Genomic DNA, 56427 nt, shown 5'->3' on the forward strand with positions numbered 1-56427 from the left:
TACGGAAGCGGTTCTCGGACGCGCCCGCGGTCACGGTCGGGAAGAAGCCTGCGCGCTGATAGTCAACGAACGCGCGAGCTTGCTGCAACTGCGCGACCGCTTTCTTTACGGTCTGGTTCGATACATCAATACGGCTTTCGAGTTCGTTCAACGTTGGGTCACCAAAGACGGTCCACCATGGGCCACGCGACTGGGTATCCGCGGGCGTGGCGGGCGCCCAACCCGCAGTGCCGGCATAGTGCGCCGGTACGGTGAGGTCCGGCTTGTGGTAAGCAGGCAAGGTGGAGCAAGCGCTGAGTGCGACGCCCAGGCAGATGACCAACGTCTTGCGGGCGAGGGCGGAGGGTGATATGAGCGTAAGCGGCATGAGCACGATCCTCAGGAAGCGGACGAAACGATCTGCACCGGCTCGCCTGGGCTGATCGCGTCACCCGGATTGTCGATGACCCGGTCGGTTGCTGTGAGCCCGGTCGTGACTTCCACGTGGGTGCCGAAATCCCGCCCAATGGTTACTGTCTTGAGGGCGGTTTTACCCGTACTGTCGACCACCGCAACGGTCACGCCATTGGGTCTGAACAGGAGCGCGCTCACCGGCAGGTCGAGTGCGGGGCTGGCGTTCTGCAGCGCCAGATGTACCTGTGCATAGGCGCCTGGCAGCAGCGCGCCGTCGCGATTGTCGACATCGACTTCGACATGCATCGTGCGGCTGACCGGATCGATCGCGCCGGCGCTGCGTGCGACTTTCGCGGCAAATCGCCTGCCCGGATATTGCTGCACACTCAGATAGACCTCGGTGCCCGGCGTGACGTAGGGCGCGTCGTTTTGCGGCACATCGACGAACACTCGCAACGTGTCCGTCTGCTCCACATGAAAGAGTTCACCAGGCAGGGCGGCCAGACCCGGCGAACCGCCCGCCGTGACGAGCGCGCCCACGTCCACGTTGCGCGCTGTCACCACGCCGTCGAAGGGTGCGCTTACCTTCTCGTACGACACCAGCTCTGAGAGGCGCTGCACATTGGCCTGTGCGGACTGCAGCATGGCGCGTTTCGCTTCCATGTCGCTGACCTTCGTGTCGGTGTCCTGTTGCGAGACCGACTGCGTCTTCAGCATGTCCTGCCAGCGTTGCGCGCTGACCTTCGAATAGTTGAAATTGGCTTGCGCCGTTGCTGCGTCGGCGCGAGCCTGCTGAAGCTGTGCATCGAGTTCCGGTGTCTGGATGACAGCCAGCGTTTGCCCTGCCTTCACCCTGGCGCCAATGTCGGCGTACCAGTGCTCGAGATAACCGCTTGTACGAGCGTAGATCGAGGCATCGGCGTAGGGCATCACCGAGCCGGGCAGCAGGAGTTCCTCAATCGCAGGCGCATTGCGCGGCTTGATGACCGAGACGCTTAGCGCATGCTGTGCAGCGGCTTGCGAGGTCAGCGCGGTACTGGCTTGTAGTCGCGGAACAATGCCAATCACAAGCAACGCGGCAGCAATGGCGCCGAATGCCAGCGGCATCATGAAGCGTCGCCGGATGGCGGCCTCGGCGGTCGTCTTATCAGCCAGCACCGCTGGTTCGTGCGTGTCGTTACGATGGTTCATGGTCTATGCTCGTTTAAAGGCAGTCACTGAATTGCCGGAGTGGTTTGCGCCGCTGCCGCTTTACTCATACGGCGCTTTTCGATCCACGCGTGGACCATGCCGAATACGACCGGGACGAATAGCAGGGTGGCGACCGTGCCGATCGCCAGGCCACCGATCACGGCACGCCCGAGCGGCGCATTCTGTTCGCCGCCGTCACCCAGGCCGAGCGCCATCGGCAACATGCCGATCAACATCGCGAGCGCGGTCATCAGCACGGGCCGGAAGCGGTTGAAGCCGGCTTCGAGGGCCGCGGTCAGCGGCGGCGCCCCGCCTTGCAACATCTCGCGCGCGGTGTTGATGACAAGAATGCTGTTGGCCGTTGCAATGCCGATGCACAGGATCGTGCCTGTGAGCGCCGGCACGCTCAGCGTGGTATGCGTGGCGAAGAGCATCCACGCGATGCCCGCCAGTGACGCGGGCAAGCCGCTGATGATGATCAACGGGTCGATCCACGACTGGAAGTTCACGACCATCAGCAGGTAGACCAGCGCGATGGCGAATGCGAGTCCCAGTCCCAGGCCGCTAAACGATTCATTCATCGACTGCACCTGGCCGCGAATGACGATCGACGCGCCGGCGGGAAGCTGTGCCTGTGCCTGGTCCACGAGCCGGGTCACGTCCGACGCCACGCCGCCCAGGTCGCGTCCTTGCGCTGAAGCGAATATATCGAGCACGGGCTGCACGTTGTAGTGCGAGATCACGGCCTGTTGCGAGCCGCGCGACATCGTGCCCAATGAACCCAACAGGCTTTGCGGCGAAGAGGAAGCCGCGTCCTTCGTCAGCGGTACATTCGCCAGGGTCTGCAGCGAATGAATATCGTATTGCGGCACTTCAGTCATCAACGGATAACTCACGCCGTTCTTCGGATCGAGCCAGAAGTTAGGCGTTGTCTGCGAGCTGCCCGACAGCGCGATCAGCAGGTTTTGCGCAACATCACGTTGCGTGAGGCCGGCTTGCATCGCCTTGGTCCGATCTACGTTGATGTTGATCGCGGGTTCGTCGCCGGGCTGCTGAATCCGGGCATCGACGAGGCCACGCACGCTCCTCAGCTTCGCCAGCAGGTTGTTCGCCACCACGCGGTTCTGATCGAGCTTGTTGCCGACGATCTGGATGTCGATCGGTGCGGGGAGGCCGAAGTTCAGGATCTGGCTGACGATATCCGCCGGGAGGAACGCGAAGGTCGTGCCGGGGAACGAAGCGGTCAGTACGTTGCGCAGTTTTGCGACATAGTCCGCTGTGGGCGCGTGTCCTTTCTTTAACGTGATCATGATGTCGGCGTCTCCCGATCCGACCGGCGCTGACGAGTCATAGGTCAGGTTGATCCCACTTACCGGCACGCCAATGTTATCGAGCAACGCGGCCTCGTCCGACTTTGGAATGACTGTGCGGATCTTCGCTTCGACTTCGTCCGCGAGACGCGCGGTCTGTTCGATCCTTGTGCCGGTGGGGGCGCGCATGTGAAGGCGGATTTCGCCGGTATCGACAGCCGGGAAGAAGTCTCGGCCTGTGAAGGGCACGAGCGCGAACGACCCCACGCAGAGCAGCATGAACACCAGCAGAAAGCGGTGGCGGCTTTCAATCGCGCGGGTGAGCGTCGCCTTGTAGCCGTGGCGCAATGCTTCGAAGCGACGTTCGAAGCCAGCCTGGAATCGCATCAGGAAAGCGAACGGTCCGCGTGCCGGCCTGCCGTCTTTCGACGGCATTTTCATCAGGTACATCGCGAGGGTCGGAATCAGCGTGCGCGAGAAGAAGTAGGACGCGCACATCGCAAACACAACGGCTTCAGCCAGCGGTACAAACAGATATCGCGCGACCCCTGAGAGGAGGAACATCGGCACGAACACGATGCAGATAGAGAGCGTTGAAACGAAGGTCGGGACCGCGATTTCGCCCGATCCGTTGAGAATGGCGTCGTGTAGAAGCGCCCCTCGTTCCAGATGGTGGGTGATATTTTCGATAGCAACCGTCGCGTCGTCGACGAGGATCCCGACCGCCAGCGCCAGCCCCCCGAGGGTCATGATGTTGATGGTTTGCCCGAGCGCGGATAGCGCGATCAGCGAGGTTAGTACCGAGAGAGGAATGGTGACGGCAATGATCAGCGTTGCGCGCCAACTGCCGAGGAACAGCAGGATCATCAACGCAGTCAGGCATGCCGCGATCAACGCTTCCCGCACGACGCCGGTCACGGCCGACTTCACGAATACCGACTGATCGGAAAGCGCCGTGATGTGCAGCGCCTTCGGCAGGCCTGCTGAGATTTTCGGCAGCATGGACTTGATCTGTCCGATGATTGTCAGCGTCGACGTGCTACCCGTCTTTTCCACGGTGAGCAGCGCGGCGCGCTTGCCGTCGCTGCGCACGATGTTGGTTTGCGGCGCATACCCGTCACGCACCTGCGCGACGTCCCGTACATAGACCACGCCGCCTTTGACCGTCTTGATCGGCAAGTTGTTGAGCGCTGCGACGCTGTCCGTGCTCCCGTTCATCTGCACGTTGTATTCACGTGCGCCGATCTTCGCCGTGCCACCGGGCAGGATCAGGTTCTGCGCATTGACGGCATTGACCACATCGCTGGGCGACAAGCCTTTGGCCTGCAATGCGCGCGGATCAATGTCGATCATGATCTGGCGGATCTTGCCGCCGAAGGGCAGCGGTACGGCCGCGCCCTGCACCGTGGCAAGCTGCGTGCGTATGAAGCTGTTACCCAGGTCGTAGAGCGTTTGCTCGGGCAGCGTATTGCTCGACAGCCCCAGTTGCAGGATAGGGACGGTCGACGCGTTGTACGTAATGATGTTCGGCGGCAGCGTGCCCGGCGGCAGCACGCGCAGAATGGACTCGGAATTCGAGCCGGCTTCGGCAATGGCGCGGTTGATGTCCGCGCCGGGATGAAAGAATATCTTGATGACCGAGACGCCGTTCAGCGACTGCGATTCAATATGTTCGATATCTTCAACATCGGAAGTCAGCGCGCGTTCATAGTTCGACGTGATCCGATTCGCCATGTCCTCCGCGGAGAAGCCGTTAAACGACCAGACGACGCTGACCACCGGAATATTGATATTGGGAAAAATATCCGTAGGTGTACGCATGATGGCGAGCGGTCCGATCAGGAACAGCAGGATCGCAAGCACGATGAAGGTATAGGGCCTGCGCAGGGCCAGTCTGACAATCCACATTGGAAATTCCCGGAAGATAAGCCGCGTTTGAAAGCGGAGACTTCGAAACGTGCGGTCAGTGTGACGATCCGGTCTTTACCCGGTACTGACGGCAAGGTTACAAAGTTGTTATCTTCGAATGCCGGGGTGTGCAATATGACGATCTTGTCATCTGGGCGTCAGCTTCGAGTCAGTGCATGCCGTGCAGAATGAAGTTGCTTACCGTCTCTTACCGGACGATGAAGCATGGGCTTCATTCATTGAGAGTGAAGCCACTTTTCAAAGAGGCTACCCGTCATGAAAACACTGATCTGCACAACACTTGCCCTGGTCCTGGCTGCTCCCGCCATCTCGTTCGCCCAAACCACGGATCAGCCCGTGACGCGTGCCCAGGTGCGCGCCGATCTCATCCAGGTCGAGAACGCGGGATGGCGCCCGAACTCGCAGGACGCTTTCTATCCGGCTGATATTCAGGCTGCTGAAGCTCGCGTGCATTCAGGAAACACCACCACCGGTTACGGCGGAGCCACGGAAAATGGAACGTCAATGTCGCAGCCATCCACCAGCGGAGCCGTGGTGGCCCCCATGTATAAGGGGCAGTGATTCAGGGACAGTGATTCGGACGGTGGTGTAGAGACTGCTGGCGGGCGGCTTGATTAGCTGGATTGCGTAGTGCATCTAAGCGGGTATCCCCCGCGAATGAGGGAAGTTGCGGCCGCTGACAGAAACACCGGCGGAGACAACAGCATTGAACGCGATATTGAGCGGCCAAGCACCGGACTAACCAACGTCCGGCGCTTGGCCGTTGCCTGAGTTTGGCGCTAAGTCAGCTATACAACCCATCAGATGCGCTGTCCTTCCTCACAGTTCTCACCATTGACCCCCGCTTGCAACGCGCGCACGCGCGCTGGCAGGAAAGGATGGATCAACAGTTGGTAAGCGCCGCCACCAATCACGCCGCCTATCAACGGGGCGACCACCGGAATCCACCAGTAGTTGTCCGGTGAAGGCAGCGCGGACGAACCCCAGCCAGCAAAGTATGCAAACAAACGCGGGCCAAGATCGCGGGCCGGATTCATTGCCCAGGCTTCCAGATAGCCCATCGACGATCCAAGGATTGCCACCAGGAACCCGATCATGAGCGCGCCCGCATTTGCCTGGGGCGCCATTTCGTTGAACTGCTCGGTGATCGCGAAAATCCCGAACAAGAGAAACGCCGTCAGAATGACTTCATCGGAGAACGCGTGCATGGGGGTGATGGCCAGGCCCGGATGCGTGAAGAACACGCCCGCTGCGCCGCCGTCCGCCCGTGACAGATGATGAACCAGGTTGTAATGGTCGATCACCGGCCCGAACAGCGCATAAACAATGACGGCGCCCAGAATGCCGCCAACGAGTTGCGCCACCCAGTAGGGCAACACTTTCTTCCACGAGAAACCGCGGAACAACGCGAGGGCCAGTGTCACCGCAGGATTGGCATGGGTGCCCGAAATAGAGCCGGTCACATAAATGGCGAGCGTCACCGCCAGGCCCCACGACATGCAGACACCCCAGTAGGCATTCACATACGGGCTGGGATCGTACAGCACATACATGCACGCCACTGAATCACCGAACGCGATGATGATGAGGACGGCGATAGCCTCGGATATGAGTTCGCCGACAAATTGCCTGCCGGCAGGTTTTGCAATAGCTGATGGCATACAAAGGATTCCTAATAGAAGATCTGCGTTGCAGCAAAGAAGGCCAGGATGCCGCGACGGAGGCTCACGTTGAACGCAAGGTCAACGTGAGTTCAACCCAAGATTCAGATGGCGTCAGCCCACGCCTTGGCGGCGTTCACCGCCCGTTGCCAGCCGTGCATCTGTCGCTTGACCTCGTCAGCCGCAACATCCGGCGAGAAACGACGGTCCAGCTTCCATTGGCTTTGCAGTTCATTCACGTCTTTCCAGTAACCCACTGCCAACCCGGCCAGATAAGCCGCTCCCAGTGCAGTGGTTTCGCTGATCTGCGGACGAACTACGTCCACACCCAGCATGTCGGCCTGGAATTGCATCAAAAGGTCGTTGGCGACCGCACCGCCGTCCACGCGCAATTCGCCAATGCGGATACCGGAATCGGCTTCCATGGCTTTCAGTACATCGATTGATTGAAATGCGATGCTTTCCAGCGCCGCTCGTGCAATGTGGCCGGAGGTCGTGCCACGTGTTAGGCCGAACAGCGTGCCGCGCGCGCGTGCATTCCAGTGCGGCGCTCCCAGGCCGGCGAAGGCGGGCACCATATAGACGCCATCACTATGCGGCACGCTGCGCGCAAGCGCTTCGATTTCACTGGCACTCTTGATGATGCCAAGGCCGTCGCGAACCCATTGCACGACAGCACCACCAATAAAGATGCTGCCTTCCAGTGCATAGTTGACCTGGTCGCCGATCTGCCATGCGATGGTGGTGACCAGGTTGTTGCGCGATTCGATCGGTTTCTTGCCTGTGTTCATAACGAGGAAACAACCGGTGCCGTAGGTGTTTTTCACCATGCCGGACTCCGTGCACATCTGGCCGAAGAGGGCGGCATGCTGGTCGCCTGCAATGCCGGCAATCGGAATCTTGGAGGCGAATACCGTGGTCTTGGTCGGACCGTACACGTCCGACGAGGCACGCACTTCGGGCAGCATGCTGCGCGGAATATCGAGCGCGTCGAGGAGTTCGTCGTCCCACTTGAGCGTGTGGATATTGAAGAGCATGGTGCGCGACGCATTGGTGACGTCGGTGATATGCAAGCCGTGTTTGGTGAAATTCCATACGAGCCAGCTATCGACCGTACCGAAGGCAAGGCGTCCTTGTTTCGCTTTTTCGCGTGCGCCTTCCACGTTGTCGAGGATCCAGCGGATCTTGGTCGCGGAGAAGTAGGAATCAATAGGCAAGCCCGTCTTGGCACGGACCTTTTCTTCCAGCCCTTGCGCTTTCAACTGGTCGCAGAAGTCGGCGGTGCGACGGTCCTGCCAGACAATGGCGTTATAGATCGGCTGGCCGGTTTCGCGATCCCAGACAATGGTGGTTTCGCGTTGGTTGGTAATGCCGATCGCGGCAATAGATGCACCGTTCAGGCCCGCGCGGGTGACGGCTTCGGCGGCGACGCCAGCCTGGGTCGACCAGATTTCCTGCGGATCGTGCTCGACCCAGCCCGGTTGCGGATAGATCTGGCCAAATTCCTTCTGCGCCACTGACACTACGTTGCCCTGGCGATCGAACACCATGGCGCGTGAGCTTGTCGTGCCCTGATCGAGCGCGAGAATGTATTGCTCCTGCATTGTCTTCTCCACTGGTTTTTAGATGGATCGCCGCTTTGTGCATGATGCCTTGCGACGTTGCTGACTTCTTGTTTTGACTGCAGCTTCGGTGAGACAGGCGCTTCTACGAATATTACGTTTTGATTGCGTCGTTAGATCCGGCTAGCCGCGTCGTGCGATTTCATGCGGTTGAAGTTAGGCCCGCCAAGAGACGGGGTGTAGGCGTGGGTTCATCCGCAACCATCGCCTGTTTCATTGAGTGCCGGATGTTTACCTGTGCCGCAGGGGTTCAAGGCGGTCATCACATTCCGCCCCAATCCCGCCCGTGCGAGTCGCTGGTGGTCGATCCGATGGACCGCGCAGCCGAGTGGAAAGAAACTCGCTCTGTTCGCAAAAGAACACCACCCAAGGCGCATCCCGCGATATCACACATGGTGCCGGCTTAACCATTATCTCCGTTCCATGCCCGACAGATAGGCTATTGCGTCCTGAACCTCTTCAGTTTCTCATGTCAATTAGGAAAATCTATCGAACCGATAATGTTCGAATTCGAATCCTAGTGAACAAAATCGAAAATGTAAAGGCGCATTTATGGCAAGCTGAGAGGGGCGAGCAACGCATCGGGGTTAGTAGAAAACCTCGAAACGGCACCAGTAAAAGTTTTGAAAGTTCGAAAGAGAACGGACATGGCTGGCAATAGCGCCCGCAATGGGGGTGACGCTGGAAGCGGAAGTTTGGATGTGGCGACGCCACGGTTTCTTGGGCGTGCAAGCTGCGCAGCGGCGTTCACACCTGCCATCGAATCACGATTGTTTGTACGGGGCAGCTAAAGGTATCGGGTAACCCGGCAATAATTTACGGGTGCAGGTAGAGTGAAACACCGCGACTAAAGTTCGTCGCGGCTGATGCGACGTCGAAAAAAATTGAGGCCAACCATGCGGGTCACCAGACAGGTCACCAAGCTTATTCGAATTGTCACCGTGTTCGCGCTCGCGCCCTACGGGATGTTGTCGACACCTGCACATGCAAGCGCGGTAGAAGAACAGCTCGATTGCAAATCGACGGGCCATGTGTTTATCAGCGCGCTGATGAACAGTGGCGAAATACAGTCCAAGCCCATGCATGTCGAGAAGAATTCAGTCAACGCATTCAGGCCCGCCCATGGCGTGAAGCTCACCGCGTTTGAATTCCCGGTCTTTGTAGTGCTCGGCTATGAGAAGGATGATCCGCTCTTCAAGCCTGGCAAGGGAGATCCCGTCGGGGACTGGGCTTACGGCGTAGTGGTGACAGGCGGGTCTGACGACGTCAAGGACCGCCTGCGTCAAATGGGCAGCGACGCTATCGTTCGCGAAGTCACGCCGGTGATGACGGCGATTCTTTGTAAGGCCCATTGAAGGGCGAAAACGAAGGGCGCGTGGACAAGACCCCATGGCACCGCTCGTCATGCCTGCCTTATGCCGGTGCATGGAGGGACTTCGGTACCGCTATCTCCACTCAATGCCGCATGGGTCTCTACTCTGCCGCCGCTGGCAGCCTTGCATTTTCGTCGCGCAGCGTGAGGCGGGCAATGGCAAACGCCACCAGCGCGGAGAGTGCGATTCCGACCACCATCGGCTTTGGCGCGCCATCGGCGAACAAGCCGGATACGGCCATCACCGCAGCGCCGACAACAAACTGCAATGCACCCATCAGCGCAGAAGCCGTACCCGCAATTGCGCCATGATTTTCAAGCGACAACACCGCGGAAGTCGGCAAGACCAGCCCCAGGAAACCGTATCCGATAAACAGGAAAACCATCATCAGCGCGAGGCTGTCGGCGCCTGCCAGAAACAGCACCGCTACTATGCTCATCGAAATCGCGAAGCCGGTAACAGCCACGCGAATGACGCGCGGCAGGCCGTATCTGGCAGTGAGCCGCGCAGTCAACTGGCTGAAGCCGAAAAACGCCGCCGCGTTGAGCGCGAAGCACAAGCTGAACATGGTGGGCGACAAGCCATAGTGGTTGATGATCACGAACGAGGCGCTTGCCAGGTAGATGAAAAACGACGAGACGCCGAACGCACCGACAAACGTGAGACCAAGGAACGTCGGATCACTAAGTAGTTTTCGATACCCCGCGAATGCACTCGCCCACGAGCTACCGGCGCGATGATGGATTTCCCGCGTCTCCTTCAACTGCGTAGCCGCAAGCACGAGGGCAAGTCCGCCCGCCACCGTCAGCGCCCAGAAGACCCCGCGCCAGCCGAAAGCCGCAATGATGAAGCTGCCGGTCAGCGGCGCCAATAGCGGAGACACGCTGACAACGAGCATAAGGAGCGACATGAGCCGGGTGGCATCGTGACCGGTGTAAAGGTCCCGCACAATCGCGCGCGGAACAACCATGCCGGCACACGCGCCCAACGCCTGGAGCACGCGGAAACCGATCAGCACGTGGATGTCCGGCGCAAAGGCGCAGCCCACACTGCCAATGGTAAAAATCGCGAGGCCAACATAGATCGGCATCTTGCGGCCGAAGATATCCGAGAGCGGTCCGTACACGAGCTGGCAGACGCCGAGCGTGATGAAAAACACCATCAGGCTCATTTGCACTTCGGCCGGGGTGGCGTGCAGCGCTCCCCCGATGGAAGGCAGGGCGGGCAGGTACATGTCGATGGCAAACGGGCCCACAGCTGTAATCAGGCCCAGCACAATGGCAAGTTGAAGAAAGCGTCGTGTCATCATTTATCGGTAGGAAAGAATGGCGGCATGGTACTCGATGTCATGCCGCTCAAGTGCGCGGCCAAGTGCGCGGGTCAAGTGTGCCTTGCGGCGTATTCCAGTTTCGGATACCAGTCCGTGCCGCGGCCGCCGGGCGTCAGGTCGAGCATGAGCCACAGCGGCATGGGGTCCGGCGCACCGCGCGGGTCCTGCCCCGGGTCGGCCGTTTGCGGTCCCATCTCGTCGCCCCAGAAGTGGCGCACAGTACCGCCTGAACGTGTGAAAACGTTGAACGCGGGGTTGTCGCCGGCATCCGGATCTTCGTTGGCGTATTCGCGATTGAAGCTGTTGCCAGCCGACGAATACAGCCGCAGGTGGCGCCAGCCGCGCTCCCTCTTGAATGCCACCAGCCGCTCGATGGGCCCTCGGGCGATCACTGCAAAGGCTACGCGTTGCAGGATATCGGCCATCTCGCCGTCAAGGGCGCTGAGCAATGACGTGCACATCGGGCAAGGCCGTTCGCGCTTGGGACCGAACATCCAGTTGTAGGTAATCAGAGTGTCATGATCGCCGAATAGTTGTGAGAGCGTGGCCGGTCCATGTTCGCCCTCGAAGCGGTAGTCCTGTGGCACCTCGCCACCGGGTGGCAGTGCCCGGCGCTGAGCCGCCACACGCTCGATGTGGCGGCGTAGCTCAATCTCCTCTGCCAACAGTGCGTTGCGTGCGGTGCGGTATTGCGTACTTTCGCGCGGGAATCGGCGCGTTGACTGAGCCAGTGCCGCGGCCGGCTGCAAGGTCTGTTCAGATCCATTTACGGAAGACATGAATGCTCTCCTCATGGTTGAGGGGAATTAACGGGAACGAGCGGAAATGGGGGCGCGATGCGGCGCGTCCAAAAGCGCATTGCCGTAGCACGGCCCTATATGCATGACGAACGACGCCTTGAGAATTCGACATCGCCTGCTTCAATTATTTCGATACTCACCAGGACGCACGCCGCAACGCGAGGCTATTACATCGGCAGGAGAGTCGGGTGGCGCGGAGGCGGATACAGCGGCTAAAAGCAAACGAAGTCACATAAGGGCGCGGGTTCGAAACCCCGGCGTCCAGGCAGACGCGAACTCTGCATCTGCTGTTCATGATGTGCACTATAGTGAAATCCGCGTTGGCGCGCTCAGATCACCAAGAGACCGTGCGCCAGCGCAGGGGACGACCGGAAGGTCCTTAACATGCATAACCTTGCCTTCGGGTCCCGTTCAATCAACATGGCGTCCAGCGCCATCGTCAAGAACAACAAGGAGCGAGATTCAATGAACCAGGCACATCCACTTTCCTGCCCATGCTGCGGCGATCCAGCCACCCGCGTGCTGACCCGCCGCCGTTTCCTGGCCCTTGCAGCCGAGGGCGCCGCGGCACTCGCCTTGCTACCGCATTCCGCCTACGCCGACACCGATACAACTCGAACCATTGCCTACGACTCGGTCCCTAATCCAGTGCGTTTGCCGCGGGATACCTATTTCGGCGAGTGTTCGGGCATCGCGCTGAACTCCAGGGGCCATATCTTCGTGCTGTCGCGGGGCAATACCACTGGTGCCGCCTACGGTGCCGCAGCGGCTCAGCTCCTCGAGTTCGCACCCGACGGCCGGTTCGTCCGCGAGATCGGCCACAACCTCTATGCCTGGTCTTTCGCGCATATGGTCAAGGTGGATCGCGAGGACAATATCTGGGTAACGGACAAGGGCTCGGACATGGTCATCAAGTTTACGCCTGACGGCCGCGTAGCGATGGTCTTTGGCCGCAAGCAAGAGGCGGCCGATGAGGAGACCGGTCCGCTCAAGCACCCGAATCCGCCGCTTCCCGCCGAGCCGGGCCGTTTCCGCCAGGTGACCGATGTGGCCTGGGACGCTGCCGGCAACAGCTATATCAGCGACGGGTACATCAACTCGCGCGTGGCCAAGGTCGACAAGAACGGTAACTGGATTAAGTCATGGGGCGAGCGCGGCACCGGCCCCGGACAGTTCCACACGCCGCATAGCATTGCGCTTGACGCCAAGGGGAGTGTCTATGTAGCGGACCGAAGCAACCGGCGCATCCAGGTGTTCGATGGCGAGGGCAATTTCCAGCGCCAGTTCACTATCGACGTGCCAGTGCCTCCCGGTGCGCGACCGGCGATTGGTTATGCGCCCGATGAGGCCGCCTTAGCCGCCGGCACGTTTGCACCCGGCTCGCCGTGGGCCATCTGCATCTCGCCGGGGCCGAACCAGGTGCTGTACAGCTCTGACGCGTTCCCCGGGCGCATCTACAAGCTGTCGCTCGAGGGCGAGGTGCTGGGGGTACTCGGCGAATCAGGCAAGCAACTCAAGCAGTTCGGCTGGATTCACCAGATGGCTTGTCCGTCGGAGAACGTGCTGTTTGTTGCCGAACTGCTGAACTGGCGCGTACAGAAACTGGTGTTGCACGCGTGACGTTGATTGAGTCACCGCAGTGGCGGGCTGAAGCTCGCCGCTTAGCGACGGCGGCTGTTCAGGACTTTGCGCTAACCGAAAACTTTTGTTAGTGGTCGTGGTGTTCGCGGGCGGATCTGGTCGAATTCGCTAGCCAATATCTTTAGCGGCTTTAAACAATGTCCGCTCTTTAGCAAACCTGCCCCGCGCTTGGCGATATCCACTATACAAATCCCGGATAGTGCCTGAGAAGCGTTATGCGACGCGGATCAAACGCGATACTCCGGACGCGCCCGCCTGATCCTAGGGGTTGCCCCGCATAGCCGACGCCGATATCCCGCCACTAGTATCGCCGCCGCAGACGCGTGGCGTGTATAAACTGAAAGAATCGCACGCCCGGTGACGACCTAACAAAAATATAAGGAAGAGACATGAGCAGGAGTCCGTCAGTCGACGTCCAGACCTTCATTAATGAACACCCGTTCGGCGGGTTTCAGTGGCTGATCTTTGCAATGTGCTTCGTCATCGTCCTGCTGGACGGATTCGACACAGCCGCTATCGGCTTCATTGCCCCGTCACTGATCACCGAGTGGAATATCAGCAGACCCGCGCTTGCTCCGGTCCTGAGTGCCGCCTTGTTCGGTCTCGCGTTTGGTGCGCTCCTCGCCGGTCCGCTTTCCGATCGCCTGGGACGGCGCGTGCTTTTGATTGCATCGGTCGTGATCTTCGGCGTCGCCTGCCTGGCTTCCTCTTTTTCCGGCGACCTGACTCACTTGACCATACTGCGCTTCATCACGGGACTCGGATTGGGCGCCGCCATGCCGAACGCGGTGACGATCATGAGCGAGTTCTGTCCGGATCGACGACGCGCAACCCTGATCAACCTGATGTTTTGCGGTTTCCCGCTTGGAGCCGCGTTCGGCGGTTTTCTCGCGGCGTGGATGATTCCCGCTTTCGGATGGCGCAGCGTCCTGGTGCTCGGCGGCGCGACTCCGCTTTTGCTGGCGGTCTTGCTGCTTATTGCGCTTCCGGAGTCGGTGCGTTACCGGGTTGCCCATGCGCATCCCATTGAAAAGATTCGGGCAACGCTTAGCCGCATTGATCGCAGCGCCGCCGACGCCGCTTCATTCGTGATGACGGAACAGGCTCAAACTGTGCCTGGGAAGAGTGGTATCGGGTTGGTGCTGTCGCGGGAGTACATCGTTGGATCCGTGATGCTTTGGCTGACCTATTTCATGGGACTCGTCATCTTCTATGCATCGATCAACTGGATGCCGATCTTGCTGAAAGAAGCCGGTCTGAGCCCGCAGCGCGCGACGTTGATTTCCGCGCTGTTCCCGCTTGGCGGCGTGGGCGCCGTACTGTGCGGCGTCCTGATGGACCGGTTCAATCCGAACCGGATTATCGCGGCATGCTATGCGTTGACCGCCGTCAGCGTGTATTGCATCGGCCACTCTGCCGGAAATATCAGCTTGCTGATCGTGGTCGTTTTTGCGGCTGGTGTGCTGATGAACACGGCGCAGTCGTCCATGCCCGCGCTTGCCGCTGCGTTCTATCCGACTCAGGGGCGCGGCACTGGTGTTGCGTGGATGCTGGGCATTGGCCGGTTCGGTGGCATAGCGGGTTCGTTCCTCGTTGCCGAACTGGCCCGGCAGCACTTTAGTTTCGAGAACATTTTCGCTGTCGTGGCGGTTCCCGGTGTGGTCGCATGCATTGCACTGCTGATCAAACAAGCCTTTCAACCGCGAGCTGAAACCGTCAAGGTAAGCGACATAGGAACGCTATCGCACTAGACGAAAAAAACCCGCACCTCTCTCGAAGGCACGGGTAAAAGCTTACGGAGCGTCGCTCGCCGGGACGGGGGGGACCCGGTGAGAACGAGACCTAGCATAAGCGTTTTCGTTTGAAACAGGTCTTTCCACAACTATCTGTTTCTTACTGATTTGTTCCGGACGCCATGAATCAGGACTGGGGTAAGGATCTGTATTGATGCGGACGGGTCGCGCATCAACTTGACCGCGCCGTTCAGCTGTGGAGGCCCATTTTTTCCGAAGCCATTGCCGCGATGCGGACAACGAGCGCGCGAGGAAGCCAGCGCGACAACCAGGTCGCCATTCGTACGCTTAGGCGCCCCGGGTAGGCGACAGCTTTCCTACGGTCAAGGGCTTCGAGTGTTTTATTAACTACGGATTCCGAACTATCCATGTCTTTAGGTGACACGTTGGTCGATACCCCGTCGAAGAAGCTCGTGGCCGTCGGTCCTGGGCAAGCCGCCATCACATGAACGCCCGTGCCAGCCAGCTCGTATTGCAGCGCTTCACTGAAGGAGAGCACAAACGCCTTGGTCGCGGCATAGGTGGCCATGTAAGGGAGCGGCTGAAAACTGGCGTTGGATGCAAGGTTGATGATGCCGCCCTTGCCACGCTTTGTCATCGCACTGCCGAGCAGATGGCTGAGCGCGACCAGCACCTGAACGTTCACCTGGATCTCCGAGTGTTTCTTCCTGGGATCGTGTGAGAGAAAGCTGCCGGTCAGGCCAAGCCCGGCATTGTTCACCAGCAGGTCGACCTGAATGCGGCGCCGTTCGAGTTCTTCGCCAATATGGAGAACGGCGTCGGGGTGGGCAAGATCAACGCTAAGTGCGACGGATTGCACCCCGTATCGGGTAGTCAGGTCCTCCGCCAGCGTCTGCAGGGCATCGCTGGACCGGGCTACCAGCACGAGATTCATTCCGCGTGCGGCAAGCGTCTGCGCGAACGTTTTCCCCAGTCCTTTCGATGCCCCTGTAATCAGGGCGGTTGAGCCTCGATAAACAAACATGTCCTGCTCCTTATAGCGATGGATGTGTATTCACGTTGTGCGCGCGGGGGTAACCGGATGCACGTTCAGCAAACATCGGCGGCGTTACTGACCTCGACCGGGGTTGCTGTGTTCGACAAGGAGGGATAGTCGGTGTACCCGCGCTCATCGCCGCCAAACAGTGTGCTGGCATCAAAGGCGGCCAGCGGCAGACCTTCGGCGAGCCGGCGCACAAAGTCGGGATTGGCGATGAAGGGGCGGCCGAACGCGACCAGGTCCGCATAGCCTTTGGACAGCATCCACTCGGCGTGCGCCTTGTCGTATTTGCCGGCAACAATGATCGGCCGCGTGTACCGGGCACGGATGGCCTGACGGAATACCTCGGTGAACTGCGGTGCATCCTCCCAGTCCGCTTCAACCAGATGAAGATAAGCAATGCCGCGCGCCTGAAGAAATTCGACGGCGTCGAGAATCGTCGGCAGGATATCGGGGCAGTCCATGCCTCGTGCCGTCAGGAACGGGGCGAGGCGAATGGCGGTGCGATCAGCGCCGATCTCGTTCGCCACCGCGTTGACGACTTCCTTGAGAAAGCGCAGACGGTTCTCACGCGAACCACCGTATTCGTCGGTGCGAAGATTGGACGTCGTACGCAGGAACTGGTCGATGAGGTAACCATTGGCGCCATGGATTTCAACACCGTCGAAACCCGCTTCCATCGCGTTACGTGCAGCCCGGCGGAAATCTGCGATCACTTCCGCGATCTCCTCGGGAGCAAGCGCGCGCGGAGTCGGGCTGTCGACCATCGCGCCTATGCCGGTGTCCGAATCGACCTTCCAGATCTGGCCGTCGAAGGCAACGGCGGAAGGGGCCACCGGCAGTTGACCATCGTGAAAGTCCGGGTGGGACATGCGCCCTACATGCCAGAGCTGCGCGAAGATCCGGCCGCCGGCAGCGTGAACTGCGTCGGTCGTGAGGCGCCATCCGGCGACCTGCTCGGGACTGTAGATACCTGGGGTGAAGGAGTAACCCTTGCCTTGGGGCGAGATCTGGGTGGCCTCGGTCACGATCAGGGCGGCGCCGGCGCGCTGGGCGTAATAGCGCGCGTTCAGTGCATTGGGAATATCGCCGGGCTGGGTGCTGCGCGCACGCGTCATGGGCGCCATGACCACGCGATGAGCGAGCGTGTGGCCGGCGACGACGGTCGGACTGAAGATTGACGAGGCGGTGGTCGACATGATTGAGAATCCGGGCTGGTTGACGATGTGCCCATTGTGCAAAACCCGCTGTATTTTGATAACGGGTGTACGATTTGAAGCATTTTCAAAAAGAACGGAAATATCGTGGAGACCCTTGGCGACATCCGGCTTTTTGTGGAGACGGCGAACCTGGGCGGGCTGTCGGCAGCGGGCCGCAAGCTCGGGCTATCTCCTGCCGCCGCAAGCGCACGGTTAGTGAAGCTGGAGGCGAGCCTGAATGCCCGGCTCTTTGAGCGCACGACGCGGCAGTTACGGCTGACGGAAGAAGGCCGGATGTATCTCGCCCATTGTCAGCAAGCTATCCAGGCGCTTGACGACGCGCGTGCAGCACTGCAGGCGGGTCGAAGCGTGATTCGCGGGAAGGTGAGGGTGTCGGCAACGTCGGATTTCGGCCGTCATGTGCTCAAGGGCTGGCTCGACGAATTCAACGTTCTGTATCCCGAGGTCACGTTTGCGTTGGCGTTGTCGGATTCTTTGTCGAACCTGGTGCAGGACGACATCGACCTCGTCATCCGCTTCGGCGTGCCGCCAGATAGCTCGCTCGTCGCCCGCCGGTTGGCGCCGAACCGGCGTGTTTTGTGCGCGTCGCCGGCGTATCTGAAATTACATGGCATTCCTGATCATCCGGGAGATCTCGACCGGTTCGACTACATCGTGCTCAGCTCCGCCTCCGGGGCTGCGAATGAATGGCGATTCAGCCGCGGCAGCGAAGTCGAGACGTTTACCGTTCCCCTTGAACGTGCGCGGGAGACGAACGACGGCGCGCTCGCGAGGGAGTGGGCCGTCGATGGTCATGGCATCGTGATGAAGTCGGTCTGGGATATTGGGGCTGACTTGCGAGCGGGGCGACTGCATATCCTGATGCCGGAATGGCGCTCTCCCGATGTTCCCGTGCATGCCCTGTATCAACGTAGCCGATACATGGCGCCACGCGTGCGCGCGCTACTCGACTTCCTGATCGAGCGCTTCGATACGGTATCCGGCGACCTGGAAGCGTATCTCGATACGGTTAGTTGACGGGGGACGCCAGCTGGCGGGGCGGTCGACGAATCAGGCTATTGCGCCGCCACCGTCCACGAGCACGGTGGACCCTGTTGCAAACGGCGTGCTCGCGAGATACACGATGGCGTTAGCGACGTCTTCCGGCTGACCAACACGTTTAGCGGGCAAGCGGGCAGCGGCACCTTCGTACATGTTCTGGCGAGCCTGCTCGTTAAGCTTCGCCCACAGCGGCGTCGCAATCAAACCGGGCGACACCGTGTTCACCCGCACCGGCGACAACTCCAGCGCGAGGCCACGCGCCAGCGCTTCCAGTGCAGCGTTGATCGCGCCTTGCAACACTGAGCTCTTGTTTGGACGCACGCTGAGGAAACCGGAGACCAGCGTCAGCGAGCCGCTATCGGTAATCTTCACCGCGCGCGCCACACGGTACGCGCCCCAGAACTTGCTGTTCATGGCGGCATAGGCGTCGCTGAGTGCCATTTCGCGCACGGGGCCACCGGGCGTTTGCGCGGCAGAGATGACGACGTGATCGAAGCGTCCAGCGTTGGAGAAAAATGTATCCACGGAAGCTTCGTCGGTTGTGTCAATCACAGCGGTGCGCACATGTGCGCCAATGTCCGCCGCGACGGCGTCCAGCTTCTCCTGACTGCGCGAGGCAATGGTGACGTCCGCGCCTAGCGCTGCGAAGGCCTTCGCAGCGGCGGCACCAATGCCCGAGCTGCCGCCCACGATCAATACGGTTTTTGATTCAAAGTTGCTCATGATTTCGACTCCTTTTATAGTTGAATAGCTATCCTTACTTCTCAATCACACCAAGCTGCTGCAGGAAGGTCAGGTTGTCTTCCAGATGCCAGTTCTCGGCAATTTGGCTATCGGCAATGCGGTAGATATCGGTGGCAATGAAATCGATCGGCTGGCCCTTGCCCTGCACGCCCTTGAAGGTGCCCGTGAAGTGGCCGGTGAAGCGCAGATGCGAGACCACTCTATCCCCGGCTACGATCATTTGCTCGACGTTGCAGTGGATATCCGGCACGGCGGCGTGCACCATCTTCGATGCCGCCAGCGGTCCTTCAATGCCTTGCGGCCGCCCCCGCGGCAGAGTTCGATCGGTAAAGTTGCTGCTAAGCGCGGCGCGCGCCAGTGTCTCGTCGCCCGTGGACCAGAACGTGTCGTAGCGGCGCGCGGCGAGGATCTCAGCCGCGACTTGCGCCTGCGGCAGGCTATGGTCAACGATGAGCGCGGCCGGCGTGACGAGCGTGTCGGGCGCGGCGAACGCAGGGACAGCCGTGCCGAGCGCCGCTAGGGCGAGGGCGAGAAAGCCCGCGCGGTTACCGGGCAGCGTGGACGAGAAGGACACAGGATTCTCCGTACTAAAGTGATGCGGCTTGGGCAGATGCGTGCTCGACGCTGTAGTTCATATGCTAACTTTCGGTTTTCCGATGGAATACGGCGCTGACATAGATGCATCCTCTCCAAATCGTGAAGAATGATCGTCGCCATGATCGATAACCTGCCTAACCTCGTTGCATTTGCCCGTATTGTTTCAGCCGGCAGTTTGTCTGCTGCGGCGCGGGAACTCGACTTGTCGCTGGCGGTGGTCAGCAAGCGGCTCGCGCAACTCGAAGAAAGTCTGGGCGTGCGGCTGATCCAGCGCACAACGCGCCGGCAAACGCTGACCGAGGAGGGCGTGTTGTTCCATCAGCAGGTCCTGCGCATCCTGGCCGAAGTCGAGCAGGCCGAGACGCTGATGTCGCGCCGGCGCGAGGCGGTGAGCGGCTTGTTGAGAGTAAGCGCGCCGGGCGCGCTGGGACGGCAGTGGATCGCGCCGATCATGGCGGACTTCCAGCAGTTGCATCCGCAACTGACGCTGCAACTCGAACTGACCGACGTGGTGGTCGACCTGCTCGACAGCAATCTGGACATGGCGGTGCGCTTCGGCAGCCTTGCTGATTCTTCGATGATCGCGCGTCCGCTCGCGCCCAACTACCGCGTGTTATGCGCGGCTCCCGCTTACATCGAACGATATGGCGCACCGAGCGAACCCGACGATCTTAGCCGTCACCGCTGCATTCTGATTGGTGATCAGCCACGAGCGGAATGGCGCTTCGAGGGCAACGACAGTATTGCGGTGCGGGTGGCCGGCTCGTTGATCACCAATGACGGCGGTGCGGCTCATGCGTGGGCGCTGCATGGTGACGGCATTGCGCTGAAATCGATCTGGGACGTCGGCGATGACATCGCAGCCGGCCGTCTGCAACGGATCTTGCCTGGCTATTCCATGACGGCTGCGCCGCTGCATGCGCTGTATCCGCATAGCCGCCATCTGGCCCCGCGCGTGCGGGTTTTCGTCGAGTTCCTGGGGCAACGCTTGCGCGAGGCGTGGCGCTGGGAAAAACGTTGACCCCGGAGGTTAAACCTGCCGTGAGCAGATCCGCCACGGGATGCGCGCTGAGAAGACGGAGTTGCTTGGGCGCCAGCATGCCGGGGATGACCCACCTCAGCCTCGTGATACGGCGCCGCCTTTGAGCTCGGAGCTCGTGTTTGAAGATCGCGCCTGCTGCGCTTGCATCCTGAGTTCGAGCAAGCGATGGGTCGCGATCGATCCTGCCACCGCGCACAACATGGCCACGATAAAGTCATGATCGACACGCGTGAACTCGACCATGAGAACGAGCGCAGTGATCGGCATTTTCATCGACGAAGCGAGAAAGGCCGTGGCCCCGACAATCGCGAAAGCACCCGTGGGCGTACCCGGCCACATCAAGGTCCAGATCCCGCCCAGCACGATAGCCAGCAACGCGCCGTTAGACATGCCGGGAGTGAGCAGGCCGCCTTGGGCACCCGCGCGCAGGCTGCTGGCGGTTATGGCTACCTTGATGACCAGCAGCGTTGCTGCAAGGCCGATAGTCAGCTCATTGCTGAAGCCCAGTTGCGCGGGTGTCTTGCCGTTGCCGAGGATCTGCGGGAACGACACCGCGAGCAAGCCGATGATCACGAAGTTCACGAGCGAGAAGAGCGGCAGCGTCCATCCCTTCGGTGCGGCGGCGCGGGCTTTCGTTGTCAACTGGACGAACACAAAAGCGGCCATGCCAAATAGGGGACCGGTGACAATGGACCACGTCACGAGGTTCGCGCTCAAGCCGAAGTGCGGCACCACGTATTGCGATGCATCGCCAAGTCCAAGCCACGCGACCACGGCCGCGATGACCGAGGTGACCAACGCGGGAATCACGACACGCAGCTCGAACGACCGAAGCAATACCTCAAGAACAAAGATCGCTCCGCCAAACGGAACGTTGTACACCGCAGCAAGCCCGGCGCCCGCGCCGCAAGCCACCATCAAGCGGGTCTGCTCGACGGTGAGGCCGGCGTAGTGCGACAACCATCCTGCAAGCAAGGAGCCGATCTCGCGGGGCGCAACCTCGCGGCCGAGCGGCGAACCGAGCGCAACGGTGATGATCTGAAGCACGGCATGCGCGGTCGTAGTAACGGGAGGCATGCGCGGGTCGTCGGAGGCAACGGCCTTCTTGATGCTGACCAGCGGCCGTCCATAGCGATAGATGACGAACCAGCCGCAGCCTGCAATGAGGCCGCAAAGCGCGAGCACAGCGACCCTGCGGCCAGCCGATGCTGCCTCGACACCCTCATAGAAACTCTCGTGCCCGACCAGATGCGTGATGCTGTAGCCGTACGCGACGTGCTGGATAAAATGCAGGAGGAGGGCCAACGCCATGCCGCCCAGGCCGGCGCCTATCCCGGTGAGAACGGTGACCACCGCGAATCTGATCAGTGGATTGCCGGGACTTCCGGGGCGGGGTGGTTGAGCGAGCATCGAAAAATGTTGGCAGTATGAAAGAAACGAGTGATTGGGCGTCCTGGTGCCCTTCGGGTGAGCATAATCAAAAAACTTCAATTAGCGTGAACCCGAATCTATCGTTTGAGAAATCAGGCGTCAAATTCATTTATTTTTTCAATTAATGTGGTTTGCGCATGACTCGCATGAGTCGTCGCCATGCGATCTTTCGATCGTGATCAGCTTTGCGTCGGTCCCTTAAGTCGTTCAAGAAGCGAACTGATCAGATCGATTGGCATGGGAAAAACAATGGTCGAATTCTTGTCACCGGCTATGGTGGTCAGTGTCTGCAGATAGCGCAGTTGCATGGCTTGCGGCGCTTGCGCGAGCATTTGCGCGGCCTGCAGCAGCTTCTCCGACGCTTGCAGTTCGCCCTCTGCATGGATGATCTTCGCGCGCCGTTCGCGCTCGGCTTCAGCTTGCCGGGCAATGGCGCGCACCATGGTCTCGTTCAAGTCGACGTCCTTGATCTCGACATTCGACACCTTGATGCCCCATGCGTCGGTCTGCGCATCGAGCACCTTTTGAATGTCCATATTGAGGCGTTCGCGTTCCGCCAGCAGCTCGTCGAGTTCATGCTTGCCGAGGATCGCGCGCAAGGTCGTCTGCGACAACTGGCTGGTTGCATCAAAGAAACGAGCGACCTGGATCACCGCTTTCTCTGGATCGACCACGCGAAAGTAGACCACCGCGTTCACTTTCACAGACACGTTGTCGCGCGTGATCACGTCTTGCGGCGGCACGTCGAAGACGACGGTGCGCAGATCCATTCTCACGACTTGCTGCACCGCCGGAATGATGAGGACAAGGCCCGGCCCCTTGACCTTCCAGAAGCGGCCGAGCATGAAGACCACACCGCGCTCGTATTCGCGAAAAATGCGGATTGACGAGAATACGATAAGGATGACCAGCGCCAGCAAGACGCCGCTGAAGCCAAATGTGAATCCAACCATCATTTTTCTCCTTGTTTTATTTCGTCCAGTCGCGCCACGCTCAGCATCAGGCCATGACGCTCGAGCACACGGACGCGTTCCCCGCGCGCGAGCATCGCCGGAGTCTCGTGACAGCGCACACGCCATCGTTCACCGTGCACGCGAGCCCACCCGCTGTCGCTCGGCGGCACGTCTTCCAGCATCTCGCCGATGCTGCCAAGCAGCGCTTCCGCCCCGCTTACAACGGGCTGCCGGCGTGCCCGCAGCGCGACGCTTGACACGACGAACACAAACAGCGCGGTGGCAATGGTCAGGCCGACTACGAGCGACACTGGAATGCCATAGCCGGGGGTATCGGTACGGAACAGCATGAGCGCTCCCATCGCAAACGCGACAATGCCGCCGAAGCCGAGCGTGCCGAACGTGGGCAGGAAAATCTCGGCGACAAGAAAGGCGATGCCAAGCAGGATCAGGCCCAGACCGGCAAAGTCGACGGGCAGCAATTGCAATGCGAACAGGCCCAGCATCAGGCTGATTGCGCCTGCAACACCGGGCAACGCGAGGCCGGGATTGGCGAACTCGAAGAACAGGCCATACATGCCGATCGTAATGAGGATGAGCGCTACGCTCGGATCGGTGATGGTGGCGAGAAAGCGGCTGCGCCAGTCGGGCTGGATCGTCACGACCACTGCGCCGGATGTGGCCAGGACATGACTGCCCGTGATCGTTTGAACATGCCTGCCGTTGAGCTTCGCGAGCAAGTCGGGTACGTCGGACGCGTTCAGGTCGATCACGTTCTGCGCGAGTGCTTCGCTCGCTGACAAGCTGACCGCTTCGCGTACCGCGCGCTCGGCCCACTGCACATTGCGACCGCGCAATTGTGCGAGACCGCGTATATAAGCCGCAGCATCCTGCACTTGCTTGGTGGTCTCGGTGGATGCCGCGTTCGCGCCGGCAGATGCTGACGCGCCCGCGCCCGCGTCTGTCCTTGCCTGGCCCGGCTCGGGCTCGGCGGACCCGCCTGCGCTGAGTCGGATAGGCGTTGCGGCGCCGAGATTGGTGCCCGGCGCCATCGCGGCTATGTGGCTCGCATAGACAATGTACGTGCCGGCGCTGGCCGCCCGTGCCCCGCCCGGTGCAATGAACGCTGCAACGGGAACGGGTGACGCGAGAATGGCCTTGATGATCGAGCGCATCGACTGGTCGAGTCCGCCAGGCGTATCGATCTCGAGAATGGCGAGTTGAGCGCGTTCTTCAGCCGCCCGGGTGAGCGCGCGAACGACGAAGTCGGCGCTAGCCGGTCCTACAGCGCCATTAAGCGGAACGACCACGACAACCGGGCTTGCGGCTACGGCATTGCTGAGCACCAGTCCTGCGAAAAGGGCTACCGCTTTGCGCAACAGTAAGCCCGCTGTGCCGGAAAACGCGCGCACGGTGTCCGGGTGAAACAAGCGAAACAGATAGCGTTCCATCACTATAAGAACCGCGCCTGTAGACAGGGTGACGCCGGCTCAACGAGGGTTGCCTGATATTAAGCTTATGCCAAATTAGGCACATACCAAGTGTGTCCACTCTAAGGATTTCCACGATAGAGCCACATCAGGCGCTTGAGCGATATCAGGCGCGCGCAAAGGCTTCGCTAACTTTCGCCTGATTGTTGCCGGGTGCGTGCAGCGTCGGAATATTTCCACGGCTTCGATCGTTTAACCCCTATACCAAGGCTCATGTGGCGAGCGATGCCGATGCGCCCGGGTTCACGCGGGAGACGATGATGCGTCAGTTACTCAGGTTGGGAATAGTGCTTGCCGCACTGGGTTTTGGGGCGCCCGCGCTTGCACAATCGTACGACGACATCGTGGGTGTAGATGGTGACTCTGGAGCCAATTGCGCGCCGTAGCGGGACAAGCGGATGTTGACGGCTCGGCGCAGCAAGTCGTGGGACGGGCGTGTCTGCAAAGCGATGGAACGTGGCAGATGGTCGAGAGTCCCGACGGCACCACGCTTGTGTACCCGGTCGCGTACTATCCGTATCCCGACCCATGGTATTGGGGGCCACCGCTGTTCATTGGCGCGGGCGTGAGCTTTATTTTCGTCGATCGTTTCCATCACCATTCGCACTTCGACCATTTTCATCAAATGGGTCATATGCACGTTGGCGCGCCAATGGGTTCCGGTTTTCACGGCGGACCGTCGAGATTTGGCGGCGGCTCACACGCGTTCTGGGGAGGCCACCGGCACTAGTATTGAAATTTTTAAATAATACGTCCGCTTGACAAACGGCTTCCGCGTGACCGATCGCCGGCAACAAGGTGCCATGCCGGGTGAAAATCCGCTTGCTTGTGTTTGCTTATCGCAGGGCGACCGTAGGCAATTTCGGTTCATCCAGAACGGCGACTCCGCAGAACCAGTCGCCTCCATGCACGTCATATTTCCAATGCATATTGGATTTCATCAGCGACCTGCAGTTGTCGAGCGAGATCATGCCGGGCTCGGCAATGGTGCATCGACCCATGGCAATCGTAGGCTCCGCCAATAAATTCACAGAGGCCGTGCGAACGGGCGATGGCTTCGAGATGGATTGCAGGTCATCGACCATTTGCTGAAGTTCTTCGATACGGCCGGAATACCAGGTCGTGAGGCACGTTTCATCCGTGCAATGAGTTTCCCGCCAAGTCCATTTGGCATCGCTGTCCGCGCGGAACGAGCGCTTATCTGCCACTGCGCGGCGCGCTTTCCAATACAGCTTTCCGAGTTCATCGTCGAGCTTCGATAAATACTCGTTGTGGCAAATCAGCTTTTCAGTCGCTGAGCGGCCGAGGTTGCAATCGAAGCTGGTGGCGTGAGCCACGAGCGGACTGCCCAATAGAATCACAGAGATCAGGGTGGTCTTGAAGAGGGTCATCGTTATCGCAGGAAGAATGGTCGCTTATCCATACTCGGCTGGATTCGATGCTTGGAATGCAAGGAAAAGAACTAGGGATCGGTCTGTACTTACCAAATATTTCAAATTAACCCGAATGTTTCTCCAAGCGCGCGCCAAACGGCTGGCTAGAGGATTTTTCTACAAGTGGCGTGAGGGACGCTAGGGACTGCCAGCTAGAGGGTAGTCACTGAGGGAGGACACGACCAAGGCCGGTTAGTGACCCCAAACCCTAGACCTTAGACGTTAGACTTTACTTAAGGCTTACGATGCACCACATTGAATGCGCAGTAAGTCAGGGTAAGGGGTCTGGAAAATAATGCGGTCATTCTCTGATGATCACAGGCACTTACGCGCAATCATTCCATGTCGGAAGACGAGTTGGCGAGTTATCACGTATTGGCGGCGTGCCTTGGCGCTAACAATGTAACAAGGAGCGCTAGTGTGGGGCGAGTCGTGCAGATTGTCACTATCATCGGGGGTATGGCGCCCAAGGCGAATGCCCCGGCTTGAAGCTGACGGCCTAAGCGGCTTGCCCGGGTACGCAAGGCGCCCGGTGAAAGAAATCAAGGATCTGATCAGTGCATTGGTGGAGCACGTAAGTGTAGGCCGAAGCTGAAGGTGATGTGGCTTCTCCCCTCGCTAGTTCCAAAACATGGCTCATCGGAGTTGGCTTATGCTGAAAACGGTCGCAGCCTCTTTATTGCGTCCTGGCATGTTCTTGCACAGTCTGGATCGGCGCTGGCTCGATCACCCATTCTGGAAGAACTCGTTTTTGCTCACCGCTATCGATATCGAGAAGATCGTCGAAAGCGGAATTACGTCCATTGTGATCGATACGGATCGAGGTCTGTCCTGCTCTGAGGACGGCATGGGTGAACCGGTCGACCCGTTCGATGCAGCGAGCTCCACCGCGCAGACGGGGGACGGCGAGCAACTCATTACGGGAAGTATGGCGCGCACGCAAATGGCGCGAAGACCGTTGGGCGAGGAAATTGAACACGCAAAGCGACTGTTCGAATCGGCCTCCAATGAAATGAAGGTGGTGTTTCAGCAAGCCCGCATGGGACGTGCGGTGTCCGGCGTCAGCATGATGCCGCTGGTGAAGAGCATTGCCGCGTCCGTTATGCGCAACCCGTACGCATTGACCAGCGTGGCGCGTCTGAAGCACCACGACGGCTACACGTATATGCATTCCGTTGCCGTGTGCGCGCTGATGACGGCGCTGGCACGCGAACTCGAACTGGACGAGCCGGATGTGCTGGAGGCCGGCGTGGGCGGATTACTTCACGACCTCGGCAAGGCGCTCATGCCGCTCGCCGTGTTGAACAAACCCGGAAAGCTGAGCGTGGAAGAGTACGAGGTCGCCAAGAAACACTCTTACGACGGCTGGCATATGCTGCAGTCGGCCGATGTCAGTGTCGGGGTGCTGCAAGTCGCGTTGCACCACCACGAGAAGATCAATGGCCGCGGGTATCCGCATGGGCTCAAGGACAAGGCCATTCCCCTGTTGGCCAGGATGGGCGCGGTCTGCGACGTGTACGACGCAGTCACTTCCGAGCGGCCATACAAATCATCCTGGCATCCGACTCAGGCGCTTCGCAGCATGGCGTCATGGGATGGACAGTTCGACAAGACCATTCTCGCGGCCTTTATAAGCACGGTAGGCATTTATCCGGTGGGCTCGCTGGTCCGGCTGGAATCGGGCTTTCTGGCTGTCGTGCTCGATCAGGGCAGCGGGTCCATTCTCGCGCCGATCGTCAAGACGTTCTTCTCATGCAAGTCGAATCAACCGGTTTTCCCACAAATAGTAGACCTGAAGAAATTAACGGGAATTGACCGGGTAGTGGCTATTGAAGACCCTAAACAGTGGAACCTTCCGCAATTCAACGACCTTTGGTTGAATCAGACCGGCCCCTTTGCATAAGCCACGCAGGCTGCGTCATGGTCTTTGTAGCGTCTTGCCAGATGTATCCGGGCTCTCCAGGCTAGCTTAAGCGGACTGTTCAGTCGCTGCCGCCTCTGCTTGACTTTGAACAGCCGAAACTCATTACCGTCCGGTTCCGAATCCGCGTTCGACAGACCGACCAGGAACGGGCGCAAAGAGCGGCATCGGCCCTGTTGCGTTCATGCTCCCGCCTAGGTAATAGCTCGTAAGCAGACGGTATCTACAGCCCGTAATTGCCGAAATGCCCCTCTTCAAAGCGCTCTAATCTCTCTGCGTGCATGGGGCTCTCTGCGTTGACCCCTTCAAACAGATATCAGGCCCATGACGGGAAGCTGCGTCAGGTGCCTCGGCGTTACGCCCGGTCCAAACCGCAGCAACACTGTTGAGGGAGAAAAATCTTGCGGCGCTGCATTTACATCGCGATGCTATTTTGCACACTCAATCTTCAAGCGTGCGCTAGTTCGGTGGAGACGTTTGCCCTCGGCGGAATCGTTGGTGCGGTGGCGGGCGTATCGGCCATCGTCTGTGCGGTCGGGTGCAAATGACCCGCACCGCGAAGCGTACAAGTGTTCGCACCGCTCCCCGCGAGCATGCGCATGTGAGTCAGGCGCAGGGGAGTGTCGCTCGCTTTCCCTCGTTACTCGAACCCGATGACTCACTGGCGGATCACGTCGTCATGCCGCTTATGCCGGTCATGCAGCGAGCAACGACGGCGGGGCATTCGCATGGGTTGAGCGAAACAATGATCGAGCGGCTTCTTAAGCGCAACGACGTTGTATTGCTGATGGAATGCGATCAAGGAGTGTGCCGCGTCCCGTATCGCGGCAAGCAACGCAGGAGCGACGTACTGCGCTTCCTGAGAATAGCGGGGCCGCAGGCTCGGGCGCTTGTCTATAGCCATCAAGCTGAAGAGGGTCCTGTCTGGATCGACGTCATGTCGGGCGAAGTATCGGCCCGGTAACAGAGCGCCAGCATCTGCCTGCATTTCTCGCGTCTCGTGCCGCTTGCGGGCTCGATGGAGAGTAGTGTCGATTAGCGCCGCTTCATCTGCGGTAAGGACACGTTGTTAATGATTCTGTATTTTATGAGCCAACGAGATGCCATCAAGTATCTCGTGGAAGTCCGGCGTGACACGTTAACCAAGCCAAGCTCGGAAGTCATTGTTAAAACGCATTTGCATGAAAGTCCCGGTGTTGAAGGCGTCGAACGCGTTCTTCTCGACGTCAGGGCCGCCCGTACCGCGTATTTCGTGGAATGCGGTTCGACGGTGGGCGACCGGATCGTGTTTATTACCTGAATGCCGCCATGCCCAACAGAGCTGATTGCGAGGAAGCCGTTTAGAAGAATCCGTCGCGTGAAACCCGGGTTCTTGATGCGTTGATCATGCCGCCTCGAATCGCCACTCCTCAAAGCTTCTTAGCTCCCCAGTCTGGATGTCGACCCATAACATATCTCCGTCGGATGTGTGGCTGAAGACCAGCGCGCGAACCTCGCGCTGACTATCCAGGAGTCCCAGTACGGCCCGCAGTGTGTGTTTGCCGCGATACCGAATCGCACGGCTTGCCACACCTTGACCGCTAACAAGCATGATGGGGTTGATGCGCACTTTGCAAGCAATCTCGCCGGTCGTGGAAAAATTCATTTCATCCTCCAAGTACATTCAATACTCAGTGATAACGTCAGCGGTGCGAACAACCTTAGGTTTCGAAAGGCCCGGTAAGAGAGTTGTCTAAGTGACGTTATTTACTTAAGAGACCAGGCCATCAAATAGCCGATCGTGAGGTCAAGTTGTTTGCATTCAACGCTTGCAAAAAATATAAGAATTGCACCCTTTCGCAAGCTGGCGACCAAGCGGAAGGTAATGACTTCGTTACCGGATCTTTCATTGTCGTGGCAGCATCGCTTAGTCCATAAGACTACCGGCATGCTAGCCGGATTCAGCTTCTTACCTCGCCTTTCCAACACTACAGATTCCTGCTTGCCGGGTCGATATGACGTCTGGGCGAATGGATCCGTGCGCTCGCCATTCAATCATCAGCACCACTGCCAACCTGTTTCATGCAGCCGATTCTGCGTCACGGAACAACCAACCGAGAGACACCATGGCACTCGATTCCAGCATGTCAATTTCATCTTCGGATTTTCCCGGCAACACGGCCAAGCAATCGCCCAGTGCGCCCAGCAGCGCGCTTCCTGAGCGACCATCGGCGGCATCGTCAGGAAGCGGAGACACCTTGATGGCGGCACTCAAGCTGACGTTGCAACGCATGGGGCTGGACCCGAGCGGGTTTGCGTCGGCCAGTAGTGGCGCCACCGACACGGATTCGTTGGCTGGCAGCTCCGGCATTGCGGCCGGATCCCACGCGCGCGAAGAGGCAAACAAAAACGCAGGCAAGCAATTTCTGGTGGCGCTGTATCAGGCACTTGTCCTGCAACACGGTCTCAACGCGCCTGTTCAGCAAGAGGGTGATGCTGCGCCAGTGGATCAGGTGACATCGGCCTATGTCGATCTTGGCTCTTCCATAGAAGAGCTTGCGAAGACTGTCCGGTCTGCCTTCGTGGACGGCGACAGGCCAGTCGACGCCTGGGACTGGCAGCTAGACGACCCCCTGGGGCCCACGTCCGGCAGTGATGCTGGGGCGAGCGAGAACACCAAAATTGCCGGAGCTGTCAGCATGCTCGACAACGCATTGCAATCCTATGTAGCGCCTGATGGTGACTCGGGAGAGGTGTCGTTAGCCGATGTTCTGGATGGTTTGAGCGAAGAGACCAAGGGCGTTAGATGGGATCCGATAGGACTGTTAGTCGACGTGAAGATCTAGGCTTCCCGGTGCCAAACGATGATCGGGAGCGCAAGTCAGGTGCTTGCATTAATTGCGGCTAAGACAGTGCGGTAAGTGCTGGTAAGGAGTCGAGAAAAAGCGGTGATCTTTCATTAATCGACCCTAGCCGTTAAGCGTGATCATTCAATGTCGAAAGAGAGTTCTAGCGACCTGGCATGCGCTCAAGTCTCCCTTGACGCTGCCTCGATCCCCTCATCTTTATTGAAAGCGAGCCTGATCATGAATGTTAACAACTATAGTCCTGCAGAACGTATCGCACCAACACCCATGCGCCCGACCGGCGGCAGCGCAGCCGGCAATAGCGCTAAAACCGATTCGCCGTCGCTGCCGATTGAGCAAGCCACCCCTCCCGCGCTGCCATCGAACGGCTTGGTTGGCACACGCATCAACACTAGCGCCTGAAAGGGTAGCGGCCTTATTTATGTTCAATTTGCAGTCTTATAAACGCTGCGTGCGGCTAGCGGCATGCCTCATGGCGGGCGTGGTCATATTGCCGATGGAGGGTTGCGCGGTAGCTGCACTGCCGTGCCGCCTGGTATCGGCTACGCTCAAGATCGTGCCGGCCGTGGGTCATGCGGCTGCCGCGCCGTTCGATACATGCGCCGACGCGATCGATTGACAATGTCCGACTCGCCGCTCAAAACGACGAGTGACGAGCGGTCGAGGCCGGCTTAGGGGTCAGGCTTGGCGCTTAGCGACAAGTCGACGATTCAGACGCTGCTCATTATCTGATCGTGCCACGCGCGGCCAAGAATCTTAATCTGGCGAACCATTAAAAACATGAACTCGTTAAAGTTTGTGATTCTGACTAGTGGTATGGTTTCGTTAGCCGGATGCTCAGGTGGCTCGAATTCTATCGTCGATATGCCGACGTTCGCGCCGGTCGTGGTTTCAAGTCCGTTGAATATCGAAACGGGGGGCGCGATCTTCCAGGGTGGCAACACGTTGGCCTTGTATGAAACGCCTCGCGCACAGCACGTGGGCGACGTATTGACGATCCGTCTCTCGGAATCCTACTCGGCTAATAACAGCGGCGATGCGTCAGCCAATCGATCGAGCGACATCAGCGCGCAAGCCGCCGACCAGTCTAGCGGCGCAGCAGCACGACTGGCCAAGCTGTTTAACATCGGATCCGCTAGCACCACATTCAAAGGTCAGGGCGCTGTGTCGAACACGACGGGGATGACTGGGACGCTGGCCGTGTCGGTTATCGCCACGCTGCCGACGGGGAACCTTGTGATTGCGGGGGACAAGATCATTGCGATGAACCAGAACCGCGATCGCCTGCGGTTGTCGGGTATCGTGAATCCTAAGGACATCGAGGTTGGAAACTACGTATCGTCCAGTAAAGTTGCCAACGCGCGAATTGAGCAAGCAGGTGTCGGCATGCTCGCCGACGCGACAACGGTAGGCTGGCTGCAACGAATGTTCCTTAGCGTGCTGACGTTCTGATCCTGCGAGGGTGGAGGGGCGGGGTTGGCGCCAGGTTCCTGGTAGCGACCGCGCCTGCGTCATCGCTGACCGCCTTGAGCCGGCGGCTTTCCGATGGATTGTTTCGTACAGAAGCCAAGACGGCCGGTTACCTTTCCCTCAACTAAACACTTAGCGCCCGCTTGGGCGCGGCACGTGCCTCACGGAGCGGACGGATGTTTCGCCAACGTGCTCAGGTCTTCATCCAGGCTCGTGCGAATGGTCGTAATTGCCTGGTCCACGTTGGTCGGGCGGAGCAGGTTGCGCGCCAGTGCTTCGTAGACGTATTGGCGGATTGCCGGAACCTGCGTCTTTAGCAGGACGTCGTGGTAGATATCCCGCATCTCGCTTTCCCGGCCGTTCAGGTCATAAAGCCGTTGCAAATGCTGTAGATCGTTCACCACCGCAAAGCCCGGTTCGAAGCCTTCGCGGCCAATGTGGCCGCCGTCCAGGTTGGATGGCAAAGTGCCTTGGGCGAGTGCGCTGCCGGCGCTGGTTGCCAGGACGCTTGCGAGAAGGAGAGTTTGGGTAAGTTGTTTCATGATTATCGAGTAGGACTTCCCTCAAGCGGAAGTCGAGTAGAAAATGACAACGCAACCTCACCTTCGACGGGTGACGAGCTTGGCAACACTGCTGATCATTCGCCCGGTCGCAAACGGAAAGGCGTGGCGAACGAGCGTCACGCTGTACTCAAGCGACCTTCTTCGTATCTGGTCTCTGCATTGATCCCGGCTTCGACACTAGCCACAGACAATGCCCGGGATCGATCCTGCGAAGAAATCAGACTGCACGATCGTACTAAGCAATCTTCCACAACCTTTTATCAACGGGTGAAGAAGAACGCGGAGCACCGTTGCGATCCAGCCATTCCCCCACATGGCTTCTTCAATCTGCGGGGTTATGATTGCGCACTTTCGCTAGCACTGAAACGTCGAGCAGCATGCACGTTCGCCAAGTCCTTCCCGAATCTTATAAATAATTTCGCCGTGTTTATTCAAGTAGGCCGGGTGAGTACGTGGGTCTCCGAAATGCTTAGCAATTAAAGGAAATATTCCGTAAGCCTTAGGACAAAGCCTCGTCTTTTCGACGCAATTTACTTGAGAGAAAAGGAGGATCATTCCGTTCAGGGTAGGTCGTTGCCAATACAATGGGACGCTTCTCCTAACGTTTTGGTCAAAGGATCGATGATCAATTCATCGATGATCCCTTTTTGAGCTCGGTAAAATTCGCGGAGGCAGCATGTTGCTAATCGGCGGTGCGGTGGGTTTTATGTCCGGAGTGCTGCTTATGTTTTTTCTCCTGGGACATCGGGCGCCTGAGGATCGAGTAGTCGATCTCACCGGCACACTGATCACGCACAATCCGGCTAGCGCGGGGACACGGAGCGCGGAGGCGTTCTTGCGAGTGCTCGGTTCCCGGGCTTGAATTTTTGGGCTTAGCGCCATAGCGCTGGCCGACGTGGCAGTCGAGCGATTTATATAAGAAGAGGTTACGCCAATGGCGAAGAAGAGCATTGCTGAAGACGCTCAAGATGTGATGCGGGCGGCCATTCTGATCGAACTCGGTGCCCGTATTCAAGTTCTGGAAAGCGAAGTCAACCTCTCCCGTGACCGCATGATTCGTCTTTATCAGGAAGTAAAGGGCGTATCGCCGCCGAAGGGCATGTTGCCGTTCTCAGTCGACTGGTTCCTGACGTGGGCACCGAATATTCACGCATCGCTCTTCTACAACATCTACAGATTCCTTAAGGATCTCGCGGGTTGTTCGCATTTCGATGCATTGACGAAAGGCTACAAGCTTTATCTCGAGCATTGCGAGCGGCACGACAGCTACATCATGTTGAGCTTCACGCGCGCCTGGACGATCGTGCGTTTCTTCGACGCCGGCATCCTGCAGTTGACGCGATGCTGCAGCTGCACGGGCAAATTCGTCATGCGCAAGCAGGACGCGGCACATGGCGCGGTGTGCGGGATTTGCCAGCCGCCGTCGCGGGCGGGCAAGAGCGCCAAAACCGAGCCGCGCGTCACGCGAGACGAAACCGTGGGTGAATGCAGCACCGTACAGCCCGAGGCCGTGGATGCGTTGAATTCGACTCTAGCCGGCTACGTTGACGTGGAGCAGGCCAGGCACGAAGCATCCTGCAGGCAAGCTGCCTGAGTTGGCTGACTGCGTTGACTCACTGAGCCATGCGATAGAGTCCGCGAGTCCGGCTTTGCGTCACTGGACAACCGGGTTCTTGATGATATCGCGGCCTTTCTGGCCGCATTATTGTTTCATTCTCTAATCAATCCGACGTTGCAATCACCATCTTGTCGATGAGCGCGGTGACCTTGGTCGCCGTGCTCGCGAAGCGGTCCAGCTTGGCGCCGCTAGTCGCATAGCTGGCGGCGACCACGATCTTTCCCCTTTGGATCAACGTGAGGTTGATGGCGGAAAGATACTCGGTGTATCCGTCGGTGAATGTTCGATGCCCCCAATCCGTGGCTGCACTGTAGACTAGTGTCGCTTCGCAACCGGGCGGTGAGGTCCCTGGCGCATACACGGTCGACTCCACCCCGCGTTTATGCAAAGCGTATTGCAATGCCGGAACAAAGTCGCCAACGGGGACCATGGAATTCCACTCGATGCAAACGGCGCGAAGGGATGCCTGATCACCATTGACGACGGTGGGTGACGAATGGTTCGACGCAATACTCAAGCCGGCTTGCACGACGGACCCGGCTGCATCAACAGCGGATATCACGGTCAATGCGCAGCCGGATAAGAAGCATGGGCTGAGGACGGTGCAGATGAGCGAGGCGTAGCGCAGAGATTTTTTAACCCGGCAGGCGAGCAGGCTCATTGGTTTGGCGACGTCTGTCATGCCGAGTCGAATGGCGGATTCGACAATAGCCGAACCGTATCCTTCGGTCTCACATTCGATCAAGCTAACCATGACGCCGCCACTCCTGTTTTTCGTTCTTCAACGGGTCGCGAGCAGGCACACTCGGTGAGAACCTTGCACGCTTGCACCAAGGCTGACTCGATCCCATGTGCGCTTGACGATGAAATGACCGCGATAACGGCGAGTGATATTCCTGCTGGCTTGCATGATTGAGTTCCGGGGATGAACAGGGCGCTGATTGCGATTCGACTAGCGGCAAGCAATGGATGGTCTGGCCGCCATCCCATGGTCGCGTATCTCAGCCATCGACGAAACGGCAAGCAACAGATAGCTCCCGCACGTCCTTTCTCAACCTTTCCGTGACGCTCGAAAAATCACGCGGCTTGCACGGGACCGGTGCTTGTCGACCTTTCATCAAGCTGCATTAACTTTCACTAACTCGCATCGACGCTGCTGGTTTTCCATTGCAGCACAACAGACTTCACCCACGCGTCGGGTGCTTTCAGCAGATAAACGAGCGTGGCGTTACGGGTCGCCGGCAAGAAACGCAAAGTGATCGAGCTCACTGCGTTTTCCCATTCGTAGACGGGCAGCGCGTTGCTCGTAGATGTGGAGGCGGTTGCACGAGCGTTAGCTCGCGGCGCGCCATAGCGGTCCGCCAGAGCGTGGCGCAGATCGGCTGCGGTGCCTTCGTCTATGACGAACGACATCTCATACAGCCTGAAGGTGCTTTGTCCGCTAACGCGTGCGAAGCGCAGCATGTGGTCCTGCGCCGGTGCGCCGTCGACCACGGCGCGCGATAGCGCCCATCCATTGGCTCGTTGATGCGCCCAGCGGCAAGCAACTGTCAGGCTTTCGCGCGTCTTCAGGCTCATGCCGAGGGAGCCGGCAATCACATCGGTCTCGCAGACCGGCACGCTGTCGATCGGGGTCGCCCTGACGGTCGCGCCTGCCTGGAATTCATCGAGCGTTATGCCGAGCGGGATTCCACGAAACGCGAAGGGCGCATCTTGAAGGCGCCTTTTCTGATCGACGCCCTTGCTTCGGGAGCCGCCCGCATCGTGTGCGACCGGCTCCGCGCGCACAGTGACAGACGGAGTGAGCGACAGCACGCCGCTAGCTAGCGCAAGGGCGCAGACAAACAAGGTGGGTTTCATGACTCAGCCGATTGCCAACGCACGCATGTCTAATGCAATGCGTGTGGTTTGTTCCGCGAACCTGACTCGCTGTGGTGTTGCTAAAGGCTTTTGCCCGCGTTGGGCCATTGCTGGCACGTGAAGCCGGTTTGAGAAACCAGCAAGTTCTGGATTGCCGTGAAGGGTCATGATAAGCCTCGCGTAGCGCAGTGATTCCTAGCTTCTATTCGACACCACGCATGGAAGCCCCCGCTTGCGGGTGATCGATGCGCGGCGAAGCGTATTGCGTGTCGAATCATCGCACCGCGTCCGGGCGTGCGATGTGAGAAGGAGTGCGCGGTTTCCCGCAGTGCTTACGAGCTGTTTCCGCTGCTTACCAATTTTTAGCCGGAGCAACTCCGTGCTTAAGCGATTGGGAAATGGGGCGAGCCTGGGTTAGAACATTGTGTTGTCGTTAGCCGCGTGCTCGGGCACCGGTTGGATCACATCCCAATGTTCGGCAATCTTGCCGTGGTCCACGCGGAAGATATCCACTATGGCGCTGCCGCGATCTTGCGGGTTGCTGGTCGAATGAACATGAAGAAACACGAGATCGCCATCGGCCGCGCTGCGCACGATCGTGGAGCGTGCCTCGGGGTTTGCTTTGAAGTGCTCGGTAAAGAAACTGATAAACGGCGCCGAGCCGCTTGGCACATGCGGATTGTGCTGAATGTAATTCGGCGCAAGCACGGTGCTGGCAATACTGAGATCGTGTTGGTTGAATACCGTGTTGTAGAAGCGTACGACCAGTGCCCGATTGGTAGCTTCCTGGGCGAGATTTCGCGTGGTTGTCTGAGGCGGCATGACGCTATCTTCCGCGCTGGCGGGATTGATTGCGACCATGGCAAGCAGCGCGGTAGCGGCGAGCGCACTGCAAAGAAAGGGTGTCTTGAGCGTCATATGAAATCCGTTGAAGAGTAGATCGCAAGCTTAGAGGTTATCTCAGCGCAAGCGCCAGTTCCACGAACTGCTGAACGCGTGAGTTCACATCGCCGTGACGATGAGCGATATAAAGCGTTGTCTTGGTATCGTCATCGTCGAGCTCCCTGAACACGACACCCGGTATGGCGATGGCCTTCAGCGTGGCCGGTACCAGCGCGATCCCCAGGCCGGTCGCGGTCAGTCCGATCAGCGTGGACGCCTGCTGCGCTTCCTGGACTACATAAGGCTCGAAGCCGCGCTTCGCGCATAACGCCACCGTTTGCTCGTGTACCGCTACGCCCGCCTGCCGAGGATATGCAATAAACGGTTCATCACGCAGGTCTGCGATCTTGATGGACGCGGCTTTGGCGAGCGGATGACCCGCATGCATCGCGAGCAGCAGCGGCTCTTCGAGCAACGGTGTGAATACGAGATTTGACGGCGGCGTGGAGAGCGGCAAGCGCAGCAGTCCGACATCGAGTTCGCGGGCATCGAGCTGTTCAATCTGCTGTGACGACGACAACTCATGCAGGCCAATCTGCACGTTGGGCCGCTGCGTACGGTACGCGTGGATCAAGCGCGGAAAAAGCGGCGATAACGATGACGCATTCGTAAAACCTAGCCGCAAACGCCCGACTTGTCCGCTAACCGTCTGCCAGACATTTTCCTTAGCGAGGTCGATGCGCGCGAGGATGTGCTTCGCATCGTTCATTAGGGAAAACCCGGCCTCAGTCAATGCCACCGAGCGGCTCGTCCGATGAAAGAGGCGCGCGCCTAGTTCGGTTTCGAGCGCCTGGATCGCGAGGCTCAAGGGCGCTTGCGTAATACCAAGCCGCTCTGCGCTACGCCGGAAATGCAGCTCCTCGGCGAGCACGACGAAATACTCCAGATGCCTGACGTGCATTGATTGCCTCTGTGAATCAATAAGATTTTCTGGAGAATAAATCAGAATGGATTCTGAGGCGATACTTGTTCCGAAGCCAAATAACAGACGGAGACAACATGAACGGTATCGAACTGACTGAGCGCTTGCGGGCGGGTCTTCCCGTCTACGCGCTCGGTATCCGCGCGTCGCGAACCACGGACGTGGTGCGCTGGGCGAAAGCGACCGGCTACGACACCATATGGATCGACATGGAACACAGCACGCTGCCCGTGGATACGGTTGCGCAGTTGTGCTCATGCGCGGTCGATCTCGGCTTGACGCCTTGGGTCCGGGTCCCTGAGCGTGACTACGGCACCATCAATCGCGTTCTCGACGGTGGGGCGTTGGGTATCATCGTCGCGCGTGTGGAGACGGCAGCGCAAGCGAGAGACGTAGTCATGGCAACCCGTTTCCCGCCGCTTGGCCAGCGCTCGCAACTCGCGACGCTACCCTATGTGAATTTCGAAAAGATTCACGCCCGCGAACTCAATCAAACGCTTAATGATGCCACCGCGATCAAGGTGCTGATCGAGAGCCGCGCGGGTGTGGAAGCGGCCGATGCAATTGCGGCCGTCGACGGCGTGGACATACTGGCAGTCGGCTGCAACGACTTGAGCGCCGATCTGGGACATGCCGGCGAGTCGACGCATCCCGAGGTCGTGGAAGCGTGCCGGCGCGTGATTGCCGCCGCCCGGCGTTGCGGCAAGGTCGCGATTGTTGGAGGCATGCCGGATAGCGAAGCATTGACGAGCCTCAGGAAAGAAGGGGCCGCGCCTTTCATTTTCGCGGGCATCGACACGGACCTGTTCCTGAATGCGCTACGGCAGCGAATAGAGAGTAGCCGCGCGGCATTTCTCTAAGCTGGCCAAGCCCTCCAAGTCCAACTAACCTGATCATTCACGACCTACTTTCATGGCCGAAATTCCGCTGATATCCACTTCGATGCGTGCGTTCGACACGCTGTCACGCCCCGCCTTTGCGATGCCCGCTCATGCTTGCGACGCGCACATGCACGCGTTCGGTCCAGAGGCGCTTTATCCCCACGTGGAGCACCCGCATTACACCCTGCCGGACGGCAAGCTCGACGCTTACTTGCAACTGATGAACGTGCTTCAACTCGAACGTTTCGTGATCGTGCAACCGAGTTTCTACGGCACCGATAACCGCTGCCTGATCGACACCTTGAATGCTGCAGGCCCGATTGCGCGAGGTGTGGTTATGATCGAAGAGGGTACCGACGCAGCCACGCTTGATCACTATCATCGGGCAGGGGTTCGTGCCGTCCGGCTCGACCTGTTCGCGCGCTCGGCGTTGCCTACCGAAGAGATTCAGCAGTACATCACCCGTATGTCAACGCTGTGCACGAGCCTCGGCTGGCATGTGCAGTTCTACGCGCCGGGCTGGGTCGTGCGCAACCTCATTCCCTTCCTGGCGGATGTGCAATCGGATTTCGTGATCGATCACATGGGGTACATGCTTGAAGAGGACGGCCTCACGCCAGCGGATTTCGAGCGCCTGCTGAATCTGCTCAAGGACGGCAACTGCTGGCTCAAGCTCAGCGCGCCATATCGGATCGCCAGGCATCGTGGGTACGACGCTGTTGCGCCAATGGCGCAGAAGATAATCGAGGCGGCTCCGCACAAGGTGATCTGGGGTTCCGACTGGCCGCACATTCCCGATTCCACTCGCGATACCGGGGAGCTGCTCAATCTGCTTGGCGCGTGGACGGAAGATCCGAAGGTTCGGCAGAGGATTCTCTCCGACAACCCTGCACGACTGTTCGATTACTGACTTGCATCACGGAGCCTTCAGGCGATGACTTATCAACCGCATCCCGCCTTTGCCGCGCTGTTCCGTGCGTTTACATCGGACCCGGCCAGCATCGGCAACCAGTTGACGCAACAGATGACGCAGTGCGAGGCGGATGCGCCGTTGCTGGTATCGACCGGCTCGGATATCGTGCTGTTTCCAGGCGGCGGGCGGCCCGCGTCTATCGAGAGCTTTCGCAAATCGACGCGCGGCTTCATTGAACTGACCGCCGTGTCGCATTTGCCACTCGCCGTTGCCTACCTCGCACGGATGCGGGAGCTGGCGCCGCATGACAACGCCTGGCAGCACGCGGCCGCGAAGTTGATGCTTCATGCACGCAACACCCGTGAGGCGAATTCGGCGGCGCTATGGCGCGACGAGATCGCCGTGCAAAGTCTGGCGGGCTTCGATCTCAAGCTCGCAAACCTGGTCGACTATACGTGCGCCATCACCATCGATTTACTTGAGCGCGTAGCGGACGAACCGGCGTTGATGAGCTTCGATTCCTTGCGCGATCACTATTTTGCACCGCTCGATTCCGGCGCGGTCCCAGTGCCCATGAACGACGTAATGTTCGCGACCTTCGGTCTCGCGTTCCTCGATATTGTGTATCGGATCGGCAACTGGCTGCGTGCACAGGAGCTCGATTGGGCCCACCTGATGGTGCTGGTCAGCGGCAGGTCGGGCCGGCCGACGGCGGGTGCGACCTGGGCGACCAACAACATGTGTCATCTGATCTGGCGTGTCTCCGGTGGAGCGTTGCCGCCGGAACGCGTGTTCGTTGCCCCGTTTGCGCCATCGTTCTCCGTGGCTGAGTTACCCGACGCTGCGGGTCTGGTTGCGCTCGAAAACACGTATCGGATGCTATGGCAGAACACTCGCGCAAGCATAGATGTCGCGCGTGAATTGTTTCCGGATCATCCGGGATATCGCTTTGAACCGGCAGCCGCCGAGTGCATGCCGCCGATCACGTCGGTGAATGACCGGGATGCCACTACCGCGCGCCTCAGACGCATCATGGAAGACCCGTCGCAACTGTTGTCGAACTGCGTGGCCGACTACATTGTCGATCAGTTGCAGGCCAACGGAAACCATCCGGAGCGCGTCGAGATTCCAGGCTTCACGAATGTGACGTATCCCGGGTCGTCGGCGAGGTAATCTTGCCGCAGGAACCGTAGGTAACAAGACATCGATATCGCAGGGCGGTGATATCGATTTTTATAGAAAGCCCGTATATGGAGACGTCAGATCATGAATATTGAAGTTGCATCCTCCGGAGGCCGGGCTGTCCGCTCGGTCGTCAGCATCACGCTCGTCTGCTTCGCGGTCTCCATGATCGATGGATTCGATACGCTGATGCTGTCGTTCGTTGCACCGCTGCTGGCGAAATCCTTGCAGATCGATCATGCGTCGCTCGGGCGCGTATTCGGTGCGGGTTTTGTCGGCACGGTGCTGGGCTCGCTAACCATCGGCCCGCTTGCCGATCGTTTCGGCCGCAGGAAAATGCTCGTGCTCGCATTGGTCGTGACCGGAGGCTTCACGCTGGCCTGCGCGTTCGCCAGTTCGGCTGGCACGCTCGCTGCATTGCGGTTCCTCGGTGGCCTCGGCATGGGCGGCGCCATTCCGCCTATCGCCGCAATCACGGCCGAAAGCGCCTCGTCAGAACGCCGCTCGTCGCTGGTCATCCTGATGTTCATCGGCTTCCCGCTCGGTGCCGTCGTAGGCGGCGCGATCACGGCTGCATTGATGATGAAATTCGGCTGGCCGTTCGTGTTCCTGATGGGCGGATCGTGCGCGCTGGCGGCAATCATCCCGGTGCTGCTGATCATTCCGGCAGCAACGCCAGCCGAGGCAACAAGCAAACCGGCTCCGCAGGCAAGCGACGGCATGGGCAGCGATCTCCTGGCCCGGTTCGTGGGCAACCTGTTCGCTGAAGGACGTCTCGCCGCAACATTCGCGCTTTGGTTCGGGGTGCTTGCCAGCATGATCCTGTCGGGCTTCCTGGTCAGCTTCATGCCGACCATCCTCAACCTGAACGGTGTGGCCCCCGACCGGGCCGCGTTGGGCGCGGTCGTGCTCAACGTGGGTGCAATCGTCGGAGCGTTGCTGATCTCGCTGATCGTGAGACGAGGCGCTCCGTTCGTCGCGGTGGCCGTGGCGTTTGTAGCGGGCTCCGTGATGGTCTTCACGCTCGGCCGGGTGATCGGCGCGGGCAACGCAGCGTTCGGCTTGCTGTTCGTGGTGGGCGCATGCATTGTTGGCGGCCAGCTGACCTTTCCGGCGATTGCAAGCTGCCTCTTCCCCACCGGTGTACGCGCGGCGGGTGTGGGCTGGACGCTGGCCATCGGACGCACCGGGTCGATCATAGGGCCCGTGGTCGGCGGCATTCTGCTCGCGCAGAACTGGTCCCTCGGTCATCTATTCCTGGCGGCTGGGCTGCTCGCGTTGTTCGCGGCGCTTGGCATTACGCTGGCAAATCTATGGCGCCCACGCGACGATGGCACGCTGCGCCACAAGCCGTTTTCAAAATTCATGATGACGGGGCAGGAGATCAGCGATGGCAAACACTGAGGCGCTCAAGTCGCTCCTTACGCCGGTGCAAAGGCTGGCGACCAGCGGTGCGCGCGCAGTCGAAGTATTCAACATCGACCAGCGGCTCTTCGTGGTCGTCCCTCAACTGGCGCGTGACATCCCCGGGCAGGCGCCCGGAATGAGCGCGGGCGACAGCAACGTTGATACGTTGATCTATACCTGGCAAGCGGGGCGGCTCGTCGAGCACGACACACTTTCTGTACCAGGCGGCGAGGACGCGGAGTACTTCGAGATTGGTGACCGGCGCTTTCTCGCGACCGTAGGCGTGCGCTCCGGCAGCGGCCCTTATACGCTTGATACTGAGGCGATCCTGTACGAGCGCGACGACAATCAGTGGACACCGTTTCAGCGCCTCCCTACGTTCGCCGGCAAACAGTGGCGCTTTTTCTCTATCGGCGGCCGGCATTTCCTCGCGCTGGCTCAGGGTGTCACGGTCGAAGGGGTGACGCCAAATAATCCGCGTGAATCCTGCATTTTCGAATGGGATGGAAAACAATTCGGATTGCTACAAAAACTCGATGGATACTGGGGATACAACTGGGCGTTTATCACGTTCGGCGGCCAGCACTATCTGGCCTATGCGGATCATGTCAGCGGTTCTTTGATTTATCGCTGGCAGGGGGCGGGTTTTGAGATTGTTCAACGCTTCGACGAGCCCGGCGGGCGCGCATTCAGTTTCTTCATTGAACAGGATACGTTGTGGATGGTGCACGCGAACCTGATGGGCGAGACGCGCTTGTTCCAGTTCGATGGAGCACGGATCCAGTTCGATCCGGTCCAGTCGTTGGGCGCGGCAGGAGGACGCGAGCTGCGCCTTGTCGACGGCGCGCACGGCCTCTATCTCGTGCGTGTGTGTTTCATTACCGGCACGCCTCACGCGCCGCAGACGCAGCAGCAATCACAAATATTCCTGTGGAGACAGGGACAGGGCCGCTTCGAACTAGTCGATGAGTTCCCCACTTCGGGTGGCACGGATGCCGCTGCCTTCATGGCGGACGGCCAGCGCTATCTTCTCGTCAGTAACGCGCTGGCAGAGGACGTGCGTTTTCGTGTAGATAGCGTGCTCTATCGATTCGACGGCTGAACGCATAGCCGGCGCGCAACGCTGTCGGCCAACCCTGTGACCACACGCTGTTTGCACTAAGCGAAGTCAATGACCTCGGGTCAAGAGCTCCCGTATGGAGGGGCGGGGTGTTGCTTTGCCTAAAAAAAAGAACCCTAAAAGTCGATGTGGCCGGAATGAGTCTGGGCGCACACGCTTTGAACCGAAAATCAGGAGACAACCTTGAAAAAATATCCGCAAAAAGCGCTTGGATGGACCCTTGCCGCGACCCTGCCGCTGATCGTCGCTAGTTGTGGCGGCAGTGACAGCAGTACGGTTAGTGATCCGAATCTGGTTCAGACTGCTCAGGGTCAGGCAAAGGGCGTCGCCGTCAACGGTGTGCACGCGTATCTCGGCTTACCGTATGCGGCGCCGCCTGTTGGTGCACTCCGCTGGAAGGCGCCTGTTGCAGCGGCCGCCTATTCGGGCGTCCGCGACGCGTCGCATGCCGGCTCGGAATGCGTGCAGGGCTCGCCAGCGGCTACCGCGGGTAGCGAGGACTGCCTGTACATGAACATCTATGTGCCCGGACCCACGACGGTAACGACCCCTTTGCCTGTGCTGTTCTGGATACACGGCGGCGGGTTTATCAACGGGTCCGGGATTGGCACCGACGGTTCGGCGTTGGCGGTCAAGGCAAACGCAATTGTAGTGACGTTCAACTACCGTCTTAATGCGCTGGGTTTCCTCGCGCATCCGGCGCTTGCCGCGGAGGACCCGAACGGGGCTGCGGGCAACTATGGAATCATGGACCAGGCCGCTGCGCTGACGTGGGTGCAGAAGAATATTGCGGCATTCGGCGGCGATCCGAAGAACGTCACTATCTTCGGCGATTCAGCCGGCGGACATTCTGTCTATGTTCAACTCGCATCGCCGGGATCGGCTGGACTGTTTGCGAAAGCTGTCGCAGCAGTTGATTCCGACGCCCACCGCCAATCAGGCAACGCTGTCGGATGCGATGACGGCGGCGCTGTCGTCGTTTGCTCACTCAGGCAATCCGAATACCGGGAGCACCGTTGCGAACTGGCCGGCGTATACCTCTGCAACGCGTCGGGTTCTCGATTTTGGTTATCCTGTTTCGAACACATATGACGCGTATACCGCCCACAATTGCAGTTACTGGTTTGGGCAACCGCCATCGCAACATTTGTGATGTGGTGGCGGGTACCAGGAGGGTGTCAGGATCCGCGAGCATCTGACTCGCGCGTGATCCTGCCGGGACAACCAGTTACCGCTCGGATGCGACCATGCTATCTGCCGGTGTCCATGCTGCCTGCGAGGATATTGTTGATGACAAGCACGACGCAGACCGGAATCTTCCGGCCGAGACCCGCCCCAACGAACATCATAAGTCCATCCCGATGCCCATCCTGATCCGTGCAGAAACACCCGCCGACAACGCCGTCATCGAGCAACTGACTGCGGCCGCATTCCAGAACGCCCCCCATACGAACCATACCGAGCAGTTCATCGTTCACGCGTTGCGGCGTGCCGGACAACTATCCGTTTCCCTTGTAGGTCAGGACGGCAATCAGATAGTCGGTCATGTCGCGATCTCGCCGGTCTCCCTCACTTGCGGCATGACCGGGTGGTACGGCCTTGGCCCGATTTCGGTGTCGCCGGAGCGGCAAGGGCAGGGAATTGGAACTCAGCTTATGCAATCAGCGTTGGCGGAACTGCGATGCCTTGGGGGCGCCGGCTGCGTCGTCCTTGGCGATCCCGCGTATTACGAGCGCTTCGGATTTTCCGCCCAGCCTGGACTGGTGCTACCGGGCGTGCCAGCCGAGTACTTCCAGGCAATTCTGTTCAGCGGCAATTGGCCCGTCGGTAACGTGAGTTATCACGACGCGTTCGACGCCGCGGAGTGATCAATCACTGAGCCGACGGTGGCAATCAAAATCCTCGGAAGCTTAGCTGGCTGCAGTTATCACCTTCGTTTAAATTGGAGGTGATAACTCCGCTGCCGGCTTATCCTGCCGATTCGCCTCCTCAGTCAATCATCTGAAGAAACGTTCACCCTGCCACGCGTGACATCCCGCGACATAATTGTTGGATAGAGATTGGGCGGCCGTTCATTCATACTTCACTTCGTTGCAGGAACGCCAGAACGAGCAGATCTAACGCAGATTCAGCCAGGCGTTTCCAGCACGAATAGAGCGCCGATGATCAGCTATCCATACTTGTTTATCTCATCGGACGATGTGTTTGAATAATCGAGACACGATGGTGTCGATGACAGGATGAACATGCTGAATATTCTTAAGATGTTAGCCGGACGAAGCGCATTTCGTGCACTGTCCGCCTTGGCTTTTTGTGCCGTTCTGCTGACCGGCTGCGCTGGTGGTGTCACCAACGTGAGTGCTTTCCCCGCGGCGGCGCAGGTACGGCCGGAGACCATTTATGTCTATGCGTTTGAAAGCTCGCCGGATCAGGTGAAACTCGACGGTGGTTTGCTTCAGAAGGTGAAGACGCAATTCGACGGTGCCTCGACCATGAAGAAGCAAGCCGACGATGCAGTCGAAGTGCGGGAGCAGGTGGCCGATGAAATCGTCAAGCAACTACAGTCAATGGGCCTGCATGCAGTACGTGCAGATTCGTCTGCCCCCACCGACCGGAACGCCCTGATCGTGCAGGGCAGCTTCGAGACGATCGACGCCGGGAATCGCCGCCGCCGGATGCTGGTTGGTCTGGGCGCAGGGAAAAGCCAGGTCGGCACATCCGTGCAGCTCGTGTATCAACCGGCGGGCGAAATGCCGAGGCTGGTTCAGAGTTTCGATGCAAAGGCGGACAGCGGCAAGGCGCCCGGCGTCGTGGAAACAGCGGGTGTTGGCGCTGCTGCCGGGCATGTTGCGACATCGGCTGCGGCAGGCGTGGGTCTGCATGCGGTGTCCGAGACCAAACACGCCGGGGTACCGGATGATGCGAAGCGCCTGGCCGATTCCGTCGCGAAGCAGGTTGCGCAGATCGGCGTGAGCGAGGGCTGGATGACGGCTGACCGGATCAAGGGCTAATGATTTGGCATCAAAGCCCCGGGTTCAGAACGGTACTTCAGCCACGTGCCAAAGCACGCCGGAAGGATCGAAGATGAACCCGACTTTCATGCCCCAGCTTTGCAGCGCCGGCTCGCGAGGAGCATTAACAGAAAACTGCTCGACAAGCTCTCCGGGTTTCGCTTTCTGCCACCACGAATCCACATCCCGTACGAGAAGTTGAATCATGCAGTTCTCGGCAAATTCCTTTGCGTAGAAATTCTGAAGAATGAAGCTGAAACTGCCCAGCTTTAATATCGCAATGCTTTCGTCCTCGTGGGTCAGCGTGAAACCTAATGCCCGGTAGAAACGCTTGGAAGCGTCGAAGTCTTTCGCAGGGACGAAGGGTCGAATAGCGAGGATCTGATCCATGATGATTCTTCACTCCCGAAGATGTTAGTGCCGCCGTTGTTGGCGAAACCGCGTGGAAATTTTATCAAGCTGCAGGGCACCGATTGAAAGCCTCATGCCGCGGTCGAGGTCAACTGCCTTAGCTGGTCCAGCAGCATGACGGCGGGGCGCGGCAGAATGCCCTGACGGCGTCGGAAGGCCGTTAGCGTGCGACGCGCGACGAGTCCTGGAATGGGCAGGGTATCGAACACGCCTGCCGCGCTTTCGGTGTCGTACATTGGCGCGGCCATCCAGCTTAAAAACCCCGCACGCGTGACAAGGCTCTTCAGGACGGTGATGGAGCGGGTCTCGACCGCGATCTCCGGCATGGGTAGCCCATGCTCGGCGAACACGCGCTGCATGTGCTCGAACGGGCCGGTGCCACGAGGCGGGATGCACCACAGCTGATCAAGCGTATCGGCCAGGCATAGCTCCGTTTTGGCACGCAGCCGATGATCGAGCGCGGCAACCACGTAGCTCGTGTCCTCCCAGCAACAATCGGAAATGGCGGTAATCTCATCCGTATCGGGCACCGCCATGCTTAGCGCAAGGTCGATCTCCTGCCTGAGCAAACTGTCGGCGAGCCGGTCCCACACGCCCTCAATAATCTGCACGCGCAAGTTCGGCCAACGAGCGAGTACACCGCTGACCGCCAAGGGCAGCACGAGGGTTGCAATGCTCGCCACAGCGCCTACCCGGATCGTGCCCTTGGCGAGGCCGCGGATCGCGTCGATCTCTTCGCGCGCGTTGTCGGCTTCATGCAGCAGCAGGGTGGCGTGCGGGAGCAGAGCCTCGCCGATCGCGGTCAGTTGCATGCCCTTTGAGTGGCGTTCGAACAGCGGGGCGCCAAGCTCTTCCTCCAGCCGCTTGATCGTCCGGCTCAAAGCCGGCTGCGTCACATGGAGGACCTCTGCTGCGCGACCGAGGCTGCTGCTTTCGACAATCGTCGTGAACGCATGAAGTTGCTGAAGACTAAAGGTCATGATTGCTGGGGAGCGGGAGGCAAATGGGAAGGCAGATCAACGCAATGCCCCTTAGCGATAAAGGTTAAAACGGAAACGTGTGCTGGAGAGCGGGGTCCGCGGGTGACACGGTGCGCGATCCACAATAGCCTGCACGTCATACGATCTCTCATTTTTGGCATAAATCGACTGAAAACGCATCGATTCGACATTGTGCTGGATGTGCGTCGGAAAATCGAAAGAGTCGTGTCGCGATTTAACGGGAAGATCGACGGTTGAAACGAAACGCGACTTATCGCAGCAACCATATATCGTGCATGCCTTCCTCGCTATGGATTGGAAATATTGACGGTGATACGTTTCAAATCCTAACAGCAGCGTTGTTCGGGCCGGCGCGCGAAAGCCCCGGAAACGGCGGTGTAAGCACGCAAAAACCAACGCGAGCCCAAGACGTGAGCCGTCCCATCCGCTTCCATTACCGCCAAGCTGTCTGCGCTCACCATGCCAATTGTAATCAGAGTCGATACCGAAGCGACGATACAGATCCGCAGCTTCGCGCGAAGCATGGGCCAAATCGTGCTGCAGCGAAACGCCGCGACAGGCGCGATCCTCGTCCTCGCCTTGTTGTGCTTCAGCCCCCGTCTTGCATGCGCGTTGTTAATAGGCACGCTAACGGGCAATGTGCTCGCGCATATCTTCGATGACCATGGTTCGCCGGCAACGCGCAATGACTTGCACGGCTTCAATGGAGGGCTAGCGGCACTTGCTGCGTTTACTTTCATCCATGACGATTCGCGCGCGACTGCCGTCGCAATCCTTGCGGCGGTGTTAGCCACCGGTTTGTCGGACATGCTCACGCGGGCGCTCGGCCGTTGGAATCTGGCAGCCTATTCGAGTCCTGCAGTGCTTGTGACATGGGCATGGTTACCCATATTTGCAGACCAGTCTTTCGGAACTGCGGCAGTGAGCGTTGCTGCCGCGGCAGGCGCGGACAGCGATGTTCGTTTGCTTTTAAGCGCAGCCCCCGCATTCCTTCGGCCCTGCCTCGAAGGTAGTGTCGCGGGCCTGGCCCCGATCGCTTTTGCTGCAGGGCCTGCTGCGGGCGCTTTGATCCTCGCCGCCCTTCTGGTGGCGAGACCGTCGCGCGCTGCATGGGCGCTTGGTGGTAGTGCGCTCGGGCTTGCGCTATGGTCGGTTCTCGGCACATCCGCGGGCGTGCTGCAGAGCGGTATATGCGGCTTCAATCCGGCACTGGCGGCGCTTGCGACTTGCCGGTTCGGTGCCAAAGCGGCAATTACAGCCATTGTTTTGACGTTGCTAATTGAGCTTGCTGCGTCAGCAGTCGGCATGCCGGCGTTGACCGCGCCTTTCGTATTGGCTTCGTGGATTGTGCAGTTGCTGGAGCAGCATTTCAATGCGCGCGCTAACAACGGTCACTCCTAGAAATACTCCAGATGGATGTTGCCAGGGTATATCCATTGTCGCGAGTGAGCGACGACAACGTCCATAAAGGCCGTCGGCCCGCAACAGTAGGCGTGGGTATTTGATGAAACCGCTTCGACGGCATAGCCGACCGCACGTTCGGTTGCCTCAGGAGTGAGCCCATAGTAATAGTGGACGTTTCCGCTGTGTTCCATGTTGTTCAAGCGATCCTGAAACGCAGCGAACTCCGCCGATCGCGCGAAATAGTGCAAATCGAACGGACGCTGATTAAATGCCAGCTCTTGAGCCATCGCGAGCAATGGCGTGATTCCAATACCCGCAGCGAACAAAAGCGCCTTCTGCGAAGAGTCGGACAATTTAAAATTGTTACGAGGCGGCCCTATGAAAAGTTTGTCCCCTTCAAGAATGTCTCGATGAATGGTGGCTGACCCTCCCCGGGACCGGCTATCTTCTTTGATACCTAATACGTAGGCATCCCTGTCCGTCGGACCGTTGCAGAGCGAATACCGACGAACGACGCTTTGAGCATATTTTGGCTGAGGAATGTGCACATCAATATACGCGCCTGCCGTGAATGCGGGGAGCCTGGTTTGAGGCTCAGCGACTAACTCCAGGCCAATAATGTCCTGTGCCACGGCCCATTTCCTCCGAACAACAACACAAAGCGTATCCATTTCGTCATCCTAATCGGTAGATACTCGTTAGCGATCGCAGCGTTCCTGAAAATGTAGCTGTTTGTGACGGTCAGGGATACGTAGTCGCGACGAATTGCAGGTATACCGAAATGCCGTCTTGCTTGTGAGCGTGCAGCACCTTAAGGAGCGCGCTACGGAAAGGGCGGCGTTCCCGCTTCTATACAAGAGACTGCTCACCGAGTACGGCGAAGTGATGGGCAAAGGCCGTGCTGCTCTGAAGAGGGCGATACCGGACGTGCCGGCAAGGATCAGCAAAAGTCGGCGGCAATTTTCCTCTTTTAATAAACGATACCGTATGGTATCGTTAGACTTTCGAGATTGGAGTTCGCCGTGATTGAAGGGGCCGTACCGATCAGATTGTTGGGTATTTCTGGGAGCCTGCGCCGCCACTCGTATTGCACGGCGACTCTCCGTATGTTGGGCCAAACCATTGCCGAAAGCAGGACGCTAGAGATTTTTGATCTGTCGTCCATTCATCCGTACAACGAAGATGAGGAAGGCGAAAGGCTCCCGCGGGCGGTTCTTGCGCTGGCGGACAAGATTTCCTTGCGACGGCTGGCCCGGCCAGCCATCGCTTGAACCGAGGGCGACATGGGACGAACGGATTCGAATGCGAAGCGCGAACTTCTTCTCGGCATAGCCGCGGAGCGCTTTCTCGCAAGTGGCTTCTCCGCTGTGAGCGTAGACGAACTCGTCGCAAGCGCCGGACAGTCGAAGACCAACGTGTATTCGTGGTTTGGTGGCAAGGAGGGTCTTTTCCTGGCGACTATTGATCGGCTGCTCGACGCCATGCTTGTTCCCCTCATGGACAACCGATTCGCTTTGCTGCCGCTGAGTGAAGGCCTGCGAGTGCTTGCGGATGCCGTGCTGACAATCGTGCTCGGGAAGGATGCGTTGGCTTTGCATCGCCTGATCATTGCCGAGTCGCAGGCATTCCCCGCGATCGGGCGGGCCTGGGTCGTGGCGGGTCCAGAACGGACATACCGCTTCTGTGCCGATTTCGTCGAGGCCCACCAACAGGCCGGCCGGCTTCGACTGGCGGATCCCAACCGCGCCGCCGTCTTTTTCCACGATATGCTGACTGGAGACCTGGAACATCGAATTCTTGTCGGTGAGCGGACAATGCCCGACGCCGCCGAGCGGGACCGGCTTATCGACGCCGTAATCGATGTGTTCACGCGCGGTTATGCTGCTTGAGTTCGTGACGCTTGCGACATTGTCCGCCGGACGGTGAGGGTCGATGATGCGGATGGCAGCGGCGCAGGGGGGGCGATCGAAGATATTCTCTGCACGATCGATTCGCCTTCGACTCCGCTGTATGCAGTGCGTTTTTTCGCCGATTATTTTTGTCAAGACTTTTAGCACGGGTGCAACATGCGGACGTAATTGAAGCATGCAAAATCTCTGGATTCCTACAGCAGCAAGTGAAGTTACTGAGGCTCGTTTTAATTAACGAATTCTCTTTTTCGCTTTGCGTATGCGAGTCGGCAAGAAATTTCACAAGGGTTCTCGATTAAAGTCGGGAACTGAATAAACATGTCATCGAAAATCGTTATTCCGGGTAATTCAACAATCTGAAATATGTGATAAAAAACCCTTAAAAGAGGATTTTCCGCTATCGTTTTGGCCGCCAACCGGCGCCAAAGCGGCGCGGTTCCTATGCTTGTGCTCGCCCATAGTTCTTGTTGACAAACTTTCTATATATAAATTCGTTTGCTAATTGAAACTTAAACTCTGACTATCCAAAGGATAGAAAATCACAATCTCGCAATTATCTTTTTTGGATTAATATTTTTTTCGGTTAATTCTGAAAAACCAGGAAAAAACGTGAAAAACTCGATTAGAAAGATTGCGGCAAGTATTTTCTCGATGACTTTGGTAACAAGCGTGACTCCGTTTGCGCAGGCTGCCGATATGACCAGCGATAATGGGTCTCCTGTCGGAGACAATCAGAATTCGCAGACAGCCGGTCCCTCGGGTCCAGTCGTCCTGCAAGACTCTCACCTTATCGAAAAGCTTCAGCGTTTCGATCGGGAACGTATTCCGGAGCGAGTCGTTCATGCCCGCGGGACGGGTCTCTTCGGCGACTTCACGCCGAGCGCCGACATCAGCTCGCTGACAGACGCCCAGGTGTTCACGCCCGGAACGAAGACGCCTGTCTTCGTTCGATTTTCCACCGTGATGGGTTATCGCGGATCGCCCGAGCAGGCTCGCGACCCACGCGGGTTTGCTGTCAAGTTCTACACGCAGCAAGGTAACTGGGACATTGTCGGGATCAACTGGCCCATATTCTTTATCCGCGATGCCATCAAGTTCCCGGACTTCGTGCACGCGAACAAACCGTCCGCCGTGACCGGCGTGCAGGATCCGAACCTGGCCTTCGACTTCTTCGCGCATTCGCCGGAAGCGACCAACATGCTGACCCATCTGTACACCGACGAGGGTATGCCGGACTCATACCGGCACATGGATGGTTTCGGCGTTCACGCCTTCAAGTTCGTCAATGCCAAGGGCGAGATTCACTATGTGAAATTTCACTGGAAAAGCCGCCAGGGTGTCGAGGGTCTTCGTCCGCAGGACATTGCCCATTCAATCGGCGCTGACTGGAACATGATGACGAATGATCTCTACAACGCGGTCAAGGCACACGACTATCCGCAATGGGATCTCTACATCCAGGTACTCACGCCGCAAGAGCTCGGCCAATTCGATTTCGATGCACTTGACGACACCAAAGTCTGGCCGGCCAGCATTCCCGAACAGAAGGTCGGAACGATGACGCTCAACCGCATCCCGGACAACTATTTTGAGTCCACCGAAGAGTCCGCATTTGCTCCGTCCCGTTTGGTGCCGGGCATCGAGCCCTCCGAAGATCGGATGCTTCAGGGGCGCCTGTTCGCCTATGCCGATACACAAATGTATCGGCTGGGTGCGAACTACAACCAGTTGCCCATTAACCGGCCGGTCGTTCCTGTCAACAACGACAACCAGGACGGCAAGATGAACGCTGGAGGCCGACAGGGGGAAACCAACTACGAGCCATCGGGGATCAACGAGCTTGGTCAGCAGGCAAAGTACAAATACACGCAGACGCCGCTCACGGGCACGACCCAGCAGGCTGCAATTCACAAGACGCTCGATTTCCGGCAAGCGGGCGAGTATTACCGTTCGTTGTCGAGCACCGACAAGACGGACCTTATCACCGCATTGTCGAACGACCTGGTCCGGGTAACCAATGACGGGAACAAGTACGCGATGCTGTCTTACTTTTATAAGGCCGACCCGGATTACGGATCGCGGCTCGCCCGTGCCTCGCATGCAGACGTAGCACGCGTGCGCGACGCGGCGGCTCATCTTTCCGAGAACTAGGGCGAATCGGTTTGCCCCGGTGTTCCTTTTGGCCTGACCTGTCCCCGATGGAGAACATGATGCGATGCCTTCCCACTCACCGATACTTCGTCCGCGCAGTGGCTGCCGGAGTCGTGGCCATGACGGCGCTAGCGGGTTGCGCGCAACATGTGTATTTATCGGGGGCGCCTTCGCCGGATCCTGCGGCCTTCCAGCGGTACTCGGACGATTGGTTCGCTGCGGCCCGTGCCGGGCGCACGGATATTTTGCAGGCGCTCAATGAGGCGCACTATCCGCTCGAAATGAAGACTCCCGAGGGTTATACAGCGCTGATCCTCAGCGCCTACGACGGTCATCCGGACTCCTTGAAGATGCTGATTGACGCGGGCGCTGATCCATGTGCCTACGATCGACACGGCAACACGGCCCTGATGGGCGCGCTTTTCAAAGGCGATGAGCGCATCGCGGCGACACTGATTGACACGCATTGCGCAATTGATCAAACCAACAACGCGGGTGAAACGGCGTTGTCGTTTGCGGCGCTGTTCGGGCGGCTCGATGTGCTGCCCGTACTGGTCGCGCACGGCGCAGACCCGAATCACGAAGATGCCCGCGGCGTAACGGCGTTGCAAATCGCAATCCAGCAACGCAACCTTGCCGCGGCAGATGCATTGCGCCATGTTGGCGCGACGCAGTGAGGGCGCGCAGTTGTCATCAAGGGGATCAGTCGGACGTCACATTTTTCTCGCACCCGGAACGCAGGTATGCGCAACACGCGATTGATTTCCCCTGATGACGCCCGCGTGCTGCTCACGTCCTTGCAAGAACGTCTAACTGCGCCGTAGACCTCACGGCGTACGGTCACTTCGGGCAAACTATCCAGACACGATACGAATCGGTCCATGACATACAGCACTTCGAACTCCGACTTCCTGCACTTTTTCCGATCATGGCTTTCCGACCCATTGAGCGTTTCAGCCGTTGCTCCATCGGGAGAAGCACTTGGGCAGCTAATGACTCGGGACATTGATCCGTGCGATAGCCCCGTCCTCGAGCTTGGCCCCGGAACCGGCGTTTTCACAAAAGCGCTTTTGGGTCGTGGCTTGACGGAAACTGAACTCACGCTGATTGAAAGCGGCCCCGACTTTGCTCGACTCCTGCGGCGTCGATTCCCGCAATCCCGAGTGCTTTTGGCTGACGCGTCGCGGCTTTCTACGCTCGATCTGTTTCCGCCCGCCTCGATCGGTGCGGTGGTCAGCGGTCTACCGTTACTGTCCATGTCGCGGCGAAAGGTGATCGCTGTCCTTCGTGGCTCCTTTCGCTATATCCGGCCTGGTGGGGCTTTCTATCAGTTCACGTACGGATTTCGTTGTCCCGTGCCGCACGCAGTCCTGGCTCGTCTGGGGTTAAAAGCCACCCGCGTAGGACAGACCGTTCGCAATCTGCCGCCCGCCGTGGTCTATCGGATCACCATGGGATCTGCAAATTGATTGAACGAAAACGTCCATGGCAGCCATTGCGTGAAGCAGTGAAATCACGGCGCGAAAAACGGTCGCCATGCTTCGGAAGCTCGTTCCGAGTCTGAGTGGATACACGTGGAGGGACGAGTACATTCAGTCACTCTTGAAATTTCATGTCGAAGGCTGCAAATCAGAGATCAGAGATCTGAATAACGCGGCAACAAGTCTTGATCCGCCAGCCGAACTTCGATTGCATTCGCTACCTTTACGTGCTCGGGGTTATCTGCCGAGAATACTTCATCGATGACGCTGACAACGACTGTTCCTTTCTGCTTCTTGCCCTCCATGACTGGAATCAGCTCGCGCGCTTCGGGAACCTCTTTCACGGTTAACACGCGGGGCAGGTAGAGCATCCAACCGGCACCCGGTCTATTCGGAAAGACTTGTTGCAAGGAGAAGTATTTGTACGGGCCGACTTCGATGGTGGAGGCAGGCCAGATTTTTAGTAGCCCAAGGAGCAAGGGGACCGTTTTCTCTCCGTCGCCCAAACTGGCGACACCTTTCGACTGGAGCCGAAAAGTACAAATTTGCGCGCCAGGTCCGACTGACAATGCGGTATCGAAGCCAATTGCACCGTCTTCCTCGCTACCATTCCATACGCCGAATAAGCGCAGCCCTGGCGTTTCCAATTCCTGTTTCTCGGCATGAAGGATTGCGAGTGCTGCGGGGGTGGGGCCGTTTTTGTCGAACGCCGGGTTGAGTGACGAATGCTCGGGCGTGTCTGCGGGCGGATACCAATTGTCGATCGGGAAGCCGAGTGGTTCGAGCAGCGTTGCCACTTTCCAAAGGTCTGAAAGTTGGTCAGATTCCGTTGGCAAGCTATCTTGCCTGAGGCGGAACGTCAGGGTTATGTTCATGGTCATGGCTGCAGTAAGGTGTTAATGACTGGGGCCTCTGTTGCGAAGAGCCGGGCAAAGTATCTGTACGACAGCGGCTGCATGAAGTACCAAGCGAGCTGAGTTGGCGGGTTACTTGCGACGACAACACTTTGGGTCCGGGCTTGTCGCCGAATATTTCTCTCACCGGTTAACGAAAAAAAGAACTTGGGTTGACCGCTGTCAGGACTAAAGAACTGGTCGTATCGCGCCTTGGCCTCTTGAAGGAGACATTGCGTCGAACGAAAGCCGTCAAAATCAAGCCCGGAAAAGCTCCATTCCGTTGTCGGCGCAAAACCTGTTACGCGAGCCTGATACTCGCGAGAAATCTCCGACATGTTCCAGTTGCGATTCACAAGGCTACCGATGTCAGGCGGGCACTTTTTGCACGACTCGTCCTGCTTGGGTATCGCCCGAGTGGAAGGCTGAGCCTTCGACTTGTCCTGTTCGGTATCGCCAGACAACGACAGTATGCCTGCCGTCGCCGCACCGCCAAGAAGCGCGGGAAACGCTTCGGCCAATGCCG

General features: G+C 58.8%; 53 protein-coding genes and 3 pseudogenes (1 of these 56 only partly in view). 30 read left to right on the top strand and 26 right to left on the bottom strand.

The window, feature by feature from the left end; translation table 11 throughout:
* The 3 genes and pseudogenes from JWR14_RS17550 to JWR14_RS17560 all read right to left on the bottom strand — a co-directional run.
* Positions 1–367: pseudogene (locus tag JWR14_RS17550) on the bottom strand (RND transporter); the annotation flags it as partial.
* Positions 368–378: 11 nt separating this feature from the next.
* Complete coding sequence (locus JWR14_RS17555) at positions 379–1584, bottom strand: efflux RND transporter periplasmic adaptor subunit (protein ID WP_299709198.1); 1206 nt, start codon at positions 1582–1584, stop codon at positions 379–381.
* Positions 1585–1607: 23 nt separating this feature from the next.
* Positions 1608–4802, bottom strand: a complete 3195-nt coding sequence (locus JWR14_RS17560; protein ID WP_299709202.1) for an efflux RND transporter permease subunit — start codon at positions 4800–4802, stop codon at positions 1608–1610.
* A gap of 276 nt (positions 4803–5078) precedes the next feature.
* On the opposite strand from JWR14_RS17560, the gene JWR14_RS17565 reads away from it, so the two are divergent.
* On the top strand, positions 5079–5384 hold the full coding sequence (locus JWR14_RS17565; RefSeq protein ID WP_299709205.1) for a DUF4148 domain-containing protein: 306 nt from the start codon (positions 5079–5081) through the stop codon (positions 5382–5384).
* A 239-nt stretch (positions 5385–5623) separates the two neighbouring features.
* Here the strand turns inward: JWR14_RS17565 and JWR14_RS17570 are convergent, their stop codons facing one another.
* Both JWR14_RS17570 and glpK read right to left on the bottom strand, forming a co-directional pair.
* Positions 5624–6484: an MIP/aquaporin family protein gene (locus JWR14_RS17570; protein ID WP_299709208.1), complete on the bottom strand. Its 861-nt coding sequence runs from the start codon at positions 6482–6484 to the stop codon at positions 5624–5626.
* Between the two features lie 104 nt (positions 6485–6588).
* Complete coding sequence (gene glpK, locus JWR14_RS17575) at positions 6589–8088, bottom strand: glycerol kinase GlpK (RefSeq protein ID WP_299709210.1); 1500 nt, start codon at positions 8086–8088, stop codon at positions 6589–6591.
* A gap of 914 nt (positions 8089–9002) precedes the next feature.
* Between glpK and JWR14_RS17580 the strand changes: the two genes are divergently transcribed.
* Positions 9003–9461, top strand: coding sequence for a hypothetical protein (locus JWR14_RS17580; RefSeq protein WP_366144561.1), 459 nt, complete (start codon positions 9003–9005; stop codon positions 9459–9461).
* Between the two features lie 118 nt (positions 9462–9579).
* On the opposite strand, the gene JWR14_RS17585 is transcribed toward JWR14_RS17580, so the two are convergent.
* Complete coding sequence (locus tag JWR14_RS17585; RefSeq protein WP_299709213.1) at positions 9580–10785, bottom strand: multidrug effflux MFS transporter; 1206 nt, start codon at positions 10783–10785, stop codon at positions 9580–9582.
* A gap of 74 nt (positions 10786–10859) precedes the next feature.
* Positions 10860–11588: a DUF899 family protein gene (locus JWR14_RS17590; RefSeq protein WP_299709216.1), complete on the bottom strand. Its 729-nt coding sequence runs from the start codon at positions 11586–11588 to the stop codon at positions 10860–10862.
* 486 nt (positions 11589–12074) lie between these two features.
* Here JWR14_RS17590 and JWR14_RS17595 point away from each other — a divergent pair, with 486 nt between their 5' ends.
* Positions 12075–13229: a peptidyl-alpha-hydroxyglycine alpha-amidating lyase family protein gene (locus tag JWR14_RS17595; RefSeq protein ID WP_366144564.1), complete on the top strand. Its 1155-nt coding sequence runs from the start codon at positions 12075–12077 to the stop codon at positions 13227–13229.
* Between the two features lie 410 nt (positions 13230–13639).
* On the top strand, positions 13640–15001 hold the full coding sequence (locus JWR14_RS17600; protein WP_299709221.1) for an MFS transporter: 1362 nt from the start codon (positions 13640–13642) through the stop codon (positions 14999–15001).
* Between the two features lie 232 nt (positions 15002–15233).
* Here JWR14_RS17600 and JWR14_RS17605 read toward each other — a convergent pair whose 3' ends face one another.
* Both JWR14_RS17605 and JWR14_RS17610 read right to left on the bottom strand, forming a co-directional pair.
* Positions 15234–16028, bottom strand: a complete 795-nt coding sequence (locus JWR14_RS17605) for an SDR family oxidoreductase (protein ID WP_299709224.1) — start codon at positions 16026–16028, stop codon at positions 15234–15236.
* A gap of 65 nt (positions 16029–16093) precedes the next feature.
* Positions 16094–17242 (bottom strand): alkene reductase, encoded by a 1149-nt coding sequence (locus JWR14_RS17610; protein WP_299709226.1) that lies wholly within the window; start codon positions 17240–17242, stop codon positions 16094–16096.
* A 105-nt stretch (positions 17243–17347) separates the two neighbouring features.
* Between JWR14_RS17610 and JWR14_RS17615 the strand changes: the two genes are divergently transcribed.
* Positions 17348–18280: a LysR family transcriptional regulator gene (locus JWR14_RS17615; RefSeq protein ID WP_299709229.1), complete on the top strand. Its 933-nt coding sequence runs from the start codon at positions 17348–17350 to the stop codon at positions 18278–18280.
* Positions 18281–18313: 33 nt separating this feature from the next.
* Here JWR14_RS17615 and JWR14_RS17620 read toward each other — a convergent pair whose 3' ends face one another.
* Both JWR14_RS17620 and JWR14_RS17625 read right to left on the bottom strand, forming a co-directional pair.
* Positions 18314–19030: an SDR family oxidoreductase gene (locus JWR14_RS17620; RefSeq protein WP_299709380.1), complete on the bottom strand. Its 717-nt coding sequence runs from the start codon at positions 19028–19030 to the stop codon at positions 18314–18316.
* Between the two features lie 31 nt (positions 19031–19061).
* The gene (locus JWR14_RS17625) at positions 19062–19622 is read right to left on the bottom strand and encodes an ester cyclase (RefSeq protein WP_299709232.1); all 561 of its coding nucleotides are present in this window, start codon (positions 19620–19622) and stop codon (positions 19062–19064) included.
* A gap of 141 nt (positions 19623–19763) precedes the next feature.
* Here JWR14_RS17625 and JWR14_RS17630 point away from each other — a divergent pair, with 141 nt between their 5' ends.
* Entirely contained in the window at positions 19764–20666 is a 903-nt protein-coding gene (locus JWR14_RS17630; RefSeq protein ID WP_299709235.1) for a LysR family transcriptional regulator, read from the top strand.
* 96 nt (positions 20667–20762) lie between these two features.
* On the opposite strand, the gene JWR14_RS17635 is transcribed toward JWR14_RS17630, so the two are convergent.
* The 3 genes from JWR14_RS17635 to JWR14_RS17645 form a co-directional block, all read right to left on the bottom strand.
* Entirely contained in the window at positions 20763–22097 is a 1335-nt protein-coding gene (locus JWR14_RS17635; protein WP_299709238.1) for a chloride channel protein, read from the bottom strand.
* Positions 22098–22297: 200 nt separating this feature from the next.
* Positions 22298–23071, bottom strand: coding sequence for a slipin family protein (locus tag JWR14_RS17640; RefSeq protein ID WP_299709383.1), 774 nt, complete (start codon positions 23069–23071; stop codon positions 22298–22300).
* Positions 23071–24522 (bottom strand): nodulation protein NfeD, encoded by a 1452-nt coding sequence (locus JWR14_RS17645; RefSeq protein ID WP_299709241.1) that lies wholly within the window; start codon positions 24520–24522, stop codon positions 23071–23073. Before JWR14_RS17645 ends, JWR14_RS17640 begins: the two co-directional genes overlap by 1 nt.
* A 299-nt stretch (positions 24523–24821) precedes the next feature.
* Here JWR14_RS17645 and JWR14_RS17650 point away from each other — a divergent pair.
* Positions 24822–25291: pseudogene (locus JWR14_RS17650) on the top strand (hypothetical protein).
* A 106-nt stretch (positions 25292–25397) separates the two neighbouring features.
* On the opposite strand, the gene JWR14_RS17655 reads toward JWR14_RS17650, so the two are convergent.
* A complete protein-coding gene (locus JWR14_RS17655; protein WP_299709247.1) occupies positions 25398–25952 on the bottom strand; it encodes a hypothetical protein in 555 nt (184 codons plus the stop codon).
* Between the two features lie 694 nt (positions 25953–26646).
* On the opposite strand from JWR14_RS17655, the gene JWR14_RS17660 reads away from it, so the two are divergent.
* From JWR14_RS17660 to JWR14_RS17670, 3 genes are all read left to right on the top strand, one after another.
* Positions 26647–27897, top strand: a complete 1251-nt coding sequence (locus tag JWR14_RS17660; protein ID WP_299709250.1) for an HD-GYP domain-containing protein — start codon at positions 26647–26649, stop codon at positions 27895–27897.
* 562 nt (positions 27898–28459) lie between these two features.
* Entirely contained in the window at positions 28460–28879 is a 420-nt protein-coding gene (locus JWR14_RS17665) for a hypothetical protein (protein WP_277037794.1), read from the top strand.
* A gap of 123 nt (positions 28880–29002) precedes the next feature.
* Positions 29003–29215: a hypothetical protein gene (locus JWR14_RS17670; protein WP_299709259.1), complete on the top strand. Its 213-nt coding sequence runs from the start codon at positions 29003–29005 to the stop codon at positions 29213–29215.
* A gap of 84 nt (positions 29216–29299) precedes the next feature.
* Here the strand turns inward: JWR14_RS17670 and JWR14_RS17675 are convergent, their stop codons facing one another.
* Positions 29300–29560, bottom strand: a complete 261-nt coding sequence (locus JWR14_RS17675) for a hypothetical protein (protein ID WP_277034098.1) — start codon at positions 29558–29560, stop codon at positions 29300–29302.
* Between the two features lie 460 nt (positions 29561–30020).
* On the opposite strand from JWR14_RS17675, the gene JWR14_RS17680 reads away from it, so the two are divergent.
* The 4 genes from JWR14_RS17680 to JWR14_RS17695 all read left to right on the top strand — a co-directional run bounded on the left by JWR14_RS17680 (position 30021) and on the right by JWR14_RS17695 (position 32213).
* Positions 30021–30740, top strand: a complete 720-nt coding sequence (locus JWR14_RS17680; protein ID WP_277034094.1) for a hypothetical protein — start codon at positions 30021–30023, stop codon at positions 30738–30740.
* Positions 30741–30980: 240 nt separating this feature from the next.
* Positions 30981–31163 carry a hypothetical protein gene (locus tag JWR14_RS17685; RefSeq protein WP_299709267.1) on the top strand — a complete coding sequence of 61 codons (183 nt, stop codon included), beginning with the start codon at positions 30981–30983 and terminating at the stop codon, positions 31161–31163.
* 70 nt (positions 31164–31233) lie between these two features.
* Positions 31234–31380, top strand: coding sequence for a DUF6726 family protein (locus JWR14_RS17690; RefSeq protein ID WP_366144565.1), 147 nt, complete (start codon positions 31234–31236; stop codon positions 31378–31380).
* A 197-nt stretch (positions 31381–31577) separates the two neighbouring features.
* Positions 31578–32213, top strand: a complete 636-nt coding sequence (locus JWR14_RS17695; protein WP_299709270.1) for a flagellar basal body L-ring protein FlgH — start codon at positions 31578–31580, stop codon at positions 32211–32213.
* Positions 32214–32392: 179 nt separating this feature from the next.
* Here JWR14_RS17695 and JWR14_RS17700 read toward each other — a convergent pair whose 3' ends face one another.
* On the bottom strand, positions 32393–32773 hold the full coding sequence (locus JWR14_RS17700) for a hypothetical protein (RefSeq protein WP_299709272.1): 381 nt from the start codon (positions 32771–32773) through the stop codon (positions 32393–32395).
* Positions 32774–33728: 955 nt separating this feature from the next.
* Here JWR14_RS17700 and flhC point away from each other — a divergent pair.
* Entirely contained in the window at positions 33729–34388 is a 660-nt protein-coding gene (gene flhC, locus JWR14_RS17705) for a flagellar transcriptional regulator FlhC (protein WP_299709275.1), read from the top strand.
* Positions 34389–34515: 127 nt separating this feature from the next.
* Here flhC and JWR14_RS17710 read toward each other — a convergent pair whose 3' ends face one another.
* The 4 genes from JWR14_RS17710 to JWR14_RS17725 all read right to left on the bottom strand — a co-directional run bounded on the left by JWR14_RS17710 (position 34516) and on the right by JWR14_RS17725 (position 38115).
* Positions 34516–35094: a hypothetical protein gene (locus JWR14_RS17710; protein ID WP_299709278.1), complete on the bottom strand. Its 579-nt coding sequence runs from the start codon at positions 35092–35094 to the stop codon at positions 34516–34518.
* Positions 35095–35549: 455 nt separating this feature from the next.
* Positions 35550–36272 (bottom strand): hypothetical protein, encoded by a 723-nt coding sequence (locus JWR14_RS17715; RefSeq protein ID WP_299709281.1) that lies wholly within the window; start codon positions 36270–36272, stop codon positions 35550–35552.
* Positions 36273–36686: 414 nt separating this feature from the next.
* Complete coding sequence (locus tag JWR14_RS17720) at positions 36687–37133, bottom strand: ester cyclase (protein ID WP_299709386.1); 447 nt, start codon at positions 37131–37133, stop codon at positions 36687–36689.
* 94 nt (positions 37134–37227) lie between these two features.
* Positions 37228–38115, bottom strand: a complete 888-nt coding sequence (locus JWR14_RS17725) for a LysR substrate-binding domain-containing protein (RefSeq protein ID WP_299709284.1) — start codon at positions 38113–38115, stop codon at positions 37228–37230.
* Between the two features lie 98 nt (positions 38116–38213).
* Here JWR14_RS17725 and JWR14_RS17730 point away from each other — a divergent pair, with 98 nt between their 5' ends.
* From JWR14_RS17730 to JWR14_RS17765, 9 genes and pseudogenes are all read left to right on the top strand, one after another.
* Positions 38214–38996, top strand: coding sequence for an aldolase/citrate lyase family protein (locus tag JWR14_RS17730; RefSeq protein WP_299709287.1), 783 nt, complete (start codon positions 38214–38216; stop codon positions 38994–38996).
* 52 nt (positions 38997–39048) lie between these two features.
* Complete coding sequence (locus JWR14_RS17735) at positions 39049–39927, top strand: amidohydrolase family protein (RefSeq protein ID WP_299709291.1); 879 nt, start codon at positions 39049–39051, stop codon at positions 39925–39927.
* 24 nt (positions 39928–39951) lie between these two features.
* Positions 39952–41103, top strand: coding sequence for a DUF5624 domain-containing protein (locus JWR14_RS17740; protein ID WP_299709294.1), 1152 nt, complete (start codon positions 39952–39954; stop codon positions 41101–41103).
* A gap of 93 nt (positions 41104–41196) precedes the next feature.
* The gene (locus JWR14_RS17745; RefSeq protein ID WP_299709297.1) at positions 41197–42516 is read left to right on the top strand and encodes an MFS transporter; all 1320 of its coding nucleotides are present in this window, start codon (positions 41197–41199) and stop codon (positions 42514–42516) included.
* On the top strand, positions 42503–43621 hold the full coding sequence (locus tag JWR14_RS17750) for a hypothetical protein (protein WP_299709300.1): 1119 nt from the start codon (positions 42503–42505) through the stop codon (positions 43619–43621). Before JWR14_RS17745 ends, JWR14_RS17750 begins: the two co-directional genes overlap by 14 nt.
* Positions 43622–43822: 201 nt before the next feature.
* Positions 43823–44536 (top strand): annotated as a pseudogene (locus JWR14_RS17755) (carboxylesterase family protein); the annotation flags it as partial.
* A 61-nt stretch (positions 44537–44597) separates the two neighbouring features.
* On the top strand, positions 44598–44792 hold the full coding sequence (locus tag JWR14_RS38585; RefSeq protein WP_366144562.1) for a hypothetical protein: 195 nt from the start codon (positions 44598–44600) through the stop codon (positions 44790–44792).
* A 208-nt stretch (positions 44793–45000) separates the two neighbouring features.
* Positions 45001–45507 (top strand): N-acetyltransferase, encoded by a 507-nt coding sequence (locus tag JWR14_RS17760; RefSeq protein ID WP_299709389.1) that lies wholly within the window; start codon positions 45001–45003, stop codon positions 45505–45507.
* 378 nt (positions 45508–45885) lie between these two features.
* Positions 45886–46650, top strand: coding sequence for a DUF4410 domain-containing protein (locus JWR14_RS17765; RefSeq protein ID WP_299709306.1), 765 nt, complete (start codon positions 45886–45888; stop codon positions 46648–46650).
* A 24-nt stretch (positions 46651–46674) separates the two neighbouring features.
* On the opposite strand, the gene JWR14_RS17770 is transcribed toward JWR14_RS17765, so the two are convergent.
* Positions 46675–47040, bottom strand: coding sequence for a VOC family protein (locus tag JWR14_RS17770; protein WP_299709309.1), 366 nt, complete (start codon positions 47038–47040; stop codon positions 46675–46677).
* Between the two features lie 92 nt (positions 47041–47132).
* Positions 47133–48041 (bottom strand): LysR family transcriptional regulator, encoded by a 909-nt coding sequence (locus tag JWR14_RS17775; protein ID WP_299709312.1) that lies wholly within the window; start codon positions 48039–48041, stop codon positions 47133–47135.
* A 480-nt stretch (positions 48042–48521) separates the two neighbouring features.
* Between JWR14_RS17775 and JWR14_RS17780 the strand changes: the two genes are divergently transcribed.
* Complete coding sequence (locus JWR14_RS17780) at positions 48522–49463, top strand: urea transporter (protein WP_299709315.1); 942 nt, start codon at positions 48522–48524, stop codon at positions 49461–49463.
* On the opposite strand, the gene JWR14_RS17785 is transcribed toward JWR14_RS17780, so the two are convergent.
* On the bottom strand, positions 49460–50098 hold the full coding sequence (locus JWR14_RS17785) for a ferredoxin reductase (RefSeq protein ID WP_299709318.1): 639 nt from the start codon (positions 50096–50098) through the stop codon (positions 49460–49462). The genes JWR14_RS17780 and JWR14_RS17785 overlap by 4 nt on opposite strands.
* Positions 50099–50572: 474 nt before the next feature.
* On the opposite strand from JWR14_RS17785, the gene JWR14_RS38590 reads away from it, so the two are divergent.
* The 5 genes from JWR14_RS38590 (at position 50573) to JWR14_RS17805 (ending at position 54996) form a co-directional block, all read left to right on the top strand.
* Positions 50573–50737, top strand: a complete 165-nt coding sequence (locus JWR14_RS38590; protein ID WP_366144566.1) for a hypothetical protein — start codon at positions 50573–50575, stop codon at positions 50735–50737.
* A 12-nt stretch (positions 50738–50749) separates the two neighbouring features.
* Positions 50750–51355 carry a TetR/AcrR family transcriptional regulator C-terminal domain-containing protein gene (locus JWR14_RS38595; protein ID WP_366144563.1) on the top strand — a complete coding sequence of 202 codons (606 nt, stop codon included), beginning with the start codon at positions 50750–50752 and terminating at the stop codon, positions 51353–51355.
* 672 nt (positions 51356–52027) lie between these two features.
* Entirely contained in the window at positions 52028–53527 is a 1500-nt protein-coding gene (locus tag JWR14_RS17795; protein ID WP_299709392.1) for a catalase, read from the top strand.
* Between the two features lie 119 nt (positions 53528–53646).
* Positions 53647–54204, top strand: coding sequence for an ankyrin repeat domain-containing protein (locus tag JWR14_RS17800; RefSeq protein ID WP_299709324.1), 558 nt, complete (start codon positions 53647–53649; stop codon positions 54202–54204).
* A gap of 204 nt (positions 54205–54408) precedes the next feature.
* A complete protein-coding gene (locus JWR14_RS17805; protein WP_299709327.1) occupies positions 54409–54996 on the top strand; it encodes a methyltransferase domain-containing protein in 588 nt (195 codons plus the stop codon).
* Positions 54997–55163: 167 nt separating this feature from the next.
* On the opposite strand, the gene JWR14_RS17810 is transcribed toward JWR14_RS17805, so the two are convergent.
* Positions 55164–55883, bottom strand: a complete 720-nt coding sequence (locus tag JWR14_RS17810; RefSeq protein WP_299709330.1) for an Imm52 family immunity protein — start codon at positions 55881–55883, stop codon at positions 55164–55166.
* Positions 55884–55885: 2 nt separating this feature from the next.
* A protein-coding gene (locus tag JWR14_RS17815) for a restriction endonuclease fold toxin 5 domain-containing protein (RefSeq protein WP_299709333.1) crosses the window boundary here: on the bottom strand, positions 55886–56427 show its 3' portion. It continues 40 nt past the right edge of the window; only the last 542 of its 582 coding nucleotides appear in the window; its start codon lies off the right edge, out of view; the stop codon is at positions 55886–55888.

It is taken from the genome of Caballeronia sp. (genome assembly GCF_028292365.1).
Lineage (GTDB): Bacteria > Pseudomonadota > Gammaproteobacteria > Burkholderiales > Burkholderiaceae > Caballeronia.

Coding starts and splice junctions, on each gene's coding strand:
- JWR14_RS17765 (WP_299709306.1), top strand. CDS start 45,886: ATGCTGAATATTCTTAAGATGTTAGCCGGACGAAGCGCATTTCGTGCA.
- JWR14_RS17750 (WP_299709300.1), top strand. CDS start 42,503: ATGGCAAACACTGAGGCGCTCAAGTCGCTCCTTACGCCGGTGCAAAGG.
- JWR14_RS17655 (WP_299709247.1), bottom strand. CDS start 25,952: ATGACCCTCTTCAAGACCACCCTGATCTCTGTGATTCTATTGGGCAGT.
- JWR14_RS17635 (WP_299709238.1), bottom strand. CDS start 22,097: ATGCTCGCTCAACCACCCCGCCCCGGAAGTCCCGGCAATCCACTGATC.
- JWR14_RS17580 (WP_366144561.1), top strand. CDS start 9,003: ATGCGGGTCACCAGACAGGTCACCAAGCTTATTCGAATTGTCACCGTG.
- JWR14_RS17745 (WP_299709297.1), top strand. CDS start 41,197: ATGAATATTGAAGTTGCATCCTCCGGAGGCCGGGCTGTCCGCTCGGTC.
- JWR14_RS17735 (WP_299709291.1), top strand. CDS start 39,049: ATGGCCGAAATTCCGCTGATATCCACTTCGATGCGTGCGTTCGACACG.
- JWR14_RS17590 (WP_299709216.1), bottom strand. CDS start 11,588: ATGTCTTCCGTAAATGGATCTGAACAGACCTTGCAGCCGGCCGCGGCA.
- JWR14_RS17760 (WP_299709389.1), top strand. CDS start 45,001: ATGCCCATCCTGATCCGTGCAGAAACACCCGCCGACAACGCCGTCATC.
- JWR14_RS17570 (WP_299709208.1), bottom strand. CDS start 6,484: ATGCCATCAGCTATTGCAAAACCTGCCGGCAGGCAATTTGTCGGCGAA.
- JWR14_RS17565 (WP_299709205.1), top strand. CDS start 5,079: ATGAAAACACTGATCTGCACAACACTTGCCCTGGTCCTGGCTGCTCCC.
- JWR14_RS17780 (WP_299709315.1), top strand. CDS start 48,522: ATGCCAATTGTAATCAGAGTCGATACCGAAGCGACGATACAGATCCGC.
- JWR14_RS17700 (WP_299709272.1), bottom strand. CDS start 32,773: ATGAAACAACTTACCCAAACTCTCCTTCTCGCAAGCGTCCTGGCAACC.
- JWR14_RS17695 (WP_299709270.1), top strand. CDS start 31,578: ATGGTTTCGTTAGCCGGATGCTCAGGTGGCTCGAATTCTATCGTCGAT.
- JWR14_RS17740 (WP_299709294.1), top strand. CDS start 39,952: ATGACTTATCAACCGCATCCCGCCTTTGCCGCGCTGTTCCGTGCGTTT.
- JWR14_RS17630 (WP_299709235.1), top strand. CDS start 19,764: ATGATCGATAACCTGCCTAACCTCGTTGCATTTGCCCGTATTGTTTCA.
- JWR14_RS17605 (WP_299709224.1), bottom strand. CDS start 16,028: ATGTTTGTTTATCGAGGCTCAACCGCCCTGATTACAGGGGCATCGAAA.
- JWR14_RS17715 (WP_299709281.1), bottom strand. CDS start 36,272: ATGAAACCCACCTTGTTTGTCTGCGCCCTTGCGCTAGCTAGCGGCGTG.
- JWR14_RS17730 (WP_299709287.1), top strand. CDS start 38,214: ATGAACGGTATCGAACTGACTGAGCGCTTGCGGGCGGGTCTTCCCGTC.
- JWR14_RS38595 (WP_366144563.1), top strand. CDS start 50,750: ATGGGACGAACGGATTCGAATGCGAAGCGCGAACTTCTTCTCGGCATA.
- JWR14_RS17645 (WP_299709241.1), bottom strand. CDS start 24,522: ATGGAACGCTATCTGTTTCGCTTGTTTCACCCGGACACCGTGCGCGCG.
- JWR14_RS17665 (WP_277037794.1), top strand. CDS start 28,460: ATGACCCGCACCGCGAAGCGTACAAGTGTTCGCACCGCTCCCCGCGAG.
- JWR14_RS17670 (WP_299709259.1), top strand. CDS start 29,003: ATGAGCCAACGAGATGCCATCAAGTATCTCGTGGAAGTCCGGCGTGAC.
- JWR14_RS17685 (WP_299709267.1), top strand. CDS start 30,981: ATGAATGTTAACAACTATAGTCCTGCAGAACGTATCGCACCAACACCC.
- JWR14_RS17795 (WP_299709392.1), top strand. CDS start 52,028: ATGACTTTGGTAACAAGCGTGACTCCGTTTGCGCAGGCTGCCGATATG.
- JWR14_RS17810 (WP_299709330.1), bottom strand. CDS start 55,883: ATGAACATAACCCTGACGTTCCGCCTCAGGCAAGATAGCTTGCCAACG.
- JWR14_RS38590 (WP_366144566.1), top strand. CDS start 50,573: ATGTTGGGCCAAACCATTGCCGAAAGCAGGACGCTAGAGATTTTTGAT.
- JWR14_RS17610 (WP_299709226.1), bottom strand. CDS start 17,242: ATGTCGACCACCGCCTCGTCAATCTTCAGTCCGACCGTCGTCGCCGGC.
- JWR14_RS17555 (WP_299709198.1), bottom strand. CDS start 1,584: ATGAACCATCGTAACGACACGCACGAACCAGCGGTGCTGGCTGATAAG.
- JWR14_RS17640 (WP_299709383.1), bottom strand. CDS start 23,071: ATGGTTGGATTCACATTTGGCTTCAGCGGCGTCTTGCTGGCGCTGGTC.
- JWR14_RS17805 (WP_299709327.1), top strand. CDS start 54,409: ATGACATACAGCACTTCGAACTCCGACTTCCTGCACTTTTTCCGATCA.
- JWR14_RS17720 (WP_299709386.1), bottom strand. CDS start 37,133: ATGGTCGCAATCAATCCCGCCAGCGCGGAAGATAGCGTCATGCCGCCT.
- JWR14_RS17725 (WP_299709284.1), bottom strand. CDS start 38,115: ATGCACGTCAGGCATCTGGAGTATTTCGTCGTGCTCGCCGAGGAGCTG.
- JWR14_RS17770 (WP_299709309.1), bottom strand. CDS start 47,040: ATGGATCAGATCCTCGCTATTCGACCCTTCGTCCCTGCGAAAGACTTC.
- JWR14_RS17800 (WP_299709324.1), top strand. CDS start 53,647: ATGACGGCGCTAGCGGGTTGCGCGCAACATGTGTATTTATCGGGGGCG.
- JWR14_RS17675 (WP_277034098.1), bottom strand. CDS start 29,560: ATGAATTTTTCCACGACCGGCGAGATTGCTTGCAAAGTGCGCATCAAC.
- JWR14_RS17710 (WP_299709278.1), bottom strand. CDS start 35,094: ATGACAGACGTCGCCAAACCAATGAGCCTGCTCGCCTGCCGGGTTAAA.
- JWR14_RS17595 (WP_366144564.1), top strand. CDS start 12,075: ATGAACCAGGCACATCCACTTTCCTGCCCATGCTGCGGCGATCCAGCC.
- JWR14_RS17585 (WP_299709213.1), bottom strand. CDS start 10,785: ATGACACGACGCTTTCTTCAACTTGCCATTGTGCTGGGCCTGATTACA.
- flhC (WP_299709275.1), top strand. CDS start 33,729: ATGGCGAAGAAGAGCATTGCTGAAGACGCTCAAGATGTGATGCGGGCG.
- JWR14_RS17600 (WP_299709221.1), top strand. CDS start 13,640: ATGAGCAGGAGTCCGTCAGTCGACGTCCAGACCTTCATTAATGAACAC.
- JWR14_RS17560 (WP_299709202.1), bottom strand. CDS start 4,802: ATGTGGATTGTCAGACTGGCCCTGCGCAGGCCCTATACCTTCATCGTG.
- JWR14_RS17775 (WP_299709312.1), bottom strand. CDS start 48,041: ATGACCTTTAGTCTTCAGCAACTTCATGCGTTCACGACGATTGTCGAA.
- glpK (WP_299709210.1), bottom strand. CDS start 8,088: ATGCAGGAGCAATACATTCTCGCGCTCGATCAGGGCACGACAAGCTCA.
- JWR14_RS17690 (WP_366144565.1), top strand. CDS start 31,234: ATGGCGGGCGTGGTCATATTGCCGATGGAGGGTTGCGCGGTAGCTGCA.
- JWR14_RS17680 (WP_277034094.1), top strand. CDS start 30,021: ATGGCACTCGATTCCAGCATGTCAATTTCATCTTCGGATTTTCCCGGC.
- JWR14_RS17660 (WP_299709250.1), top strand. CDS start 26,647: ATGCTGAAAACGGTCGCAGCCTCTTTATTGCGTCCTGGCATGTTCTTG.
- JWR14_RS38585 (WP_366144562.1), top strand. CDS start 44,598: ATGACGGCGGCGCTGTCGTCGTTTGCTCACTCAGGCAATCCGAATACC.